General features: G+C 66.3%; 53 protein-coding genes and 4 tRNA genes (1 of these 57 running past the window's edge). 25 read left to right on the forward strand and 32 right to left on the reverse strand.

From position 1 onward, the window contains the following. Window positions 1–16: 16 nt before the first annotated feature. The 4 genes from QM618_RS02535 to QM618_RS02550 all read right to left on the reverse strand — a co-directional run bounded on the left by QM618_RS02535 (window position 17) and on the right by QM618_RS02550 (window position 4,930). On the reverse strand, window positions 17–1,117 hold the full coding sequence (locus QM618_RS02535) for an IS30 family transposase (RefSeq protein WP_428094826.1): 1,101 nt from the start codon (window positions 1,115–1,117) through the stop codon (window positions 17–19). A gap of 175 nt (window positions 1,118–1,292) precedes the next feature. After that, window positions 1,293–4,067 carry an aminotransferase gene (locus tag QM618_RS02540; RefSeq protein WP_428094584.1) on the reverse strand — a complete coding sequence of 925 codons (2,775 nt, stop codon included), beginning with the start codon at window positions 4,065–4,067 and terminating at the stop codon, window positions 1,293–1,295. A gap of 1 nt (window position 4,068) precedes the next feature. After that, entirely contained in the window at window positions 4,069–4,485 is a 417-nt protein-coding gene (locus QM618_RS02545; protein ID WP_428094587.1) for a DUF1761 domain-containing protein, read from the reverse strand. Between the two features lie 28 nt (window positions 4,486–4,513). Then, complete coding sequence (locus tag QM618_RS02550) at window positions 4,514–4,930, reverse strand: DUF1761 domain-containing protein (protein ID WP_428094589.1); 417 nt, start codon at window positions 4,928–4,930, stop codon at window positions 4,514–4,516. Window positions 4,931–5,283: 353 nt separating this feature from the next. Between QM618_RS02550 and cysK the strand changes: the two genes are divergently transcribed. Together cysK and cysE are read left to right on the forward strand one after the other, a co-directional pair. After that, the gene (gene cysK, locus QM618_RS02555; RefSeq protein ID WP_428094593.1) at window positions 5,284–6,219 is read left to right on the forward strand and encodes a cysteine synthase A; all 936 of its coding nucleotides are present in this window, start codon (window positions 5,284–5,286) and stop codon (window positions 6,217–6,219) included. A 9-nt stretch (window positions 6,220–6,228) separates the two neighbouring features. Beyond that, window positions 6,229–6,888 (forward strand): serine O-acetyltransferase, encoded by a 660-nt coding sequence (gene cysE / locus QM618_RS02560; protein ID WP_428094596.1) that lies wholly within the window; start codon window positions 6,229–6,231, stop codon window positions 6,886–6,888. Window positions 6,889–7,048: 160 nt separating this feature from the next. Here cysE and QM618_RS02565 read toward each other — a convergent pair whose 3' ends face one another. Continuing rightward, window positions 7,049–7,540, reverse strand: coding sequence for a Dps family protein (locus QM618_RS02565; RefSeq protein ID WP_428094599.1), 492 nt, complete (start codon window positions 7,538–7,540; stop codon window positions 7,049–7,051). A 123-nt stretch (window positions 7,541–7,663) separates the two neighbouring features. Here QM618_RS02565 and QM618_RS02570 point away from each other — a divergent pair, with 123 nt between their 5' ends. Together QM618_RS02570 and QM618_RS02575 are read left to right on the forward strand one after the other, a co-directional pair. Next, a complete protein-coding gene (locus tag QM618_RS02570; protein WP_428094602.1) occupies window positions 7,664–8,158 on the forward strand; it encodes a CoA-binding protein in 495 nt (164 codons plus the stop codon). Window positions 8,159–8,243: 85 nt separating this feature from the next. Beyond that, entirely contained in the window at window positions 8,244–9,500 is a 1,257-nt protein-coding gene (locus QM618_RS02575) for a GNAT family N-acetyltransferase (RefSeq protein WP_428094606.1), read from the forward strand. Window positions 9,501–9,503: 3 nt separating this feature from the next. Here QM618_RS02575 and QM618_RS02580 read toward each other — a convergent pair whose 3' ends face one another. Further along, window positions 9,504–9,953, reverse strand: coding sequence for a ribose-5-phosphate isomerase (locus tag QM618_RS02580; RefSeq protein WP_428094609.1), 450 nt, complete (start codon window positions 9,951–9,953; stop codon window positions 9,504–9,506). A gap of 91 nt (window positions 9,954–10,044) precedes the next feature. Between QM618_RS02580 and QM618_RS02585 the strand changes: the two genes are divergently transcribed. After that, window positions 10,045–11,982 carry a M13 family metallopeptidase gene (locus tag QM618_RS02585; RefSeq protein WP_428094611.1) on the forward strand — a complete coding sequence of 646 codons (1,938 nt, stop codon included), beginning with the start codon at window positions 10,045–10,047 and terminating at the stop codon, window positions 11,980–11,982. On the opposite strand, the gene QM618_RS02590 is transcribed toward QM618_RS02585, so the two are convergent. Beyond that, window positions 11,969–13,822 carry an ABC transporter ATP-binding protein gene (locus QM618_RS02590; RefSeq protein ID WP_428094829.1) on the reverse strand — a complete coding sequence of 618 codons (1,854 nt, stop codon included), beginning with the start codon at window positions 13,820–13,822 and terminating at the stop codon, window positions 11,969–11,971. The genes QM618_RS02585 and QM618_RS02590 overlap by 14 nt on opposite strands. Window positions 13,823–13,964: 142 nt before the next feature. On the opposite strand from QM618_RS02590, the gene QM618_RS02595 reads away from it, so the two are divergent. Genes QM618_RS02595 through QM618_RS02605 form a run of 3 tightly spaced genes read left to right on the forward strand, consistent with a single transcriptional unit; the run spans window position 13,965 to window position 17,167 of the window. Next, a complete protein-coding gene (locus tag QM618_RS02595) occupies window positions 13,965–15,311 on the forward strand; it encodes a hypothetical protein (RefSeq protein WP_428094614.1) in 1,347 nt (448 codons plus the stop codon). Window positions 15,312–15,341: 30 nt separating this feature from the next. Then, entirely contained in the window at window positions 15,342–16,682 is a 1,341-nt protein-coding gene (locus QM618_RS02600) for an MFS transporter (RefSeq protein WP_428094616.1), read from the forward strand. Continuing rightward, a complete protein-coding gene (locus QM618_RS02605) occupies window positions 16,679–17,167 on the forward strand; it encodes a tRNA (cytidine(34)-2'-O)-methyltransferase (protein WP_428094618.1) in 489 nt (162 codons plus the stop codon). Before QM618_RS02600 ends, QM618_RS02605 begins: the two co-directional genes overlap by 4 nt. Before the next feature lie 4 nt (window positions 17,168–17,171). On the opposite strand, the gene QM618_RS02610 is transcribed toward QM618_RS02605, so the two are convergent. Next, window positions 17,172–18,527, reverse strand: a complete 1,356-nt coding sequence (locus QM618_RS02610) for an MFS transporter (protein ID WP_428094620.1) — start codon at window positions 18,525–18,527, stop codon at window positions 17,172–17,174. 36 nt (window positions 18,528–18,563) lie between these two features. Here QM618_RS02610 and QM618_RS02615 point away from each other — a divergent pair, with 36 nt between their 5' ends. Then, window positions 18,564–19,487 (forward strand): NADP-dependent oxidoreductase, encoded by a 924-nt coding sequence (locus QM618_RS02615; RefSeq protein ID WP_428094623.1) that lies wholly within the window; start codon window positions 18,564–18,566, stop codon window positions 19,485–19,487. 99 nt (window positions 19,488–19,586) lie between these two features. Here QM618_RS02615 and QM618_RS02620 read toward each other — a convergent pair whose 3' ends face one another. Beyond that, complete coding sequence (locus tag QM618_RS02620) at window positions 19,587–20,831, reverse strand: MFS transporter (protein WP_428094625.1); 1,245 nt, start codon at window positions 20,829–20,831, stop codon at window positions 19,587–19,589. 210 nt (window positions 20,832–21,041) lie between these two features. Between QM618_RS02620 and QM618_RS02625 the strand changes: the two genes are divergently transcribed. The 4 genes from QM618_RS02625 to QM618_RS02640 are packed head-to-tail and all read left to right on the forward strand — an operon-like array spanning window position 21,042 to window position 28,152. Next, the gene (locus QM618_RS02625; RefSeq protein ID WP_428094627.1) at window positions 21,042–21,635 is read left to right on the forward strand and encodes a MarR family winged helix-turn-helix transcriptional regulator; all 594 of its coding nucleotides are present in this window, start codon (window positions 21,042–21,044) and stop codon (window positions 21,633–21,635) included. Between the two features lie 12 nt (window positions 21,636–21,647). Continuing rightward, window positions 21,648–24,230: an aminopeptidase N gene (gene pepN, locus QM618_RS02630; protein WP_428094629.1), complete on the forward strand. Its 2,583-nt coding sequence runs from the start codon at window positions 21,648–21,650 to the stop codon at window positions 24,228–24,230. Between the two features lie 9 nt (window positions 24,231–24,239). Then, window positions 24,240–26,789 (forward strand): aminopeptidase N, encoded by a 2,550-nt coding sequence (pepN, locus tag QM618_RS02635; RefSeq protein WP_428094632.1) that lies wholly within the window; start codon window positions 24,240–24,242, stop codon window positions 26,787–26,789. 52 nt (window positions 26,790–26,841) lie between these two features. Next, a complete protein-coding gene (locus QM618_RS02640) occupies window positions 26,842–28,152 on the forward strand; it encodes a hypothetical protein (RefSeq protein WP_428094634.1) in 1,311 nt (436 codons plus the stop codon). A 4-nt stretch (window positions 28,153–28,156) separates the two neighbouring features. Here QM618_RS02640 and malQ read toward each other — a convergent pair whose 3' ends face one another. Then, complete coding sequence (gene malQ, locus QM618_RS02645; RefSeq protein WP_428094636.1) at window positions 28,157–30,289, reverse strand: 4-alpha-glucanotransferase; 2,133 nt, start codon at window positions 30,287–30,289, stop codon at window positions 28,157–28,159. A 63-nt stretch (window positions 30,290–30,352) separates the two neighbouring features. On the opposite strand from malQ, the gene QM618_RS02650 reads away from it, so the two are divergent. From QM618_RS02650 to QM618_RS02660, 3 genes are read left to right on the forward strand one after another with little or no spacing between them, the layout of a single operon-like run. After that, complete coding sequence (locus tag QM618_RS02650) at window positions 30,353–31,405, forward strand: mechanosensitive ion channel family protein (RefSeq protein WP_428094638.1); 1,053 nt, start codon at window positions 30,353–30,355, stop codon at window positions 31,403–31,405. An 11-nt stretch (window positions 31,406–31,416) separates the two neighbouring features. After that, window positions 31,417–31,836: a globin gene (locus QM618_RS02655; protein WP_428094832.1), complete on the forward strand. Its 420-nt coding sequence runs from the start codon at window positions 31,417–31,419 to the stop codon at window positions 31,834–31,836. Window positions 31,837–31,839: 3 nt separating this feature from the next. After that, window positions 31,840–32,715 (forward strand): acyl-CoA thioesterase, encoded by an 876-nt coding sequence (locus QM618_RS02660; RefSeq protein ID WP_428094640.1) that lies wholly within the window; start codon window positions 31,840–31,842, stop codon window positions 32,713–32,715. Window positions 32,716–32,724: 9 nt separating this feature from the next. On the opposite strand, the gene QM618_RS02665 is transcribed toward QM618_RS02660, so the two are convergent. The 5 genes from QM618_RS02665 to QM618_RS02685 form a co-directional block, all read right to left on the reverse strand. Continuing rightward, window positions 32,725–33,006, reverse strand: a complete 282-nt coding sequence (locus QM618_RS02665) for a hypothetical protein (RefSeq protein ID WP_428094642.1) — start codon at window positions 33,004–33,006, stop codon at window positions 32,725–32,727. 2 nt (window positions 33,007–33,008) lie between these two features. Next, window positions 33,009–34,691, reverse strand: a complete 1,683-nt coding sequence (gene ettA, locus QM618_RS02670) for an energy-dependent translational throttle protein EttA (RefSeq protein ID WP_428094644.1) — start codon at window positions 34,689–34,691, stop codon at window positions 33,009–33,011. A gap of 106 nt (window positions 34,692–34,797) precedes the next feature. Next, window positions 34,798–35,268 carry a single-stranded DNA-binding protein gene (locus QM618_RS02675; RefSeq protein ID WP_428094646.1) on the reverse strand — a complete coding sequence of 157 codons (471 nt, stop codon included), beginning with the start codon at window positions 35,266–35,268 and terminating at the stop codon, window positions 34,798–34,800. Window positions 35,269–35,403: 135 nt separating this feature from the next. After that, the gene (locus QM618_RS02680; protein WP_428094648.1) at window positions 35,404–36,720 is read right to left on the reverse strand and encodes a GTP-binding protein; all 1,317 of its coding nucleotides are present in this window, start codon (window positions 36,718–36,720) and stop codon (window positions 35,404–35,406) included. Further along, entirely contained in the window at window positions 36,717–38,306 is a 1,590-nt protein-coding gene (locus QM618_RS02685; RefSeq protein ID WP_428094650.1) for a dynamin family protein, read from the reverse strand. Before QM618_RS02685 ends, QM618_RS02680 begins: the two co-directional genes overlap by 4 nt. Before the next feature lie 87 nt (window positions 38,307–38,393). Between QM618_RS02685 and QM618_RS02690 the strand changes: the two genes are divergently transcribed. Then, window positions 38,394–38,466, forward strand: a tRNA-Arg gene (locus QM618_RS02690). 1 nt (window position 38,467) lies between these two features. Here the strand turns inward: QM618_RS02690 and QM618_RS02695 are convergent. From QM618_RS02695 to QM618_RS02720, 6 genes are all read right to left on the reverse strand, one after another. Beyond that, window positions 38,468–39,478, reverse strand: coding sequence for a LacI family DNA-binding transcriptional regulator (locus QM618_RS02695; RefSeq protein WP_428094652.1), 1,011 nt, complete (start codon window positions 39,476–39,478; stop codon window positions 38,468–38,470). After that, window positions 39,475–41,001: a sugar ABC transporter ATP-binding protein gene (locus QM618_RS02700; protein ID WP_428094654.1), complete on the reverse strand. Its 1,527-nt coding sequence runs from the start codon at window positions 40,999–41,001 to the stop codon at window positions 39,475–39,477. The genes QM618_RS02695 and QM618_RS02700 overlap by 4 nt, the downstream gene beginning before the upstream one ends. Window positions 41,002–41,049: 48 nt before the next feature. After that, the gene (locus QM618_RS02705) at window positions 41,050–42,069 is read right to left on the reverse strand and encodes an ABC transporter permease subunit (RefSeq protein WP_428094657.1); all 1,020 of its coding nucleotides are present in this window, start codon (window positions 42,067–42,069) and stop codon (window positions 41,050–41,052) included. Then, a complete protein-coding gene (locus QM618_RS02710) occupies window positions 42,066–43,106 on the reverse strand; it encodes an ABC transporter permease (protein WP_428094659.1) in 1,041 nt (346 codons plus the stop codon). The genes QM618_RS02705 and QM618_RS02710 overlap by 4 nt, the downstream gene beginning before the upstream one ends. Next, window positions 43,103–44,602, reverse strand: coding sequence for a sugar ABC transporter ATP-binding protein (locus tag QM618_RS02715; protein WP_428094834.1), 1,500 nt, complete (start codon window positions 44,600–44,602; stop codon window positions 43,103–43,105). The genes QM618_RS02710 and QM618_RS02715 overlap by 4 nt, the downstream gene beginning before the upstream one ends. 144 nt (window positions 44,603–44,746) lie before the next feature. After that, entirely contained in the window at window positions 44,747–45,745 is a 999-nt protein-coding gene (locus tag QM618_RS02720) for an ABC transporter substrate-binding protein (protein ID WP_428094661.1), read from the reverse strand. 315 nt (window positions 45,746–46,060) lie between these two features. Between QM618_RS02720 and QM618_RS02725 the strand changes: the two genes are divergently transcribed. Then, a complete protein-coding gene (locus QM618_RS02725; protein WP_428094663.1) occupies window positions 46,061–47,158 on the forward strand; it encodes an NADH:flavin oxidoreductase/NADH oxidase in 1,098 nt (365 codons plus the stop codon). Here QM618_RS02725 and QM618_RS02730 read toward each other — a convergent pair. From QM618_RS02730 to QM618_RS02740, 3 genes are read right to left on the reverse strand one after another with little or no spacing between them, the layout of a single operon-like run. Continuing rightward, window positions 47,155–47,925, reverse strand: a complete 771-nt coding sequence (locus QM618_RS02730) for an ABC transporter permease (RefSeq protein ID WP_428094665.1) — start codon at window positions 47,923–47,925, stop codon at window positions 47,155–47,157. The two genes, QM618_RS02725 and QM618_RS02730, sit on opposite strands and share 4 nt — an antisense overlap. Continuing rightward, window positions 47,922–48,812, reverse strand: a complete 891-nt coding sequence (locus QM618_RS02735; protein WP_428094667.1) for an ABC transporter ATP-binding protein — start codon at window positions 48,810–48,812, stop codon at window positions 47,922–47,924. The genes QM618_RS02730 and QM618_RS02735 overlap by 4 nt, the downstream gene beginning before the upstream one ends. After that, complete coding sequence (locus QM618_RS02740) at window positions 48,809–49,165, reverse strand: GntR family transcriptional regulator (RefSeq protein ID WP_428094669.1); 357 nt, start codon at window positions 49,163–49,165, stop codon at window positions 48,809–48,811. Before QM618_RS02740 ends, QM618_RS02735 begins: the two co-directional genes overlap by 4 nt. A gap of 112 nt (window positions 49,166–49,277) precedes the next feature. Between QM618_RS02740 and orn the strand changes: the two genes are divergently transcribed. Both orn and QM618_RS02750 read left to right on the forward strand, forming a co-directional pair. Beyond that, window positions 49,278–49,877 (forward strand): oligoribonuclease, encoded by a 600-nt coding sequence (gene orn, locus QM618_RS02745; protein ID WP_428094671.1) that lies wholly within the window; start codon window positions 49,278–49,280, stop codon window positions 49,875–49,877. Window positions 49,878–49,931: 54 nt separating this feature from the next. After that, a tRNA-His gene (locus tag QM618_RS02750) sits at window positions 49,932–50,007 on the forward strand. 130 nt (window positions 50,008–50,137) lie between these two features. On the opposite strand, the gene QM618_RS02755 is transcribed toward QM618_RS02750, so the two are convergent. Continuing rightward, on the reverse strand, window positions 50,138–50,398 hold the full coding sequence (locus QM618_RS02755) for a GlsB/YeaQ/YmgE family stress response membrane protein (protein ID WP_428094673.1): 261 nt from the start codon (window positions 50,396–50,398) through the stop codon (window positions 50,138–50,140). A 97-nt stretch (window positions 50,399–50,495) separates the two neighbouring features. On the opposite strand from QM618_RS02755, the gene QM618_RS02760 reads away from it, so the two are divergent. Beyond that, window positions 50,496–51,173: a DUF4126 domain-containing protein gene (locus QM618_RS02760; RefSeq protein ID WP_428094675.1), complete on the forward strand. Its 678-nt coding sequence runs from the start codon at window positions 50,496–50,498 to the stop codon at window positions 51,171–51,173. A 74-nt stretch (window positions 51,174–51,247) separates the two neighbouring features. Here the strand turns inward: QM618_RS02760 and QM618_RS02765 are convergent. Then, window positions 51,248–51,323, reverse strand: a tRNA-Lys gene (locus QM618_RS02765). A gap of 97 nt (window positions 51,324–51,420) precedes the next feature. Here QM618_RS02765 and bcp point away from each other — a divergent pair. The 3 genes from bcp (at window position 51,421) to QM618_RS02780 (ending at window position 52,650) form a co-directional block, all read left to right on the forward strand. Then, window positions 51,421–51,891: a thioredoxin-dependent thiol peroxidase gene (gene bcp / locus QM618_RS02770; protein WP_428094677.1), complete on the forward strand. Its 471-nt coding sequence runs from the start codon at window positions 51,421–51,423 to the stop codon at window positions 51,889–51,891. 23 nt (window positions 51,892–51,914) lie between these two features. Beyond that, a tRNA-Leu gene (locus QM618_RS02775) sits at window positions 51,915–51,996 on the forward strand. An 18-nt stretch (window positions 51,997–52,014) separates the two neighbouring features. After that, a complete protein-coding gene (locus QM618_RS02780) occupies window positions 52,015–52,650 on the forward strand; it encodes a LysE family transporter (protein ID WP_428094679.1) in 636 nt (211 codons plus the stop codon). Between the two features lie 76 nt (window positions 52,651–52,726). Here the strand turns inward: QM618_RS02780 and trxA are convergent, their stop codons facing one another. After that, the gene (trxA, locus tag QM618_RS02785; protein ID WP_428094681.1) at window positions 52,727–53,089 is read right to left on the reverse strand and encodes a thioredoxin; all 363 of its coding nucleotides are present in this window, start codon (window positions 53,087–53,089) and stop codon (window positions 52,727–52,729) included. 100 nt (window positions 53,090–53,189) lie between these two features. Between trxA and QM618_RS02790 the strand changes: the two genes are divergently transcribed. Then, window positions 53,190–53,732, forward strand: coding sequence for an NUDIX hydrolase family protein (locus QM618_RS02790; protein WP_428094684.1), 543 nt, complete (start codon window positions 53,190–53,192; stop codon window positions 53,730–53,732). Between the two features lie 80 nt (window positions 53,733–53,812). Here the strand turns inward: QM618_RS02790 and rdgB are convergent, their stop codons facing one another. The 5 genes in view from rdgB to QM618_RS02815 are tightly spaced (at most 18 nt apart) and all read right to left on the reverse strand, a layout consistent with a single transcriptional unit that may run on beyond the window. Then, a complete protein-coding gene (gene rdgB / locus QM618_RS02795) occupies window positions 53,813–54,439 on the reverse strand; it encodes an RdgB/HAM1 family non-canonical purine NTP pyrophosphatase (protein ID WP_428094687.1) in 627 nt (208 codons plus the stop codon). Beyond that, window positions 54,439–55,170, reverse strand: coding sequence for a ribonuclease PH (gene rph / locus QM618_RS02800; RefSeq protein WP_428094689.1), 732 nt, complete (start codon window positions 55,168–55,170; stop codon window positions 54,439–54,441). The genes rdgB and rph overlap by 1 nt, the downstream gene beginning before the upstream one ends. Window positions 55,171–55,188: 18 nt before the next feature. Next, window positions 55,189–55,977, reverse strand: coding sequence for an MBL fold metallo-hydrolase (locus QM618_RS02805; protein WP_428094691.1), 789 nt, complete (start codon window positions 55,975–55,977; stop codon window positions 55,189–55,191). Beyond that, the gene (murI, locus tag QM618_RS02810; protein ID WP_428094694.1) at window positions 55,974–56,774 is read right to left on the reverse strand and encodes a glutamate racemase; all 801 of its coding nucleotides are present in this window, start codon (window positions 56,772–56,774) and stop codon (window positions 55,974–55,976) included. Before murI ends, QM618_RS02805 begins: the two co-directional genes overlap by 4 nt. Then, on the reverse strand, window positions 56,767–56,981 hold the 3' end of the coding sequence (locus QM618_RS02815; RefSeq protein ID WP_428094697.1) for a DUF2017 family protein. The gene runs 445 nt beyond the window's last position; 215 of the gene's 660 nt are visible here — the last part of the coding sequence; the start codon falls outside the window, past its right edge; the stop codon is at window positions 56,767–56,769. The genes murI and QM618_RS02815 overlap by 8 nt, the downstream gene beginning before the upstream one ends.

Genomic DNA, 56,981 nt, shown 5'->3' on the forward strand with positions numbered 1-56,981 from the left:
CGGCGGATTCAATGGGTCATTGCAACAGGGTCTCTTGCATTGTCTCGTAGGGGGTGGCGAAGTCGAGGCGTTTGCGGGGTCTGCGGTTCATTTGGTCTGCGACGTAGTCGAGGTCGTCTTGGGAGTGGATCGATAGGTCGGTGCCTTTGGGGAAGTATTGGCGAAGCAGTCCGTTGGTGTTCTCGTTTGTGGCTCGCTGCCATGGTGAGTGGGGGTCGGCGAAGTAGATGTCGATGCCGGCCATCGTCGCGATCTCGAGGTGGTTCGCCATCTCTTTGCCTTGGTCCCAGGTCAGTGACCCTTTGAGGACGTTGGGAAGCCCGGCGAGCGTGTCGATGAGGCCGTCGCGGGTGGCTTCGACGCGGTTCTTGTCCGGATCCAGTCGGACCAGGATGAGGTAATTCGAATGCCGCTCCACGATCGTCGCGATCGCGGAGGCGCCGTTCTTGCCGACGATGAGGTCACCTTCCCAGTGGCCGGGAACAGCACGGTCTAGGGCCTCGGCGGGGCGGTCCCAAATCGAGACCATGCCTTTGATGCGGCCGCGACGCTCGGTGGTCGAGCGTTGCGGGTGACGGATCGTGCGGCCGGTCCGGGTCAGGGCTTGCAGGTCACGTTTGAGTCCTCCGCGTGCTTGCAGGTAGATCGTTTTGTAGATCGTCTCGTGACTCACATGCAGCTCGCGATCGTCCGGATGCTCACGCCGCAAGCGTCCCACGATCTGCTCCGGGGAGAGCTTCTCCTCAAGCCAGGCCTGCACGAGTGTGCGCAAGTGCGGATTCGCGACGATCTTGAGTTCTTTGGGGCGCCGGCGACGCTCCCAGGAGATCCGATGGCCCTGGCTGGGTCGATAGTGGGACCTCGTCGCACTATCGGAGCCACGCTTGACCTCCCGCGAGATCGTCGACGCACTGCGTCCCAACACGCGTCCAATGTGACGCAGCGAGTGCCCCTCGACCAGCAGCTCTTTGATCCGGAACCGCTCCTCCAAGGTCAGCAACCGATCGGGGTCCTTCCACTGCGGCGGCGCAATACCCCCCGTTTGCCGCAGATACCGCTGCACCGTCCCATAGTTCGAATCGATCGCCGACGCGACCCCACGACTAGCCATACCCATGCGTCGAGCATCCCAAAACGCTCGCACCCACGGCTCGGACATAAACATCTTGAACTGCTTGCCAGGCATCACAACACCTCACATCCATCAGGTGTTGCCACGACCCCTCGAACCCGCGGCCGAATAGCGAGCCTCAGAACCCATTCGGGGCACGGCTTGGCAAGGCTGCCCGACGCTAGAGCCGGCTCCGCGCGTCGGCCATCGTGAGCACGTGGTCCAGTGCGTGCAGGAACCGCGACACACCTTCCGAATCCAGCGTCAGCGGCGGCTTGATCTTGAGTACGTTCTTGTGGTCGCCCGTGGGTTGCACGATCACTCCCTCGTCGAGCAGCGCCTCGCAAATCTCGCGAGCGCCCTCGGGGTCGGGCGCGTCCGGACCCCGGTCCACCACCTCCACACCCAGGTACAGGCCCATTCCGTGCACTGCCCCCAAGCGGGGGTGACGTGCAGACAAGGCGAGCAGGCCGTCGGCCAGTTCCTTGCCCACCACACGCGCGCGCTCCTGCAAGCCGTCCTCCTCAAGCACGCGCAGCACCGTCGAACCCACCACGCACGAGACGGGCGAGCCACCCGCTGAGGAGAAGAAGGAGCCCTCAACGGCAAAGCGCGAGGCGATCTCCCGCGTTGTCACCACGGCACCTAGCGGGTGCCCATTCCCCATCGCCTTCGCCACCGCGATCACGTCGGGCACGACACCCTGTTGCTCGAAGCCCCAGAAGTACTCGCCGAGCCGCCCGTAGCCAACCTGCACCTCGTCGGAGACGCACAGGCCGCCGCGAGCGCGCACCGCGGCATAGACGTCATGCAAGTACCCGTCCGGAAGCAGGATGCCGCCCCCGTTGCCAAAGATCGGCTCGCACACGAGCCCTGCGAGCGGTACGTCGAGCGCGTCGATGCGAGCCACGGCGTCCGCCGCATATCGCCCCACGTCGTCGCCCCGGTACCGCCCGCGATACGTGTTGGGCGCGTCGAGAAGGTGCACCCAGTCGGGCCGCGTCTCGAGCGCGTGGGGATTGTCGCCGAGCGACGTCGAGATGGCATCGGCGCCAACCGTCCACCCGTGATACGCCTCGGTGAGAGCAAGCAAATCGCTGCGTCCCGTCGCCGCGCGGATCACCCGAATCGCGAGGTCCACCGCCTCGGAACCCGAATTGACGAGCAGCACCTGGTCCAGCCCTGGCGGGCACCGCCGCACCAGCGCCTCGCTGAACTCCACGATCGCCTCGTAGTTGAAGCGCGAGTTCGTGTTCAGCAGCCTCATCTGCCGCTCCACGGCGTCAGCGAGACGCGGCTCACCGTGGCCAAGAATCGCCACGTTGTTCACCATGTCGAGGTAGCCGCGGCCGTTCACGTCAATGAGATGGTGGCGCCAGCCGCGTTCGATGCGCGGCGGGTTCGCGTAGTAGTGCTCCTGCACGGGCGCCACGACGGCGTCGCGCGCGGCCACCAGTTGCCCGGCCGTAGGGCCCGACGGCGGGGCCGGCTTGCGTCCGAACAGCACCGAGGGGTCGGGACAGATCCTCGCCCAGTGCGCCTCGAGCCCAGGCTGCACATAGCGCGGCGGGGTGATCGGGGCTTCGCACAGCTGCACCCATACGGGGCCGACGGTGGCGCCGATCACCGTGCCCGCGGCGACCGTCTGCCCCGCCTCGACGCTCGCGGAGACCCCATCAACGTGCACCCATCCACCCTCGACGAGCGCGAGCACCATGTGCGTGCCCTCCGCCGAGCGCACGAGCGCCTGGGCCGGGGCGTACACCTCCCTGCCCGGTTCAACGTAGGCCGTGATGCCGAGCGGAACGGATCTGGGTATAGCGGCCGTCGCGGCCTCAGGCAGAAGGGTCGGAACGGCGTTGGGCGTGACGCACTCGCGGTGGCGGTGCTCGGAGGCGGGCTCGCGCCAGGCCCCGCCGTCGTGAACCTCCGAGGTGACCGACTGATCGCACGTTGGCGCATCACTGAGCCCTGAGATCATGCGAACCAGCGGCGCCTCCCTGCGCGGCAGCATGCCCACCGCGTCGAGGATGAGCAGCTCCGCCTCGTCGTAGGGCAGCGACAGCGCTCGCGAGAGCACGAGCCGCTCGAACGGTCTCCTCGCGAGGGCGTACTCGTTGGTGGGGTCTCCGGCGAGAACGCGCGCGGCGCCCGCCTCAAGGACAAGAGCCCTGCGCACCACGAGCGGCCACACCGCACGGGCCTCATCCCGCGCAAGGGGGCGCCGCGCGTGGAACGCGGCCACAGCGTCGAGGACCTCTTCCATGACGGGGCCGTCATGCGCGAGCAGTGACGTGAGGGTCACCGCGAGCTCCGCAACCGCCCAACTGGGAGCAAGGTCCCCGAAGTCGATCACTCCGGCGAAATCAGCGTCCGCGCCCAACACCACGTTGTCTTCCGTGAGGTCGCCATGAATCACCTGAATGGGAAGCGACAGCCGCGCCGTGCGCTCGATGCTCGCGGTAAGCAGGGCGCCAAGCGGGCCGTCTTCCCCCACCACTCGCGGCGCCTCGCGCAGGTCCCAGTCTCCGCCCTCCACCAGCCCCGGGTGCGAAAAGGACGCGAGTTTCGCGACCATCTCCCCTGACACGGACCCAAGTGCCGCACCCACTCCCGGCTGAACTCGCCGCGAGCCAACGCTCATCTCGCCAGGCACAAAGGACAGCACCCGCACATTCGGGTGGGCGCCTTCCACGGTCACCACCGATTCGCCGTCGTCAGTGAGCCGCGGGGAGGGGACGTCGAACGTGGCGACGGCCTCGGTGAGGAATCCCAGCACGGCGGTCTGCGCCTCGAGCGCGGAGCGCGAGGTCGCGGACGCCTTGATCACGTACTTCGCGCCCTCGTGCGTTACGGCAAGAAAGTTGACGTCTTCGTTGCCGCCCAGTTCCGTGAACTTCGCGATGGTGAGACCAAACTCCTGCTCCGCAATCTCGCGGGCGCGGGTCTCATCCACGTCAGAACAGACCCAGAATCACACCCGCAAGAGCGAGTGCCACGAGATCGTGGAGGCCATCGAGGAGCGTCACTTGGGGCGATCGCATGGCGAATCCGTTATGCAGGGCGTGTGCTCCCGCCCTATACACAAAGCCAAGGATCGCGCCCAGCACAAGGCCATCGAGCCACGCGTCCGCGTCGAGCGCGGCCATGAGCATCGCCAGCACGATGACGCCGAGCAGATTCGCGGCGATGGTGCCGCCAAATGCCACGCCCATGTTGCCAGCGCCCACGTCGTCGTCCGTGACTCCAGCCGCGCGCTTCCATACCTTCCACACGCCTGCGGGCGAGTAGTACCACCACCCGAACGCGAAGCTCACGATGAACGCGATCGCCACCGCCAGCCAGTTCACCCCCTCAAAGGTGAGCCAGTCCACGAATCCTCCTCATACCCCACCGCCGACGCTACAGGAATGCCCCAAGCACCGCCCCAGCAACCGCAAGCGCCGCCACGTCGTGTCCGCCATTGATGACAGTCAGCCCTGCGGGCCGGTTCTCGAAACTGTCGTGGAAGAGGTGGTTGAGCAGCCGCATCACGAGCCCCACGGCGGCACCGAAGACCAGGCCGCCCACCACTGTCGTCACAAGCAGCTGCGCCATCAGCACGTTCAAGAGCAGCACCGTAACCAGCGTCACGACGAACCCGATGACAAGCCGGCGCACCATGCCGTCCCGTTGTCCCGCGAGGTCTACCCCGGCAAGCCGCGCCCACGCCCTGCCCAACGCTCGCTCGTGGAACCACAAAAACCCAACGAGGAATGCCGCAAGCGACGCGACAATCACGCCAACCCAGCGCACGTCGCTCAAGTCGAACCACTCCATGGCCCCTCCTTTGCCGTCGCTGTGGTGACGTTCGAGGCCATCGTGCCGCAGCGTCGGGCATGCCCGACGCTGGCGCGCCGACGCTTGCCCCTCACCACCGCGCCGCACTAGATTGGAGCGCACCCGCACACGAAAGGCTTCAGGCACATGAGCACTGAGCGCACCGCCGCCTCGTCGCGTGGTCGCGTGCCGTCGATGTGCATGCCAAGCAGCATGTGCTGCTGCTGTCTGTAGAGCGCTGTCGCGGCCTCGCTGAGGCGAGCCACTGACGCCAGCGCTCGCCTCCGGAATCTCACAACACAGCCGGGCGTTACAGCGCCCGGGACACTCACACACCGCAAAGGAAACGCACCATGGCTCGCATCTACGAGGACGCTACGGCGCTCGTTGGCAACACGCCTCTTGTCAAGATCAACAAGCTCACCGAGGGCGCTGGTGCCACGGTGCTTGGAAAGCTCGAGTTCTACAACCCCGCCAACTCTGTGAAGGACCGCATCGGCGTGGCCATCATCGACGCTGCCGAAGCCGATGGCTCCCTCACCGAAGGTGGCACGATCGTCGAGGCCACGTCCGGCAACACGGGCATCGCGCTCGCGTTCGTTGGCGCGGCTCGCGGCTACAAAGTGGTGCTGACGATGCCCGAGACGATGTCGAAGGAGCGCCGCGCGCTGCTTCGCGCGTTCGGAGCCGAGCTCATCCTCACTCCGGGACCCGAGGGCATGAAGGGCGCCGTCGAGGCCGCCAACAAGATCGCCGAAGAGCGTGAGGGCGCGATTCTCGCCCGCCAGTTCGCGAACGCCGCGAACCCCGAGATCCACCGCAAGACCACCGCGGAGGAAATCTGGAACGACACGGACGGCGCCGTTGACATCGTCGTGGCCGGCATCGGCACCGGCGGCACCATCACGGGTGTTGGAGAAGTGCTCAAGTCCCGCAAGCCCGAGGTGCAGATCATCGCCGTGGAGCCCGCGGAAAGCCCCATCCTCAACGGCGGAGCCCCTGGCCCCCACAAGATCCAGGGCATCGGCGCCAACTTTGTGCCGGACATCCTGAACACGGACATCTACGACGAGGTCATCGACATCGACTCCGAGACCGCCGTGGCGACGGCCCGTGCGGCCGCTCGCAAGGAGGGGCTGCTCGTGGGCATCTCGTCCGGTGCCGCGCTCGCGGCCGCGACGCAGGTGGCGAACCGTCCCGAGAACGCAGGCAAGACGATCGTCGTGATCATCCCCTCGTTCGGAGAGCGCTACCTGTCCTCCGTGCTCTACGCGGACCTGATGGACTGAGACTGATTCATGACTGATCGCTTGAACCCCCTGGCCTTGGCGCTGGAGGACATTCGCACGGCGCGCCGCAGGGACCCCGCGGCGCACTCGTGGCTTGTCATCGCGGTGTCATACCAGGGGGTTCATGCGATCTGGCACTACCGAATCGCGCATTGGCTGTGGACCCACGGGTTCAAGACCTACGGCCGCTTGTGGTCCCAGTACGCGCGCAGGCGCACGGGCATCGAGGTTCACCCAGGCGCGCTGATCGGCAGGCGCACCTTCATCGACCACGGCATGGGCGTGGTAATCGGCGAGACCGCCATCGTCGGCAATGATGTGCTGTTGTTCCACGGGGTGACGCTGGGCGGCACCACGATGAGTCACGGCAAGCGCCACCCCACCGTTGGCGACCGTGTGGTCATTGGCGCCGGCGCCAAAGTGCTTGGCCCCGTCCACATCGGCTCCGACGCACGCATCGGCGCCAACGCCGTTGTGGTCAAGGACGTGCCGGACGGTGCCACCGCCATCGGCATCCCCGCCGTTGTTCGCGAACACCCCAAGCCCAAAGAGGCCCACACCGCGGCCTCCGCGGTGGACATGGGCGATTCGCATCGCCACCCGGAACCCGACTACCCGCGCATCTTTGAGACCGCGGAGCCTCACGAGCCCGCGATGTACTACATCTAGTGCCCACGCGCTGAGCGTGGTTCACTAGAGACAGGGCCCGGGGAATCGCCCGGGCCAATCAGGCCTGGCGTGCCCCCTCAGCCGCGCCACGGAGAACGGCCCCCCACCTTTCGGTGGGGGGCCGATTCTGTTGCCAGCGTCGGGCAGGCGTTTTCTTGCCTTAGGCGAGCATCGAACGCAGCATCCACGCCGCCTTCTCGTGGGCCGCGAGGCGCGCGTTGAGCAGATCCGCGGTTGCCGTGTCCTTGGCGTCCTCCGCGACGTCAACGAGCGGGCGGATGATCTTGATGACGGTCTCGTTGTCCTTCACGAGGTTCTTCACCATCGTGTCCGCGTTGTCGGTCGGCTGGTGGTCCTTGACCGTCGCGAGTTCGGTGAACTCGGCAAACGATCCGGGCGCGGTGGCGCCAAGCGCGCGCATCCGCTCCGCCAGCAGGTCAGCGGCGTCGTGGAGCTCGATGTACTGCTCCTCGAGCATGAGGTGCAGCGAGCGGAAGTGTGGGCCAACAACGTTCCAGTGGTAGCCCTGGGTCTTCACAAACAGGGTGAAGGTGTCAGAAAGAACGGTGGCGAGGGCCTGGTTCACCGACTTGAGATCGGTGTCGGTGATGCCAAGGTCAGGGGTCTGGGTCTGCGCTTTTGACGTAGCCATGATCGTGTCTCCGTTTCCGGACCGCTCCGTAGCGGTCTCAATCGCGTAACGACAAGGGCCGCGGACGCATTCCGGCAACCCTCCCCGTGGAATGATCCTCTCAAAGGGGGTGTTCACCTGCACATGGAAGCCATCAACGACTTCGAAACCGCCGCGTGCCCGATGCCGACCACGAACCAGGCTCCGGAGGACGCGGTGCTCGCCGACCTCCTCGCGAGCGCCACCTCAATCGCGGTGGTTGGGGCCAGCCCTAACGAGTCCCGCACGAGCCACCAGATCGCAACGTGGCTCATGGACCACACGCCGTACGAGGTGTACCTGGTGAACCCGGCAGCCCCCGAGGGCGAGATTCGCGGCCACGGCTTCTACGCATCGCTTGCCGAACTCCCCGTTGTCCCAGACATTGTTGACGTCTTTCGCCGCGAGGAGTTCACCCCAGCGATCGCAACCGAGTCCGTGGTGACGGGAGCGGGCACGCTCTGGTTGCAGCTTGGCGTGGTGAACGAGGAGGCCATGGGCATCGCCCGCGGCGCCGGCCTCACCGGAATCGAGAACCGCTGCATCAAGGTCGAATACGCGCGCCTGCGCGACCGCATCGAGGCTGCTCGCGCCGCGTAAGGCCGCCGCACGGCCCGGCAACGGTTGGGTCACGACTTCTCCGTTCGCCTGGCGAGTGCCGCGACGGTGCTGAGACAGTAGGCCCATGACACAGGAGTCACCGTTCCGGCCCGTCGACATCCCTTTCGAGCGCTCCACGGAATTGCTTGAGGTAGACGGATGGGCGTTTTCCAACACCCCTCAGGTCGCTACCGAAGACGACCTGAAGTCAGTGATCGACTGGGACCGTGCGCGCGGGATGGAGTTGGCCGACTCCTCGTTGGGCGAGCCGGGCACGCTCGTCGCCGTACGGTCCTCACACCCCTACGACATGCGAGTGCCTGGCGGTGGCACCGTCGCAACCTCCGGTCTCACGTGGGTGGGCGTCCACCCAGGGTTTCGCAGGCGCGGCCTCCTCACCCAGATGATCGACGACCACTTCTCTCGCGCTCTTGCGCGAGGCGAAGTCGTCAGCACTCTCTACGCCGCTGAGACGGCCATCTACCAGCGATTCGGCTACGGAGCCGGGTGCACGTCGTTCTTCTACAGCGGTGGCAAGGGACCAGAACTTCGCGAGGTGGCTGGCGCCGACGATCTGCGCATCGACCTTGAGAATGCGGACGTTGCACAGCACGCCGAGGCTGTGAGGCACGTCCTCGCTCGCATCACGCGTCCCGGAGCGCACGCGACGATCGGCGACCCGCTCATGCGAGATCTCTTCCTCGACCCGGAGTTGTGGCGAGAGGGTGCGGAGAAGCTCCGCATCGCCGTGGTTCACGACGCTGACGGGCCTGCGGCGTTCGCCATCTTCACGCGCAAGCTGGGCTGGAGCAATGGTTCGCCCGACGGCGAATTCTCGATGTGGACGTGGGCCGCGGCAACGGGGGCGGCGGAGCGCAGGCTACTGTCCGTTGTCCTTGACCTAGACCTGCTTGCGAAGGTGAAGATGCGCAACATCGCCGCAGACGACCCCTTTGTACTGCAACTCAAGGACATCCGCACGGCGCAGTTCACCGTGCGCGACAACCTGTGGGTGCGCCTGCTCGACGTGCCCAAGGCGCTTGCGGCGCGCGGGTACCGCGCGGACGCGGACGTCACCGTGGAGATCACCGACAAGCAGTTGCCGGACAACGCTGGCGTGTGGCGCATCGCGATCTCCGGTGGCGAGGCACACGTCACCCGAACGGACGCGCCCGCGGACGTTCAGATTCCCATTCAGGAGTTGGGCGCCGCGTACCTGGGTGGTGTAACAATCGCCGCGTTGGAACGGGCAGGCTTGGTCACCGGACGGCCCGACGCTGTGGCCGCCTTGTCTTCGGCGCTCGCCGGCGATCAACTTCCGATGAGCAACGTGTCGTTCTAGTTCCTATCGCTGCGCCTCGTATGCGGCGAGCTGGTCGATGCGGCGCTGGTGGCGCTCGCCCTCGCTGAAAGGCTCGGCGATGAATGCCTCAACGAAGGAGATCGCCTCGCCGACTGGGTGCATCCGCCCACCGACGGCAATGACGTTCGCGTTGTTGTGTTGGCGGCCAAGCTTGGCGGTCTCGAGGCTCCAGGCAAGGGCAGCGCGCACGCCGTTGACCTTGTTCGCGGCAATCTGCTCTCCATTGCCAGAGCCGCCGATGACGATGCCAAGAGTGCCTGGCTCTGCGACCACGGCCTCGGCCGCGGAAAAGCAGAACGAGGGGTAGTCGTCCTCGGGGTCATACTCGTGCGCGCCATGGTCAACGACGTCGTGGCCGGCGGCCGTGAGGTGCTCAACGAGAGCCTGCTTGAGCTCGAAGCCCGCGTGATCAGATCCGATGTGAAGGCGCATGCCGCCCATTGTGCCAGCGGGGCCCTCACCACCGCTTCACCGAGCGCGAACGCGAACCGGCCACAGCGTCGGGCCCTATTAGGGTTGGCGCATGACGAGCGCCTCCGGCATTGACGCCTCTTCCCTGTCCAGCACGATCCGCCCCCAGGACGACTTCTTCCGTTACGTCAACGGAAAGTGGCTCGACTCCCACGTGATCCCCGCGGACCGCGCGGCGGACGGGACCTTCCACAAGCTCCGTGACGACTCGGAGATCGCCGTACGCAAGATCATCGAGGAGGCGCCCACGGATTCGCTCGTGGGGGCGCTGTATGCGAGCTTCATGGACACCGAGACTCTCGATGCGCTCGGCACCTCTCCCCTCGACGGCGCGATCGCGCAGATCGAGGCGGCAGATTCCCCCGATGCGCTCGCGACCGCGCTTGGCCGCCTGCAGCGCGAGGGAACACACGGCGCCGTGGGGTACTACGTGTTCGCGTCCAAGGCGGACCCGGACAAGAACGTGGTGTACCTGCTGCAATCCGGCCTTGGGCTTCCTGATGAGGCGTTCTATCGCGAGGACGCTCACGCGGACGTACGTACCAAGTACGTCGCGCACCTTGGACGCATGGCTTCCCTCACCGACGTGGCGTACGCCGCGGACGACGTCATGGCGCTCGAGACCGAGCTCGCGAAGCACCACTGGGATGTGGTGAAGTCCCGCGAGGCGGAGCTCACGTACAACCCCACGACCCTCTCTCGACTCGAGGCCGAGGCGCCTGGTTTCGCGTGGCGCGCGTGGGCGGACGCGATCGAGCTACCCGAGGCGGCGCACGACCTGCTCATCGCGAGCGAGCCCAGTTACCTCACCGAGTTCGCTCGCCTGTGGAGCGAGCTCCCGTTGGAGCAGTGGAAGCAGTGGCTGCGGTGGAAGCTTGTCGCGTCCCACGCGCCGTATCTCACGCCAGATCTCTCGCGAGCCAACTTTGACTTCTACGGCACCGTGCTGAGCGGCGCCACGGAGCAGCGCGACCGCTGGAAGCGCGGCGTGCAGTTTGTGGAGGGAGTGGCCGGTGAGGCGGTTGGCGCCGAGTACGTGGCGCGTCACTTCCCGCCCACCCACAAGGAACACATGGACCGCCTCGTGGCGACTCTCGTCGAGGCGTATGGGCAGGCGATCAACGAACTCGAATGGATGAGCGACGCCACCAAGGCGAAGGCCCTCGCGAAGCTCGCCCAGTTCACGCCAAAGATTGGCTACCCGGACAAGTGGCGCGACTACTCGGGGCTCCGCGCCAGCGCCACGGACCTCGTGGGCAACATGCATGCCGCCTCCGCGTTCGAGGAAGATTGGGAGTGGTCCAAGATCGGCAAGCCCGTCGATCGCACCGAGTGGCTCATGACCCCGCAGACCGTCAACGCGTACTACCTCCCTGTTGCGAACGAGATAGTCTTCCCCGCAGCCATCCTGCAGGCGCCGTTCTTCCACCCAGAGGCCGACGACGCGGTCAACTTTGGCGGCATCGTCGCCGTGATCGGCCACGAGGTGGGGCACGGTTTCGACGACCAAGGCTCCAAGTACGACGGCACCGGAAAGCTCGACGATTGGTGGACCGAGGCCGACCGCGAGGCGTTCATGAAGCGCGCGGGAGCGCTCATCGAGCAGTTCGACGGCTACTCGCCTAAGCAGCTCGGACCAGAGCACACGGTCAACGGCGCGCTCACCGTCGGCGAGAACATTGGCGACCTCGCGGGAGTCCAGGTGGCCCTACGCGCGTACGAGATCGCCGTGGGCGGCTCGCTCGCGGACGCGCCGGTCATCGACGGACTCACGGGCGTGCAGCGGTTCTTCATCGGCTACGCGCTGTCAGAGCGCACCAAGCGCCGCGACGAGGCCCTCATCACCCAGATCAACACGGACCCGCACTCGCCGGAGGAGTTCCGCATCAACGGTGTGGTGCGCAACGTGGACGCCTGGTACGAGGCCTTCGACGTCCACGAGGGCGACGAGCTCTACCTTGCTCCCGAGGAGCGCGTCAGGATCTGGTAGCGGAGCTGTCCTGCTCCGCGGCGAGGCGGGCGTACAGCCCGCCGAGCGCGGCCAGCTGCGCGTGAGTCCCTGACTCGACGATGTGACCGGCCTCCACCACGTGGATGACGTCCGCGTCTCTGATCGTGGACAGTCGGTGCGCCACCACAAGCGTGGTGCGGCCCTGCGCGGCACGGTCAAGAGCGGACTGCACCACCCTCTCGCTCACGGTGTCGAGAGCGCTCGTCGCCTCATCGAGCAGCAGCACCGCGGGGTCCTTGAGCAGCACGCGCGCGATAGCGATGCGCTGCTTCTCGCCGCCGCTCAAGCGGTATCCGCGCTCGCCTACGACGGTTTCGTAGCCCTCGTCAAAGCTCATGATCGCGTCATGAATGTTGGCCGCCCTGCACGCCTCCTCGAGTTGCTCCTGAGTGGCATCGGGCCTGGCATACCTGAGGTTCTGCGCAATCGTTGCGTGGAATAGGTACGTCTCTTGGCTCACCACTCCCACGTGGTCAACGATGGATTCGTGGGTAAGGCGCCGCACGTCCTCCCCTGCGAACAGCACGCTCCCGCCCGACGCTTCATACAGTCGCGCGGCTAGGTACACGATGGTGGTCTTGCCGGCCCCGGAGGGGCCAACAAAGGCGTGCGTCTCGCCAGGGCGAGCCGAAAACGACACTCCATCCAGCGTCGGGCGGGAATCCTCCCTGGCATCCGGATAGCGGAACGTGACCGCGCGAAACTCGATGGCGCCAAGGGGGCCCGGCGCGTGCGAAACCGGCACCGCGTCAGGGGCATCCGCGATGGCGGGCGCGAGGTCGAGGTACTCGAAGATGCGGGCGAACAGCGCACCAGAGGTCTGCACATCGAGCGCCACGCGCATGAGCGACATGAGCGGGAACAGGAGCCGCGCCTGCACGGCCGTGAAGGCCACGATGGTTCCGGCGGTGATCGTCTGCTCTTGGCCGTTTGTCATGAGCAGGCCAGCAACGAGGTAGATGACCGCGGGAACCGAGCTCATGATGACCGTGACGAGCGCGAAGAAGCGCTGGCCAGCCATCGCCTGCTGCACCTGCAAGCGGATGAGGGTACGGTTCTCCGCGCCGTAGCGCTCGGACTCGAGGCGCTGGCGGTTGTAGGTCTTGGACAGCAGGATGCCGCTCACCGAGAGCGTCTCTTGGGTGATCGCGGTGAGTTCGCTGAGCGACTCTTGGGTCTTGGTGGCAATCCTGGCGCGCACCTGTCCCACGCGACGCTGCACCACCACGAGCCCCGGCATGAGCACCACCGCGAGCAGCGTGAGCCGCCAGTCGAGCGCGACCATGGCAACGAGGCTCGCGATGATGGTCACGGCGTTGCCAAGGATCGTCGAGAAGAATGTCGTGAGGACCCCGGAGACGCCGCCAACATCGTTCTGCAGCCGCGACTGAATGACGCCGGTCTTGGTGCGCGTGAAGAATGCGAGGTCCATCGACTGCAGGCGGTCAAAGAGCGTCACGCGCAGGTCACCCGTGACGCGATTTCCCACCGTCGACGTCACGTAGGTCTGCCAGACCCCAAGCGCGGCAATCACCACGTACAGGGCCACGGTGAGCAGCACCAGCTCGGTCAGCAGCGGCATGTCCACTCCACCGCCGGGCGGGAACAGGGCCTCATCGAAGATGCGTTGCAGCACGAGCGGCGGAATGACGGCGGCGATCGAGCCGAGCAACACCAGCACAGCGGTGAGCACCAGCCCCCGTCGGTACGGCCGGAACAGCACGAGCACGCGGCGCCACAAGTGCGGAATCTGTGGCGCCTCTGCGTTACGAGCGCGCAGCACCTCTTCGTCGGCGCGGGCATTGCCCCCGCCTCCCATGCGAGGTCCGCCGCCAAAGGTCACACGGCAACCCTACGTCCGCGGTGACGGTCACGATCCGGTGACAACAGCGTCGGGCCTGGCACAAAGCCGGTAAATCGCCCGTTAGGGTAGGCGTGAACTGTGCTGAAGGGGGTCCCGCGTGACTGGTGCCGTTGAGCGCCCTCGCGCGCGTCGCCGGGCTGGCTGGTTTGTCGCGAGCGTCCTCGCCGTGGCGGCCCTCGCGGCATGCGATCCGCAAGGTCCTGAGCCAACGCCTACGCCTACCCCCACCTTCACCTACGACGCCCCCTCCCCCGGCCCCACCAACACGGTGGACGCGGACGGCAGGGCACTTCCCGGCTTCGTGACGGTCAACGCCGAACTTCCGCAGGCGCTCCCAGCTGGCGATGGACTGCTGGCCACCACCGGAGCTGGCTGGAGCCTGCAGACCTACCGGCCGCAAGTGGAGCCCGTGACGCAAGTCAGCGGCATCGTGCCTGGTTATGAGGCAGCGGTGCAGGTGCTGTACCTCGTGAGCCCGGAGGGCAAGCGCTACCAGCTCCTCGAGCTGGATCCCACGCTGCCGATCATCGTGGACTCGTGGACCGCGGGGGAATCGGTCGCGTATGTGCGTCAGTGCGAGCCACGTGAGTGCGATGACGCCACCCCCACCCAAACGCTCGACCTGGTGACGGGCGCTCTCACTCCCATCGAAGGAGCGGCAGACTCGATGCACATCGGCGCGACGCTTCCCGGCTCCGTGCGTTGGTGGCAGAACGGCGACGACGAGGCCGCGTACGACACCGCCGGCAGCGTCCGTCCCATGAGCCAAGACTGGATCGCCGCGTCCGCGTCCCCAGACGGCGAGTACCTCGCCGTGGTGCGCGCGGGCAACTACAGCCCGTACGTGTCCGGCGGCACCGCGATCGTCAACGCGCAGACGGGGCGAGTCACGGACGTCAGCTCGCTGTGGGAAGAGCCGCTCAAGTGCACTCCGTTCCGGTGGCGCGCCGACGACGCGCTCGACATCACGTGCTGGGACGCCGAGCGGCAAGTGTGGCGGCTCTTCGCCGTGGGACCCGGCGCGCAAGAGATGAAAGAAAACAAGTCCGCCACCGCCACCGCTCCTGAGGAAGGGCCATGGGTTGAGCCCGACTTCTTCGTGTCCGACGGCACGTGGGCGGGCCCGTACACGGCGGACGCGACGGCGCGGCGCACCATTGGCGACGCGGCCATCGGGCTCGCGCGCAACGCGGGCTTTGAAGAACTCACGGTGCCCGACGCTTCGGTAGGGGCCGCGCGCATCGTCGCCGAGGTCGGTGGCCGGCTTTACGTTGTCGCCACGGAGGCGAACAACCCCACGCTCGAGACGGCATGGACCTACGACGTGGCCGCCGGGGAATGGTTGCAGATTGGGCCGCTTCCCCCAGCCGGCCCCACGCGGGGCCTGCTGGCAAGCCAAGGTTCGCCAGCGTCGGGCATGACGTCGTGGGCGATTGCGCCGTAGCGAGTCAGTGGGTCGTGACAGACTGACGGGGTGACGGAGCCTCTCGACCCCACGCCGCACTCGGCGGAGCCTGAGGACTTTGTTACCGAGGTGCCCCACGGCGGCACCTCGCTGTGGCGCAACCGCCCCTACATGGCGCTGCTCACGGGAGAGACCGTCGCGGCAGTCGGCGTGGAGATCGCCCAAGTAGCACTGCCGATCATCGCGGTGACGTACCTGGTAGCCACCGAGTTTGAGATCGGCGTCCTCGGCATGGCGGAGGGCATCGCCTTCCTGCTGCTGTCGCTTCCCGTTGGCGCCTGGGTGGACAGGGTCTCTCGCAGGCGCGTGATGATCGCGGCGAACGTGGTGCGTGGGCTCGCGATGGCGGCCATTCCCATCCTGTGGTTCAGCGGCGTGCTCGACGTCCCACAGCTCATGGCGGTAGCGCTCATCATCTCGGCGGCGGCGGTGTTCTTCGACACCGCCTACATGTCGATCGTGCCCGCGCTGGTGCCGCGCGACCAGTTGAATGATGCCAACTCTCGCCTGCAGATCACGTCCGAGACCGCGCGTGCGGCGGGTCCGGGCCTTGGCGGCGTGCTCGCCAAGGTCTTCAGCGCCGCGTGGTTGCCCCTCGCGGCGACCCTTGGCTACCTCATCTCTGCGTTCGCCATCTGGCGCATTCCCACGGACGAGCCTCCGCCGCGCACACACGACTCGAAGTTCCGCACGGAGATTCGCGAGGGCATCGACTTCGTCTTCAAGAACCAGTACATCCGGCCCGTGGTGCTGTCCACCACTGCGTCCAACCTGTTCGGGACCATCGCGTACACGATGATCCCCGTGCTGCTCTTGCGTGAGTTGGGACTTGGGCCCGCGGCGTATGGGCTCATGCTCACCATCTCGTCCGTTGGCGGCATCTTTGGCGCGTTCACCGCCCCGTGGTGGGCGCGGAAGTTTGGCGAGGGCCACTCGATTCCCGTCACGTACATCTTCGCGGCGCTGCCGATGTTCCTCATGGCGTCCGTATTCCTACTGCCCCACACCGCGGCCATCATCGCCGCCGCCGTCTCCGGGTTCTGGGGCGTGGCGGGCATCGTGGCGTTCAACGTGGTGCAGGTGTCGATGCGGCAGAAGCAGTGCCCGCCGCGCATGCTCGCGCGCATGACAGCGTCGATTCGCACGCTCATTTGGGGCGTGGGTCCGCTCGGCGCGTTCCTCAGCGGTGTCATCGCCACACACTGGGGGCTCGCGTCCGCGTTCTGGATCGGCGCCACAGGTCAGGCGATCGGCCTGGTGTTCTTGCTGTTCTCGCCGCTGTGGCGGCTGCGGAAGGTGCCGGATCCAGCGTGGATGGCGGACGAAGACGCCGCGGTTGGCGAGTCGTGACGAGCGATGCCACGAGCGCGGTCCCCGTGCTCGCCTTCTTTGAGCCCCGCATCCCGCAGAACACCGGCAACGCAATCCGGCTGTCTGCCGCCACCGGGGCGCACCTGCACCTCGTGGAACCGCTGGGATTCGTCATGGACGAGCCACGCCTGCGCCGCGCGGGACTCGACTATCACGACCTTGCAACCGTCACGGTGCACCCAGACTTCGAGGCGATGCTCGCGGCGATGCCCTCCGCACGTGTCTTTGCGTTCGCCACACGCGCGGCCGTCACGTACACGGACGTTGCCTATGAGCCAGGTGACGTGCTGCTGTTCGGACCAGAGCCCACGGGACTTCCCGGCGAGGTGCTCGCGCATCCGCGCATCACCGAGCAGGTGCGGATCCCCATGCTTCCTGGCCGACGCTCGCTGAACATCACGTCGAGCGCCTCGATCGCGATCTATGAGGCGTGGCGCCAGTTGGGGTTCGTCAACGGAGTGTGACGCGCTATGGCGTGGGGTTGCGCGCGTCGTACTCGCGCCAGCCGCGTTGGGCCCGCGTGAGCACCGCGATGAGCCCAATGATGAGCAGGCCGCCGAACAACGGCGGGCACCACAGCGCCACCGCGGACGCGAAGATGCCTGCGTAGAGATCACCGATGCGTGGGCCGCCCGTGACGACCACGATGAAGACCCCCTGAAGGCGGCCGCGCATCTCGTCTGGCGCCGCCTGAATGATCATCGAGCCACGGAAGATCGCGCTGACCTCGTCCGACGCCCCCATGCCGGCCATCGCGAGTCCCAACACGATGAGGGCCGGCCAATAGATGCCACCCCAGCCCTCGCCCGCGGTGTGGTCGATGCGCGTCATCGCCCACGCGCCAACGCCAAAGAGCAGCACAAACACTCCGTATGCGGTGATGGCGCGCGAGATCGCCACTCCGTGGCGATGGATGCGCGCCACGGGACCCGAAAACAGGCTCGCGAGCGCGGTTCCCACCGCCCCGGCTGCAGTCAGCGCGCCCACGGTCAGGGACGCGCCGCCGATGATCGTGGCCCCCAGCGCGGGGAACAGCACGTACGGCCGCCCAAAGGTCATGGCCACGATGTCCACGATGAAGCTCAGGCGAATGTTGGGCGAGCGGCGCAAGAAGTGCATGCCCTCGACCAGGACGTGCCAGCCCGCCTCCACGGGCTCTCCGAGTCGAGGGAGCGCGGGCAGGGTCCAGATGCCAAGGAAGCCGGCGGTGAACAGCAACGCGTCAACCGCGAAGGTCCACGGCAGGCCCACCGTGGCCGCGAGCACGCCCGCGAGCGCGGGCCCCACGGTGAGCATCGTGCCGAACGAGATGCCGTTGAGGGCGTTGGCTCGGGACACCATCTCTGGCGGCAGGATGCGCCCCACCACGGAGCCACGCGTCGCCATCATGATGGTGCCCGCGACCGAGTTGATAGTCGTCACCACGTAGAACGGCCACACGGGCGCGTGGGACCCGTCGCCCGCCTCGATCGCCTCCCACACGGACAGCGCCACGAGTCCCAGCACGGACGCCCACGCCACAAGCGCGCTGATGATGAGAACGCGGCGCCGGTCAAAGACATCCGCGAGCACACCACCCCACAGCCCCGCGACGATCATGGGCACCAGGGCCACGCCGCCCACGAGTCCCACCATGAAGGTGGACTCCGTCATGTCATAGATCTGCAGGCCCACCGCAACGGATGACACGAACGTGCCAATACCGCTGATCAGCCCGCCGATCCACAGGCGCGCAAACGCGGGGCTCGCCTTCAGGGGCGCAAAGTCGACGAGATGCCGATTGCGAGGGGCCGACGCTGTGGGTGGCTCTGGCGCGTCGGTCACCGGAAGATTCTACGGAGTTCGACCGTTACGTGGTGCATGCGCGCAATCACCTACGCCGAGTTCGGCGACGCCTCTGTTCTGAGTCTCAGCGACATCGACGAGCCCAACCCCGGTCCTGACGAGGTCATCGTCGAGGTCCGTGCGGTCGGCCTCAACCCCGTCGACTGGAAGGCCCGAGCGGGATACCTCGAGGGACTCATACACACAGTGTTCCCGGCCACCCCAGCGTGGGACGTGGCCGGCGTGGTCGTGAAACTGGGCGCCGACACCCCAGAGTTTTCCGTGGGTGACGAGGTCTTTGCGTACGCACGCAAAGACGTGCTGAGCTCCGGCACCCTTGCAGAACGGGTAGCCGTGCCCGTGCGAGCGCTCGCGCGCAAGCCCACCTCGGCGTCGTTCGAAGAGGCCGCGGCCGTGCCGCTCACGGGGCTCACCGCACTGCGCTCGGTGCGGCGTGCCAACGTGCGCGCGGGCGATCGGGTTCTGATTCACGGCGGCGCCGGTGGCGTGGGTTCGTTCGCGATCCAGCTCGCGGTGCTGGCGGGAGCAACGGTCACCGCCACGGCGTCGGAACGCAATCACGAGTACGTGAGGGAGCTCGGCGCTACACCCATCACCTATGGCGAGGGCCTTGCCGAGCGCGCGCTTGAGGCGCAGCCCGGTGGGTACACCGTTGTGCTCGACTTCGCGGGAGGCGGCGTGCTTGCCGCGACCACAGCGGTGCTCGCGGAGGGCGCGCGCGTCGTCTCGATCGCGGACGGCAAGGGAGCCGCCGCACTCGGCGGCTCTGTGGTGTGGGTACGGCCCGACGCCACTGGCCTTGCTGAACTCGCGGACCTCATCGACGCAGGGCAACTTACGGTTGCGATCGCGCGCGTCTATCCCCTCGCGGAGACGGCCGCGGCGTACCGCGAACTCGAAACGGGACATGTGCGCGGGAAGCTCGTCGTCGTTCCCTAACGAGCGCGGCTCAATGCAGCTTTCTCACTGCCAACCCCCTGGCGCGGGCTGCTGAGCTCGCTGTGAAAGCGCGCGAACTGCGCGTGCGCGCGGCAAGACTTACACCGCGCCCAAAGGTTCCGGTTCTGCGTGCTTGACCACAGCGTCGGACTGGCGACGGGTGACTGCCCAGCCGGCGAGCGCGAACAGCACGCCGGGGACGCACAACGCGAGCCCAAGCCACGTGGGTGCGAGGTAGCCCCACCCCGCGGCGATGGCCGCGCCGCCCACAAAGGCACCAAGGCTGTTGCCGAGGTTGAGCGCGGAGTGGTTGACCGCAGCGGCCATGGTTTGGGCGTCGCCGGCGACGTCCATGAGTCTGGTCTGAATGGCCGGCGAGAGCGCGGCGGCGGCGGTGCCGACGAGGATCACTCCGATGAGCATTCCCCAGAACGAGTGGGCGAGAACGCCTAGCGTGACGAGCGCCATGGCGAACGCTCCGAACAGCATGAAGACGGCGCGCATCGCGCCGTGGTCGGCGAGGCGGCCGCCGATGACGTTGCCGATGGTCATGCCCACGCCAAGGCTCACGAGGGCGAAGGGCACCCAGCCTTCTGGTGCGCCAGCGATCTCGGTGGTGAGCGGCGCGACGTAGGAGTAGACGGCGAAGAAGCCACCAAAGCCGAGCGCTCCCGTGAGGAGCGCGAACCAGACGGCGGGCTTGCCGAACGCGCTGAGTTCGCGGCGCATCGTGGCGTGAGGGTCGCCGGCTTGGCGCGGAACGGTGAGCGCGATAGCGACGGTGGCGGCCGCGAAAATGGCGGCCACCAGGATGTATGCGACACGCCAGCTGGCGTTCTGTCCCACCCACGTGATGACAGGAACACCCACGACGTTCGCGACAGTGAGGCCCGAGAGCACGAAAGCAACGGCGCGGCCGCGCTTATCAGGGCCCATCAGGCTCGCGGCGACGAGCGCCGCGATGCCGAAGTACGCCCCGTGCGGCAGGCCCGCGATGAACCTCGCGGCGACGACGGTGCCGAATGTGGGCGCGACGGCGGACGCGATGGTCGCGAGTGTGAATGCAATGCCTAGGCCCACAAGCACGGCCTTACGTTCGAAGCGGGCGGCGAAGGCCGCAATGGTTGGCGCACCAACAACTACGCCGAGCGCGTACGCGGAGATCACGATGCCCGCGCGCGAAATGGCGCCGTCCTGATTGCTCGCCCAGAGCTCTGGCTCAAGGCCTTGCGCGATCTGAGGCAAGACGCCCATCGCAACGAACTCGGTGGAGCCGATGCCAAAGCCTCCGAGGGCAAGCGCGAGCAGCGCAAGCCGCGTGCGTGCGGGCGAAAGCGAAGTCAAAGGGCCACCAATCGGGGTTTCGGTGCGCCCAGCGTCGGGCTGAATTACGGGGCGGCCAACGCTCCGCGGCCGCTCCAACCTTACCGCTCGGTAGGTGCAACGCGCTACCCGCCTGTAAGCCGCGTCCCCAGATACTGGTGTTGCCCCACTTGTCCACAGAAAAGGCGCGCTCCAGACGGAGACGCCCCAGTTAGTCATAACGTGTTTTGAGTGGACGACGAGTATGCCCCTGCCCCGCCGATGACGCGCGAGGAGGTCATGCGCGAGTTCGAAGCCCAGGGGCGTGCATGGCTCGAGCGGGCCGAGGAGATCGGCGCCAACTACCAAGATGAGCCGGACGACACCGTGAGCTTCGCCTTCGAATTGGTGAGGGCCGCGCGGGCGTTTGAGCACCATCTCACCCTTGCCGCAGACGACCTCACCATGACCGCCCTGCAAGCGCGGTTCGCATGGTTGCTGGCGACCACACCGTTCGGCATACCCATGACGACCCTGTGGGTCGAACTGGGAATGAGCCAACCTGGAGCGCGTCAGATGGTGAAGAGGATGGCTGACCGCGGCCTCGTCGAGGTGGAACAGAGCAGTTGGGACTACCGCAACTCGGTAGTGAGCCTCACCCCGCTCGGCCGCCAGCAATGGGACGCTGCCAAGCAAAGAGTCGCGGCGGTGTGCGAGGAACTCACCGAGGCCGTGGGCCCCAAGAAGAGCACCCAGTTCCGCGCTCACGTGATCAGCATCGAGGAACTCGACGAACGCTTCCCGCTGTTCCGGGCACTACGGAACCCGCTGGGGATGCTGACGTGAAAGAATCCACCCATGCCAGGAACCAACCTCACGCGCGCCGAGGCAGAAGCCCGCGCCGCCATCGTCTCCACAGAGGCGTACCGCATCGAGCTAGACCTCACCACCACCGAGGACACCTTCCGCTCGAGCTCCACCGTCACCTTCACCGCAACCCCCGGTGCAGAGACGTTCATTGACCTCATCGCACCCGAGGTCCTCAGCATCACGCTCAACGGCGAGCAACTGGACCCCGCGACCCACTTCCAGGACTCTCGTATCGCGCTGCCTAACCTCAAGGAGCACAACGAGCTCACTGTCGTGGCGAACTGCCAGTACATGAACACCGGCGAGGGCCTGCACCGGTTCATCGACCCTGAAGACGGCGAGACGTACCTCTACAGCCAGTTCGAAGTGGCCGACACCCGCCGCGTCTACGCCGTCTTTGAGCAGCCGGACCTCAAGGCGACGTTCCAGTTCACGGTGACCGCTCCGCGCCACTGGCACGTGATCTCCAACTCCCCCACGCCTGCGGCCATCCAGACCCTCCAGTACCCGCCGCCGCCGAACATCACGTGGAACTTCGAGCCGACGGTGCGTATCCCCTGCTACGTGACCGCCATCGTGGCCGGTCCGTACCACCGCGTCGAGGGCTCGATCCTGTCTCGCAAGGGCCGCATCGGGGCCGACGTCTACTGCCGCAAGGCCCTCGCCGACTACCTCGACGCTGACGTCATCCTCGACGACACCCAGCGCGGGTTCGAGTTCTACGAGTCCAAGTTCGAGATGGACTACCCCTTCGAGAAGTACGACCAGCTCTTCGTCCCCGAGTTCAACGCGGGCGCCATGGAGAACGCCGGCTGCGTCACGTTCCTTGAGGACTACGTGTTCCGCTCGAAGACCGCAAAGGCGCGCATCGAGCGCCGCACGGTCACCGTGCTGCACGAACTCGCCCACATGTGGTTTGGCGACCTCGTCACCATGAAGTGGTGGAACGACCTGTGGCTCAATGAGTCTTTCGCGGAGTTTGCGTCCACGCTGGCAACCGCCGAGGTCACGCAATACAAGTCCGCATGGGTGACGTTCAACTCGCTCGAGAAGTCGTGGGCATACCGTCAGGACCAGCTGCCAAGCACGCATCCGATCATGGCGAACATCCGCGATCTCGAAGACGTCGAGGTCAACTTTGACGGCATCACCTACGCGAAGGGCGCCTCCGTGCTGCGCCAACTCGTCGCGTGGGTGGGCCAGGACGCGTTCTTCCAAGGCGTCGGCGAGTACTTCCGCAAGCACCACCACGCCAACGCCACCCTCGGTGACCTGCTCGCAGAACTGGAGAAAGCGTCGGGCCGCGACCTCAGCGGCTGGTCGGACGTGTGGCTGCAAAAGGCTGGCGTGACGACTCTGCGCCCCGTCATTGAGACGGACGACGCTGGGGTCATCACGGCCTTCGCCGTCACCCAGGAGGCTCCCGCCGAGTGGCCGACGCTGCGACCTCACCGTCTGCGCATTGGCGGCTACGACGTGATCGAGGGGCGCCTCCAGCAGGTGTGGATCGAGGAGACGGACGTCGACGGCGCCCACACCGACATCCCCGAGCTCGTGGGTAAGCAGCGCCCCTCGCTGATCCTTGTAAACGATGACGACCTCGCGTACGCGAAGGTGCGCCTCGATGACGAGTCGCTCGCCACCGCGGTGAGCTCGCTCGACACTCTCCCGGCTCTGCCGCGCTCGCTCGTGCTCGCGGGCGCGTGGGACATGACGCGTGACGCCGAGATGCCGGCACGCCAGTTCATCTCTCTGGTGTTGGGCAACATCGCTGCAGAGACCGAGTCGACCGTAGTGCTGGTGCTGCTGCGGCAGCTCGCGATGTCTCTCAACCTTTACGTGGACCCCTCGGTGGCACGCGAAGAGACAGAGCGAGCCGCGGACGCACTGTGGCAGCTGACCCTGCAGGCAGAGGCGGGAAGCGACAACCAGCTGCAGTTCCTGCGCGCGTTCGCAGGACTCGCGTGCACCGAGCCTCAACTCGACAACCTGCAGGCGCTCATCGATGACAAGCTTCACCTCGAAGACCTTCCCATCGATGCCGACCTCGCGTGGGATCTGCTCGGAGGCCTCGTCGCGGGCGGCCGGGCGGAAGACATCGCGATCGAGCTGCAGCTCAGCAAGGACGCCACCGCCTCTGGCCAGCGCCGTGCAGCCCACTCCAGGGCCGCGTTGCCCACGACCGAAGGCAAGCGCGCCGCATGGGACGCGTTGATCAGCCCCAAAGCCGGCGAGGAACTGCCCAACCAGATCATGTTCGAGGCGATCACGGGCTTCAACCGTGCGCACGACTCCGCGCTCCTCGAACCGTACGTTGACGAGTACTTTGCGATGCTTCGCAGCACCTACACCGACCGCACCAACGAGACCGCACAAAACCTCATCGAGGGCCTGTACCCGGCGACGTTGGCCGGCCGTGTGCCCAACCTTCAGGCGAAGGCGGAGGCGTGGCTCGCCGCGAACGACGATGCCCACGACGCGTTGAAGCGCATGGTCATTGAGGGCTACGACGGTGTGCGTCGCGCTCTCGAGGCTCAGGCCAAGGACGCGGCAGACCCCGCACAGGATTAGGAGATCACCGTGGCTAACCTCACCCGTGAGGAGGCCGCGGATCGCGCGGCCCTCATCGCATCGGCGGACTACGACGTTGCGCTTGACTTCACCGGTGGAAGCGACAGCTTCCGCTCGGTGAGCGTCATCCGCTTCGCCTCTGTGCCCGGTGCGGCAACGTTCGTGGACGTGGTGGGAGACGTGGCGCACGCCATGCTCAACGACGTGGAGCTGTTCGCGCCCACGGGCGGGCGCCTGGCCCTGCCCGGTCTCGCTGCCGAGAACGTCCTCGTGGTCGAGGCGACCCACGCGTACTCCACCGCTGGAGTTGGCATTCACCGCTTCGTGGACCCCGAGAATGGCGAGACCTTTCTCTACAGCCAGTTCGCCACGATGTACGCGTGTCACGCTTTCGCGTGCTTTGACCAGCCTGATATCAAAGGAACGTTCGCGTTCACCGTCACCGCCCCCTCGCATTGGGTAGTGGTGTCCAACTCGGTGGCGCCGGTTGCCGATGGTGGCTCAACGTCCGACGGCCCGCTCACCTGGGCATTTGAGCGCACCGTCCCGCTACCCACCTACGCAACGGCGGTGTGCGCGGGACCGTACGCATTCGTCGAAGGCTCGATCACCTCGGTCAAGGGCGAGATCCCTGCGCGCGTGTACGGCCGCCCGCAGCTGCTCGAGCACTTCGCTGCCGAGCGGATCTTCGCGGACACCCAAGCGGGCTTCGAGCTCTACGAGCGGATCTTCGACACCGAGTTCCCCTACGACTCGTACGACCACGTGTACGCGCCGCAGTACAACTTTGGCGCGATGGAAAACGCGGGCTGCGTGACCGTCTCCGAGGATCGCCTGCTGTTCCGCACGCGCGCGTCTGATGCTCAAGTGGAGTTCCGAACGGTCGTGATCATGCACGAACTCGCCCACATGTGGTTTGGCGACCTCGTCACCATGAGGTGGTGGGACGACTTGTGGCTCAACGAGTCGTTCGCCGAATACGTGGGCACCTACGCGGCCGCGGTAGCCACCGAATGGTCCGACGCATGGGTCACGTTCGCGGCCGAACGCAAGTCGATCGCCTACGCCACCGATCAGCTGCCCACGACGCACCCCGTGCTCTCGGACCTCCCGGACGTCGACTCCGTGGCCGGTGCCTTCGACATGATCACCTATGCGAAGGGCGCCTCGGCGCTCAAGCAGCTCGCCGCAACTCTTGGCGAGGACGTGTTCTTCGCCGGCGTGGCCGCCTATCTCAAGGCGCACGCCTTCGCGAATGCCACCCTTGGCGACCTGTTCACCGAACTGGAGGCAGCGTCGGGCCGCTCGCTGACCGCATGGCGCACTGCGTGGCTAGAAACGCCAGGCGTGACGACCCTCGCCGCCGACGTCACCACCGACTCCACGGGACGCATCACCTCACTCGCCGTAACGGAGGAGGCGCCAGAGCGCTGGCCACTCCCCCGCCCCCACACGCTCGCCGTGGCGGGGCTCAGCATGGCCGACGGGGTGCTCGCCTCGTCCTTCGAGGTCGCCGTGGAGACGGACGGGCCCTCGACGGATGTGGACCGACTCGTGGCGGAGCCGCGCCCAGAGGTGATCCTTCCCAACGGGGGCGATCTGACGTACGCGAAGCTGCACTTGGACGCAGTGTCGCTCGCCGCCGCTCGCGAGCACGCGGCGGACATCGCGGACCCGATGTCCCAGGCGCTGGTCTTGGACGCGCTGTGGCACATGTGCCGCGACGGCGTGCTGCCTGCGCGCGATTACGTGGAGCCCGTGCTGGCCGCCCTACCAGGCATTACGGTGTCGGCGGTGCGCGAGTCTCATATCCGCACCATCGTGACCACGGTGGCGAGGTACGCCGCGCCGGATGACGCGCAGGCGCGCGGTGCGGATGCTGCGGAGGCGCTGTGGGCGGCCCTTGAGGGCGCGGCCCCGGGATCGGATGCCCAGCTGCAGTTCCTCAAGGGGTATGCGATGTTGGCACGCACCGAACCGCAAGCGGACCGCATCGAGGCCCTGCTCGGAGACGTGTTGCACCTCGACGGGCTGCCGATCGACACAGAACTCGCGTGGGACCTCGTGACCGGGCTCGCGGCGTGTGGAAGGGCCGATGACGCGGCGATCTCCGAGGTGCTGACCAAGGATGCCACCGCGGCGGGAGAGCGTCGCGCGGCTGGTGCTCGCGCCGCTATCGCGGCGCTCGACGCCAAGCAACGCGCCTGGAACCTCTTGGCGCACCCGCAGACAAAGCCGCTCGCGAACGCACTCGCGTACGAGGCCGCGCTTGGCTTTGCGCGAGCGACGGATGCCACGTTCATGGCGCCCCTTGGCGAGACCTTCTTCAAGGAGGTGCGCGGGCTCTTCGACGGGGTCGATGTGTATGTTGGCCTTCGCGTCGTGCAGTACGCGTACCCGTCGTTCCTGGTGGGGCGTGGCGTGGACATCGTGGGGTTGGGCGAGCGTTGGCTTGCCGACAACGGCGACGCGCATCCGGTGTTGACGAAGCTCATGGTCGAGGGCCTCGACCACGCGCGGCGCGCGGCCAGGGCGCAGGATTCCGCAACGCGCCTGTGATTCTCGTCACGAGGACTGCGTGTTTGCGGCCTCGTGACGCAATGATTGTCCCGTGAAGACTGAGGGAATTGTGAAGCGCGCCTGCGCGGCCGCGGCGTTGACGGCGGGACTGATGTGGCTCGCGCCCGCTGCGCTAGCCGATTCGAATGACAACGGTGGCTTCGAGGGCTTCGCCCTCGGGAACCCGGTTGGCCAGTTCGGGTGGACCGCGAACGACATTGGCGGCTACAACGCCGCCGCGTTCGACCTCGCGATTGTGGACCCCTCCGGCGTGTGGGGATCCACCTTTGGCGACCGCGCGCTGCGCATGTCAAACGGCGTAACCTCGGGCGGGTTCGGCAATCAGTTGCAGACGGTGTCTCTCACCGATGAGGCAGGCGAGACCGAGGCGGTCTCCGGTCCCCTCTCCGGAGGCAACCGGCAGACCCGCTTCTCCGGTTCCATGACCTTCGCGTCCGCCACCCAGTCGTACCAGCCAGGCATGGCGATGAGCTTCTCTCCTGACCGCGGCGACGGCGCCAGGATGTCGTATTTCCGTCTCAGCGACCAAGCAGACGGCCTCATGATTGAGGTGGGCTACTTCGACGTCACGATCGACGACTTTGTCTACGAGACCCTCGCGAGCGGCCTCAGCCGCACTGAACCCCACACCCTCGACTTCACCCTCGACTTCGTCGACGGCGTCGACAACGACATCCTGTGGGCGCAGGTTGGCACCGACGGCTGCGGCACGTGGGTCAGCTCAGGCTCGTGGGAGGACTATCACCGCTACTTCGACGGCACCAAGCCCGTCGACTCGATCCTCTTCCGCCTCGCGGGCACTGCTGTGCCTGCCAACACCGGCGGCGGCTTCCTGTTTGACGACATCAGTCTCACGAGTTCCACGGTGCCCGCGGCGCTTCCCCCTGGGGTGCCAACGGTGACGGGCACGCCCACTGCCGCGAGCGTCGGGCAGCATGTTGATGTCACCTACGATGCGGCGACGTCGAACGCGTGCCAGCCGGTCACGAGCTACACAGCGACGCTCACGCCGCTCGGTGGCGGTTCGCCGATCTCGGTGACGTCGGCCTCCCCGGACTTCGACTTCGACGGTGTCCCCCCTGGCAACTACACGGTCGTGGTGACGGCCACGAACTCCGCCGGAACGTCTGTGGACTCGGCCTCAACCAACGTGTCGGTCGCGGCGGTGGTCTCGGAGGAGGAGGACGAGGACGACGATCCAACTCAGACTCCCGTGGATGAGGACGGCGACGGAAACCCTGACGGTGAACTTGCCGCCACGGGCCCGACGCTTACTCCCCTTGCGCTCGCGGCGCTCGGTTTGGTTGGGCTTGGGTTTGTGATGCGCAGGCGGGCGGCGTAGCCCGCTACTGACGAGCGTCCCTCAAGACGTCGACGAGATGGCGCATGCGCGGGTGGTCGAAGAGTTCGTCAAGCAGCACGGTGTTGCCCTCGCCGTCACACAGCGGGATCTGCCAATTGGGGTACTCGGTGAATGTGCCTGGCTGATTCTGGGTGCGACGCTCCCCCACGCCATCCGTGATCGCCACGCCTACGAGGGACGATGGCGTGTTCATGACGAGAGTGTTGAGCCCGCCGATGATCTCCTCGTCCGTGGGATGAGGGCTCACCCAGCCGCGCTCTTGGAGTAGCTCCACCATGTCGCCGCGCTCGGCGCGGGCCTCCGCAAGGAGGACGTCGGGGTCGGCGGTGAGCAAGCCCAGTTCCTCGCGCAGCGTGACATGCTCGCCGGCAAGGTAGGCGGCGGTTGGCGGCAGGTCGTGGGTGCTCACGCACGCAAGCGCGTCGGCACGATAGTGCTCAGGTCGCTTCGCGCGGCCGTCGCCCTCCTTCTCGAACCACACCACGGAGGTGCCGAGGATTCCGCGAGAGGCGAGATAATCACTTACCCAAGGCTCCACGGTGCCGAGGTCCTCGCCGATCACGATCGCGCCCGCCCTGTGGGCCTCAAGCACGGCGATGCCGATGAGCGCCTCGTGGTTGAACTGCACGTAGACACCGTCGGACGCCTCGGCCTCCATGGGGATCCACCACTGGCGGAACATGCCGATGACGTGGTCGATGCGCAGCGCGCCGCAGTGGCGCACAGCGGCGCGCACCACGTCGCGGAACGGCAGGTATCCCGCGGCCTCGAGCGCGCGTGGCTGCCACGGAGGCTGCGACCAGTTCTGACCCTGCTGGTTGTACATGTCCGGAGGGGCGCCAACGGACATGCCCCGTGCCAGCACCCGTTGCAGGGCCCATGCATCCGCGCCTTCCGGGTGCACGCCGACGGCTAGGTCGGTCATGACGCCAATGGACATCTGCGCCGCACGGGCGCTTGCCTGGGCGCGCTCCAGCTGTTCGTCTGCGACCCACTGGAGCCACGCGAAGTACACGACGCGGTCGGTGTTCTCGTCGCGCCACGCGGTCACTGCCGGCGCCAGCGGGCTGTCAAGCTCGTGGGGCCACGGCAGACCCTTGTGCGCTTCGGCGATCGCGCACCACGTAGCGAAGTCCTCAAGGGCTTTGCCCTCGCGCAAGCAGAACGCCTCAAACTGCGCCTGGCGGCCCGGGCTGCGCTCCACCTGGTAAATCTGCTCAAGCGCCTGAGACTTGGCGCGCCACACGGAGTCGCGATCGATGAGATCTGCTGTGGTGTTGGCGCGGCGCGGCTTTTCCGCCTCCCACTCGATGACCGCGCGCTGCTGCGACGGCACGTACGCGACCTCCGCGATGTCCTCAACGCGGATGTACAGGGGTGACAGGAAGCGGCGGGACGTCGGCAGATACGGGGACGGCTCGATCGGCGCCACAGGCTCGCACGCGTGGAGCGGGTTGACGAGCACGAAGTCGGCGCCAGCGCGCAGCTTTGCGAGAGCGCATAGCTCCCCAAGGTCTGAGTAGTCTCCAAGACCCCACGAGCGCGCCGAACGGATCGAGTACAACTGCGTCGTGAAGCCCCACGGCCTCGACGAGCGCACGGCGTTACTCAACTCGAGGCGCTCCGGAGTGACCACCACCCAGCCACGGCCACGGCGCCCGCTCGTTGTCGCCTCGAGGCGGTGCCAACCGAGCGGCATGGTGCCGGGCAGTTGGAACGTCGCGCGGCCAATCGCTTGCGTGCCAATCGTGCGCGGCGGCACGTACCGATCCAGCTGTTCGAGCGACCAGTTCTCGCCGCTTTCGAGGCGAAGCGTCACCTCGACTTTGTCCCCATCGACCACATGGACGGGGACCTCAATGGTGTGCCCTTGCCGCACCACGGTCACAGGCGGCACGATGCGCCGCCAGACATGGTCCTCGAGTTCATCCAGGGATCTGGCACATGCCGCGTCGTCGCTCGCGTCCAGCTCAAGCGCGGCGATGGCCGCCCGCATCGCGGTTGGCGAGCACTGGTGCATGTTGCCGTCGTGCCCCCGGTACTCCGTGGAGATGCCGCACGCTCGCGCCAACGCAACCAGGGCGTCGGACGGTGCGTCAATGGGAGTGGAACTCACGCACCCAATCCTGCCAGAGCCAGGCATGCCTGTATCGCGCGAATGCGTCGCTAGCATGGCAGGGTGATTCCCTTCAGTGCCTCCACCGCAGACCCCAAGGACGATCCCACCTTCTGGGAGACGGTGGGCGGCATCGGCATCGCGCTCATCGCGATCCTCGTGACCTGGGTGCTCTTGCGTTTTGTGATCGTGTGGGTGACGCGGGGCATTGAGCGTGGCACCGATCTCACCAAGCGGCAAGCGGCGAAGCTGGCTCAGTACGGCAAGACGCCGCCCACGCTCCAGGAGGAGCAAGACGCGAGGCTTGAGCGTGAACGGCGCCACAAGCGAGCGCGCACCATCCGCTCGGTGCTCATCTCGCTCATCACGGTGCTCGCGATCGCCACGTTCCTGTTTGTGCTGCTCTCCGCGTTTGGCGTGCCTGTCGCCGCGCTGCTCGCGAGCGCCGGCGTGCTGTCTGTCGCTATCGGCTTTGGCGCGCAGTCACTCGTGAAAGACCTCATCAGCGGCGCGTTCATGCTCATGGAAGATCAGTACGGCGTTGGCGACATCATCGACGTTGGCGAGGCCACGGGCACGGTCGAGGAGGTGGGCCTTCGCTGTGTGCGGCTGCGAGCGCTCGACGGCACGGTTTGGTACGTGCCGAACGGCCAGATTGTGCGCGTGGGCAACATGACGCGAACGTGGTCGCGCGTGCTCGTGGAGCAGCGCTTCGCATACGACACGGACCTTGATGTGGCTCGAGAGGCGTTGCTTGACGCGGTGGCGGAGGCCCGCAAAGACCCCGCTATCGACGCGGCCATCCTCGGCGAGCCCGAGGTGCCAGGAATCGAGGCCATCGCCTACAACTCCGTGACGGTGCGGGTGCTGATCCAGGTCAATCCCGCCACCCAGTGGACTGTGCAGCGCGAGATTCGCAGGCACCTGCGCCGCATCCTTGCTGAACGCGACATCGAGGTTGGTGCGCCGGAGACGGTGCCCGTGATTGGCGTTCACGTACCTGGTACTGCCGTCGACAAGAAGAAGCCGGGGCCCAAGAAAAAGTCCGACAAGGTGGAGGTTCCCCAGACGCCATCGGATGCCCTCCCGCCCGCGGATAGCGGTGACGGCGAGTGACCACCCCGGGCATGAACATCGGCCAGGGACCCACCCACGCCGAGAACGAGAGTTTCTTTGATGCCATTGGCGGCCATGCCACATTTGAGGCGATCGTTCGCGAGTTCTATCGCGGAGTGGAATCGGATACGGTGCTGCGGCCGATGTATCCCAAGGACGACCTCGAGGGCGCGATCCACCGACTCACGATGTTCCTCGAGCAGTACTGGGGCGGCCCTACCACCTATTCGGAGCAGCGCGGTCACCCACGGCTGCGAATGCGCCACGCGGCGTATCGCATCAATCCTGACGCCCGCGACCGCTGGATTGAGCACATGCGGCACGCCGTGGCCGTGCAGAACCTCGCGCCCCTGCACGCGGTGACGCTCATGGACTACCTGGAGCGCTCGGCGTACTCGATGCTGAACTCCTTCGAGCCCACGGAGGAGTGACAAATGGACCACGTTTCCGATGAGTGGGCGGCCGCGGCCGTTGCCTCCGGCATGGCAACCCTTGACCTACGCCAAACGGGCCCCACGAGCTTCGAGGGTGACTCGCTGCCGATGCCTGGTGGCCGCGTCTTCGGCGGTCAGGTGCTTGGGCAAGCGCTCGTCGCTGCGGGACGCACCGTGAAAGGCGAGCGCCACGCGCACTCGCTCCACGGCTACTTCTTGCGCGCTGGGGACGCGTCGCGCCCCATCCGCTTTGAGGTGGAGATTCTTCGCGACGGCGGATCGTTTTCCGCTCGCCGCACCCACGCGTTCCAGGACGAGAAGCCACTGCTATCGATGATCGCTTCCTTCCAGGATGTTCAAGACGGCCCCGAGCATCAAGTCACGATGCCTGAGGTTCCCCCGCCCGACGCTGTGGCAAGCGGTCTCGACGTCTTGTCTCCCTACGCGGGGCACGCAACTGCGGACTTCTGGATACAGCAGGCGCCCTTTGACGTGCGGCACGTCGAGGGATCGTTGTTCCTTGGCCCCGACTCCACGCCGCGCGCCTACCAGAGCGCGTGGATGCGCGTCCGCACCCCCATAGAGGCCGACGAGCTGACGCAGCGCGCCCTGCTCGCGTTCGGCTGCGATCAGGTGATGCTTGAGCCGTTGCTCCGCCGTCACGGCGCCTCGTGGGCGACACGGGACATGGCGTTCGCGAGCCTCGATCACGCGATGTGGTGGCACCGGCCCGCGCGCGCGGACGAATGGCTGCTCTTCGTACAGGACGCGCCAACCGCGCAAGGAGGCCGCGGACTCACGGGAACATGGATCTTCTCCGATGACGGAGCGCTCGTAGCGTCCGCCTCACAAGAGGGGATGTTCCGGCTGAAGTAGTTCCTGCCGCTACTTCTCGTCGTCCTCGGCCCAGCGGCCCTTCTTGTCGAGTTTCGACAGGTCAACCCACTCCGTGGGGCCCTTGGCTTCCTTGGCCTGGCGTTCGGCGATCACGGACTTGCGCCACATCACAATGAGCACGATGACGACGGCAACCACAACGCCCGTGGCAATCATCACCGCGGGGAAGAGCCAGTCGGGCGCCTCTGGCCAGATCGTGACATCCGGGTTGAAGGGGTCGTTGGAGTACGTCGGTGACGGCGATGGCGAGACGGAGCCCCCCAGATTCATGGCTAACTCCTCGTCAGCTTGCGGTAGGTGACGCGGTGGGGCCGCGCCGCCTCCGGTCCGAGCCTGGCAACCTTGTTCTCCTCGTAGGAGGCAAAGTTACCCTCGAACCAGAACCACTTGGCGGGGTTCTCCTCGTCGCCCTCGTAGGCGAGGATGTGAGTCGCCACGCGGTCGAGGAACCAGCGGTCGTGGCTCACCACAACGGCACAGCCTGGGAATTCCAGCAGCGCGTTCTCGAGTGAACCGAGCGTCTCGACGTCAAGGTCGTTGGTGGGCTCGTCGAGGAGCAGGACGTTGCCGCCCTCCTTGAGCGTGAGCGCAAGGTTGAGGCGGTTGCGCTCTCCACCGGACAGCACACCTGCGGGCTTCTGCTGGTCCGGTCCCTTGAAGCCAAACGCGCTCACGTAGGCGCGCGACGGCATCTCCACGGCGCCCACCTTGATGAAGTCGAGGCCGTCGCTCACCACTTCCCACAGCGTCTTGTTGGGGTCGATGCCGCCGCGGCTCTGGTCCACGTAGGACACCTTGACGGTCTCGCCGATCTTGAGATCGCCGCCATCGAGTGGCTCAAGGCCAACGATGGTCTTGAACAACGTGGTCTTGCCCACGCCGTTGGGGCCGATCACACCGACGATGCCGTTGCGCGGCAACGTGAAGGACAGGCCGTCGATGAGAACGCGGTCGCCAAACCCCTTCTTGATGCCCTTGGCCTCAAGCACCACGTTGCCAAGGCGCGGACCCGGCGGAATCTGGATCTCCTCGAAGTCCAGCTTCCTGGTCTTCTCGGCCTCGGCCGCCATTTCTTCGTAGCGATTAAGGCGCGCCTGGGACTTGGTCTGGCGGCCCTTGGGGTTCTGGCGCACCCACTCGAGCTCCTCCTTGAGGCGCTTCGCGAGCTTCGCGTCTTTCTTGCCCTGCACTTGCAGGCGCTCTTGCTTCTTCTCCAGGTACGTGGAGTAGTTGCCCTCGTACGGGTAGAGGCGGCCGCGGTCCACTTCACAGATCCACTCGGCGACGTGGTCAAGGAAGTAGCGGTCGTGGGTCACCGCAAGCACGGCGCCGGGGTACTTGGCGAGGTGCTGCTCGAGCCACAACACCGACTCAGCGTCGAGGTGGTTCGTGGGCTCGTCGAGCAGCAGCAGGTCTGGCTTCTCGAGCAGCAGCTTGCACAGTGCCACGCGGCGACGCTCACCACCGGAGAGCACCTTGACGTCCGCGTCCGGCGGCGGGCAGCGGAGTGCGTCCATCGCCTGCTCCAGCTGCGAGTCGAGGTCCCACGCATCCGCGTGGTCCAGCTCGTCCTGCAGCTTGCCCATCTCGGCGAGCAGGGTGTCGTAGTCCGCGTCGGGATCCGCCATCTCCTCGGAGATGGCGTTGAAGCGCTCGAGCTTGGCGTAGATCTCGCCTACGCCCTCGCGCACGTTGCCGATGACGTCCTTGTCCTCGTTGAGCGGCGGCTCTTGCAGCAGGATGCCAACGGAGTAGCCGGGGCTCAGCCGGGCCTCACCGTTCGACGGCTGCTCAAGGCCCGCCATGATCTTCAGGATGGTGGACTTACCAGCGCCGTTGGGGCCAACGACGCCGATCTTCGCGCCTGGGTAGAACGACATGGTGACGTCGTCAAGGATGACCTTGTCGCCGTGCGCCTTGCGCGCCTTGTGCATGGTGTAGATGAACTCGGCCACTGGTACTCCCGTCGCGTGAAAACTGCCTGCCCAAGCCTACGCGACGTGGGGAGCACGCACGCCAGCGAGGCCCGACGCTGTGGCCGGGCCCCGCTCGCACGGTGACTTAAGCGTCGGCCAGCTCGAGTGCTTCGTCGTCCACCTCAACCGAGGCGTCGTCCACCTCGCCCTCGGTGAGCGGCTCGTCCTCCGCGGCCTCGTCCTTGGCTGCCTCGTCGACCACGGCTCGCGTGAAGTCGGCCACCCCGCGAGTGAGGTCGTGACCCACCGCCTGCGCGTCGATCTGCAGGTCAATCCGTGGGCCGCCTTGGCCTTCCCATTCGTGGCACTGCAGGCGCCCGGCCACCACCACCGGCTGGCCCTTCTTCACCGAGCGCGCCACGAGCAGCGCCGCCGCCCGGAACACGCGCACGGTGAACCACTGGGTCTCGCGGTCCACCCACGAGTTGCTGGTGCGGTCGTAGTACCGCGACGTGCTCGCAAGCCGGAAGCTCACGAGGTCGGTGCCGCCAGGCACGACATGGAGTTTGGGGTCAGTGGCCACCCAGCCAGTGACCGTGACAGTCAGTTCATTCATGGCGCCCTCCTCGACGCGTGCCGCACGGTGCGGCTTGCGATCAAGGCTGACAGCGAGGCCCCACGCTGCGGCTGGCTCGAGCCCCAAACTGTGGATAGCTGGTGGTGAGGTCGGATCTGGGGACGCGACTGAACGTCAGTCCCGCGCGAGCTCCGTGAGCTCGTCGAGGTTGCGATACGCCTGGTGAATGAGCTCCGTCGGCTCCACCACCAGTGGCTGCAGCACCGAACGCACAGCAGCGCGGCCCTTGGAGCGCACCGACTTCGCCGCGGCAGACGCCCGCGTGTGCTTAGTCAGGGCGCCCTTCACCCCGGAACCGCGCGGAATCGTGGGCCACTCCACCGCCTCGAGCGCCGCGTTGATCTCTTCCGCGAGCAGCGCCGCGGGCGCCACCGCCTCGTTCACCACCCGGTGCCAGGCGACGGGGAGCTCGTGAGTCGCCTCATCCACCCAGTCGAGCCGTTCGCGCTCCACGGCCTCCGTGCGGATGCCAAGCAACGCGGGCACCGCTTTGGTGCGGCCGAGCGCCACGGCCGCCGAAGCGTCGGCCAATGCCTCGATGCCCGCCGCGGTGGCGAGGGCGGATACCAACTCTTCAATATCTGGGAGCTGGGGGTCGGCGTCTCGCGCAAGTGCTCGCGAGAGCGACCTCCCCGCGGCCACGAGGTCCGCGCGCACCGCCTCTGCAGCAACAGAACGCGCCTCCGCGGCACCCTCCAACTCGGCAAGCAGGGTGTCCACCCCCTGGCCCGTACGCGCACTGAGCGGCATCACGGGCACGTCGTCAAGGCCGTCCTCGGCGAGTAGGCGCTGGAGGTCGCGAACGATCTCCCACGCCGCGTCCGTCTCGAGCCGGTCAACGTGGTTAAGCACCACGAGCGACGGCTGCCCATGATCCGACGCAACCGACAGATACGCGCTGTGCACCGCGTTGTCCGCGTACTTTTGCGGATCCATGACCCACACCAGCAGGTCAGCCATCGGCACCACGCGGTCAACGATCGCGCGATTGGACGCATTCACCGAATCATGGTCGGGAAGGTCAAGCAGCACCACTCCGCGCAGCTTGGGATTGCCGATGAGGCCAAGCCTGCGCGGCGCCTCCACGCCAATCCAGTCAAGTAGGGCCGACGCTGAGTCTCCCCACGTTGCCGCGGAGACTTCGGAGGTGGTAGGCCTGGCGACGCCGGGCACAGCGAATTGCGTTCCCGTGAGCGCGTTGAACAGGCTCGACTTGCCCGAGCCGGTGCCTCCCGCGAGCGCCACCACAGTGTGGTCGACGCCGAGCGCGAGCCGGTGCTCGCAGCGACCAATGGTGGCCATCACGTCCTCGCGGACGCTCGGCTCGATCGCCTCCGAGGCCCACTCAAGCGACGACTTGAGGCGCGCCACCCGCGTGTGCAGCGCGGTGGTCTCGTCGGTGGGCCCCAGATCCTGGAAGGACAGGCTCACAGGAGGCCCCTGAGCTCGGCCCTGCGCAAGCGCACCTTGGCGGAGGCGTCAGGCATGAGAGAGGCGATGTCCGTGGGCGCGAGCACCTCGAGCGCCTCCCTGTTGATCGCATAGCGGCGAGCTGAGGAGAGCTCCTCGCGGGCCGCCTCGAGAGCCGAGTCGTGATTGCCGCCCACAAGTACCGTCAGCGCCTCTTGAGCGGCACCAACTCCAAGCGCGGCTGAGGCGAGCGCGGCGCGCAGGCCCGTCTCGCCCACCACCTCCACCGCGCTCTTGGCCCCGCTGAGGCCCATCGCAATCTCGTCGCAACGGCCAAGCCACGCGCGTGTGGCGTCGGCTGCGGTGCGCTCGCGGTGCTCGCGCGCGTCGCGGGGGTCGCGCTGGGCCGCGAGCCACGTGCCAGGGCCTTCGCCGCCAACCGCGAGGTCGGCGACGATGCCGTCCGCGGCAACGGACGCGGAGTACGTGAGCGTGGCCTCCACGGCGCCAATGACGTCCGCCTCGATCGCGTTGAGCGCCGCGTCGCGGGCCTCTCGCGCCACGCGCCGCTTGGTCCACAACGAGTTGTGAAGCCGGAACAGCGGCCCACCCTCGCTCGTGGCCTGGCGCCACCGGGTCTCGAGCGCGCCCGTGGCGACGCCCTCATACCAACCCTCACCGCCGTCGGCCTCCGCTTGGGCGGCGCGGCGCCGCACGACGGCGCGCACCTCCTTGGCCACCGATGCTTGGTCGTCCATGTGCTCCGCGAGCCGCTCGAGCCACTCCTTGAGCGCCTCAGCAGAGCCGTGCAGGGTACGCTCCACGATCGTCGATGCCGAGGCCGCGGCCACCGACTCGAGCCACCGGCCCAAGCCGCCAACAACGTCGGCCGGAACGTCGCCGCGAGACGCGGTGTCTTCCGGAATCACAAACAGCGGCAGCATGTCGAGGCCCTCGTCGTGGAGGCGAGAGACGAGATCGCTGCGCACTTGCGCCGCCACGTCCATGGTGACGCGATTGAGGACGATGGCAATGGACGCGCCGCGCTCCGCGCCGGAGCGGAGCGCTTGCCACGGCACCGCGTCTCCATACCGCGCGGCAGTGGTCACGAAGATCCACAAGTCCGCGGCATCGAGGAGTTCGAGCGCCACCTCGCGGTTCTCTCCGCGCACCGAATCGAGGTCCGGGGAGTCCACGATCGCGAGGCCGCGCGGCACCGCTTCCGTGGAGGCCGCGGTTGCCCGACGCTCCACGGGGGTGAGCACGGACGTGTCCAGTGGGTGGTGGAAAAGATAGGGCGCCTTGGTGGTGGGGCGCAGCACGCCGGCGGGCGTCAGTTCCTCGCCGAGTAGCGCGTTGACCACGGTGGACTTGCCGGAACCCGTGGAGCCGGCGACCACCACGATCGCGGGGCTCGCCTCGTCGCGCACGCGCGGGATGAGGTGGTGGTCCAGTTGATCGAGGGTCTGGGAGGCGAGCGCCCGCGCCGCGTCCACGCCTTCCACGGGGATGGGGAGGTCGATGTCGGCAACCGCCTTACGGGTGTCGACGAGCGCGTCGAGAAGAGCACCTGGGTAGGACCAGGTCTTGATGGCGCGCGTGCTCATGGCGGGTGGGCTTTCTCCTCGTTGACCAGCGGCTTTAGGTTACCGTTCCAGCACGCACGCCGTCCGCACTACCCTTGAACGTGCGCGGCCCCTGTAGCTCAATGGATAGAGCAACGGCCTTCTAATCCGTAGGTTGCTGGTTCGAGTCCAGCCGGGGGCACTCAGCGTTGCGTGGTGGACGCGCGCACGATGAGCTCCGTAGGGAGCGGAGTGTCCATCGTCTCCATGTCACCCTCCTCCAGAGCGAGCAAAACCTTCTGCATGAGCTGGCGCCCAAGTGCCGCGAAGTCCTGGCGTACAGTCGTGAGCGGAGGGTAGAAGAAGGCCGCTTCCGGAACGTCATCAAACCCAACGACGGATACGTCTTCTGGCACCCGGAGCCCGCGCTCGCGCAGCGCGGAGAGCAGGCCAAGCGCAGACAGATCATTCGAGGCGAAGACCGCCGCACCCGGCTCAAGGTCAAGCGTGAGCCCCACGCGATAGCCGCTCTCCGCGGTCCAGTTGCCTGCAATCGGGTCAGGCGCCTCGAGGCGGTGCGCGGAGAGCTCATCGCGCCACCCACGAATGCGCTCCGCAGAGTCCGTGGCGGCGTTGGGGCCCGTTAGGTGGTGGATCCTCGTGTGGCCCAGCTCCGCGAGGTGCCGTACCGCGGCCCGTGCCCCGCGATACTGATCGATCGAGACCACCCTTGGCGAGCGTCGGGCCGTTGACGCGGACGCAACAAGGGGAATGGTGATGTCGAGGCCGCGAACCAACTCCAGCACGCCAAAATCGGTGACCACAGCCACGATGGCATCGACGCGCTGACGCAAGAGGCCCTCTACGGCGGTGCGTACGGTCTCGGGATCCGAATCCACCTGGCTCACGGTGTCCACCGAATAGCGCGCGAGGCGGGCGGCGAGGTTGAAATGCATCGCGATCGACACAGGCCCGTGGTCGGAAATACCAGGAGTGATAAGGCCAATCGTGCGCGTGCGGCGCGTGACGAGCGCGCGAGCCGCTGGGGACGGGCTGTAGCGCAGTTGGGCGATCGCCTGCTCCACGCGCTCCTTAGTAGCAGGACGCACGTTGGGCAGGCCGTTGAGTACGCGAGAGACGGTCTGGTGGGACACGCCGGCGAGCCTCGCGACATCAAAGATGTTCGCGGCCTTTGGCGTCTTGTCGTCGCTCACTCGTCGTCCTCGTCTTGGCTCGAGCGCGCCACCATCGCGAGCACCGAATCGACCGTGGCCTCGCCCGCGGGCACCGTGTCGACGATGCGGCCGTCGCGAAGCACCGCCACGCGGTCGCTCACGCGCAACACCTCTTCGAGTTCCGCGGAGATGAAGATCACGGACAGGCCGTTGTCCGCAAGCTCGCTCACGAGGTTCTGGATCTCCACCTTGGCGCCGATGTCGATTCCCCTCGTGGGTTCGTCGAGCACGAGCAGCCGCGGCGCGAGCGCTAGCAGCCGAGCCAGCAGCACCTTCTGTTGGTTGCCTCCAGAGAGCGTGCCCGCGGGCCGGTCAAGGTCCGCGGGCCTGATCCCGAGCGCCTCGACCCAGCTATTGGCGAGCTCGCGCTGGCGAGCGGGACGCATCCGATGCCAGATGCCGCGGTCGGCTTGCACCGCGAGCACGATGTTCTCGAGCACGCTCAACTCGGCGACGATGCCCTCCGTGCGGCGATTCTCCGACGAGTACGCGATGCCTTGCGTGAGCGCCTTGCGCGGGCTCGTGTACGCCTGGTTCTCTCCCGCCACCACGATCACGCCAGTGTGGAGGTGATCCACCCCGGTGATCGCGCGTGCGAGTTCCGTGCGTCCGGAACCGAGCAGCCCGGCCACGCCAAGCACGCGGCCCTCGAACACGTCGACGTCCGCCGCGTGAATTCCACGTCCCGTGCTCACCCCTCGAGCGGTAAGGAAGGGTTCGTCGCCTTCCACGTCCGACGCTGGGGCCCGGGTTCTGGACTTCAGTTCCGTTTCCTTGTGGCCAAGCATTTTGTGGACGAGGTCGATGCGCAAAAGCTCGCGCGTGAGGTACTCGCCCACGAACTTGCCGTCCCTGAGCACGGTGACGCGGTCACAGATCTCGTAGACCTGGTCGAGGAAGTGGCTGACGAAGAGGATCGCGACGCCGCGCTGTTTGAGCTCGCGGATCACCCTGAAGAGCTCCGCGACCTCGTCAACATCGAGGCTTGAGGTTGGCTCGTCGAGAACGAGCACGCGCAGATCGGTGGAGATGGCGCGCGCGATCGCCACGAGTTGCTGCACGGCGACCGAATGGGACCCGAGCAGCGATCCGGGGTCAATCTCGAGCCCGAGGTCGGCGAGCACCTCGTGTGCGTGCGCTCGCATGCGCTTCGCGTCGATAAGGCCCAAGCGGCGCGGCTCGCGTCCAAGGAAGATGTTCTCCGCCACCGAGACGTTGGGGAGCAACTCAATCTCTTGATAGACCGTGCTGATGCCCGCGTGCAGAGCGTCAACGGGCGAGTGCAGGTGCACTTCTTCGCCGTCGAGTCGCAACACGCCGGTGTCGAGCCGGTTGACGCCCGTGATCGCCTTGATGAGCGTGGACTTTCCCGCACCGTTCTCTCCCATGAGCGAGTGCACCTCGCCTGGAAACATGCGGAAACTGACGTGATCGATGGCCGCGTCCGCGCCAAAGTACACCGTTGCGTCGGTGAGCTCTAGAAGCGGCTGCGGCTGGTCCACGTGAGCATTATCTAGGTGTCACGTGGACCAGTGCAGCAAGCAGGGCGGTCAGCGTCGCTCCGCTCGCGCCACGATCGCGCGCTGAACCACGATAAACACGAGCAGCAGGAGGCCGACGATGATGCGCGTCCACGATTGCTCGGCACCCATGAACGAGATCACGGTGTTGATCGTGCCGTACACAAAGACGCCCACCATCGAGCCGAGGACGTACCCCCTGCCGCCCGTGAGGACTGTGCCGCCGATGACGACGGCGGCGATGGCATCCAGCTCCGTGCCGATGCCGAACCGCGGATACCCGGCTCCCGAGTAGGCGGTGAGCACGAGGCCAGCTAGCCCGGCGCACACGCCAGAGATCACGTACACCGCAACCTTGGTGCGCGCGATGTTGAGGCCCATGAGCCGCGCCGACTGCTCGTTGCCGCCGATCGCGTAGATGGTCCTGCCAAAGCGGGTGAACTGCATGACGAACGCGCCGATCGCCACGATGAGCAAGGCAAGCACGCCCGTGGGAGTGATGTACCAGTCGCCAAGGCGCCACCGCGTGGATTGCAGCCACAGCACCGCCTCGTTGTCCACGCGAATTGAGGACAGGCTCACGATGTAAGCGAGTCCGCGCGCAAGGAAGAGCCCGGCTAGTGAGGCGATGAATGGTTGGACGTCGAAGTACTGGACCAGCACACCGATGAGCAGACCGATGAGCGCGCCTCCCACCAGGATGGCGGGAATCGCGATCGCCGCGGATACGCCGTCTGCGAGGAGCTTGGCGAGCCAGATTCCCGTGAACGCCATGACGGAACCGACGCTGAGGTCGATGCCGCTCGTGACAATCACGAACGTCATTCCCACGGCAAGGATCAGCAGGTAGGCATTGTCGAGCAGCAGCGCCGAGATATTGCGCGGCGTGATGAAGTTGCCAAAGTAGATCTGGGCGCCAACGAAGATCACGATGAGGATCGCGATGGCGGCAAACGTGGGCATGAGCGACGCGTGGCGGCTCATGAAGGTGCGGTACCGCTCGCCGAGGGTGGTTCCCACGGTCTGGGGGGTCGCTTCTAGCGTTGTCATGCCGCGACCTCCACGTCACGAGGGGCGCCCGCCTTGGGCGTTGAGCGTTTGAGGGACCGCGCCCACTTATGGAGCTGCGGGGACTGGATGAGCACCACCACGATCACCACGAGCGCGAAGAAGACTGGGCTTTGGTCGGAGGAGATGCCGAGGAAGAGCACCGTTGACTTCAGTGTCTGGATAAACAGCACTCCGATGACCGTTCCCGCGATCGAGAACTTGCCTCCCATGAGGGACGTGCCGCCAAGCACCACCGCGAGGATCGCGTAAAGCTCGATGAGGTTACCTGCCGCGTTCGCGTCGGCGGCCTTGATGTTGGACGCGTAGATGATGCCCGCGATGCCAGCAAGGATGCCGCTCACGATGTAAGCGCCCCAAATGATGCCGCGAGAGCGAACGCCAGCGAGGCGGCTCGCCTCTGGGTTGATGCCCACCGCCTCCGTGAGCACGCCGAGCGCGCTGCGCCGTTCCACAACCGCAACGATCGCGACGATCGTCATGGCGAGCAAGAAGGCGAACGGGAGCATGAACAGGTAGCCGGAGGCGATGAACTCGTAGGGCTCGGAATTCACCGTGGTGATGAAGCCATCTGTGATGAGCAGCGCGACTCCGCGGCCGGCGAGCATGAGCACAAGGGTGGCGATGATGGGTTGAATCCCCACCACCGACACCAGCAGTCCGTTCCACGCCCCAAGCAACAGGGACACCACGAGGGCCGCCACAACGGCAACGGCGACCACACCGAGGTTGTCCGGGTCTTCGGAGCCAGCGATGATCTGTAGCGCTACGGCACCGGAGACCGCCATGATCGCGCCAACGGAGAGGTCGATGCCCCTGGTGGCGATGACGATGGTCATGCCGAGCGCCACGAGCATGAGGGGCGCGGAGTTGCGCAGGATGTCGATGAGTGCGCCGTAGAGCTCGCCATCGCGCACAGTGATTTTGATGAAGGCCGGGCGGGCAATGGCGTTGATGGCAACGAGCACCACGAGCGCCGTGGTCGGCCAGAACAGCCGATGCTTCAGGAGGTTCTTCACGCTGCGCTTCCCTTACCTTCGTTCGCGATGTAGTCCACGAGCCCGTCGAGGTCCACCGCGCTGGAGTCCAACTCTCCGATGCGCTTGCGGTCTCTCAAGACCACCACGCGCTGCGCAATGCGAAGCACCTCTTCGAGCTCTGACGAGATGAAGATGACAGACAGCCCGGCTTCAGACAACTCGGCGACCTTGCGCTGGATGTCTGCCTTGGCTCCCACATCGATGCCGCGCGTGGGTTCGTCGAGGATAAGTAGCGACGGCGCAGTAGCGAGCCAACGCGCCAAGAGCAGCTTCTGCTGGTTGCCACCGGAGAGGTTCCTGGCGAGCGCGTTGGGGTTGGCCGGACGCACGTCGAGGGCAGTGATGTAGTCCGAGACGATCGCGTCTTGCTCCGCCTTGCGAATCTTGTGTACCCAGCCCTTTCGAGCCTGGATGCCAAGCACGATGTTCTCGGCCACGGTCAGATCGCCAACGATACCTTCGCCGCGCCTGTCCTCAGACGAGAACGCGATGTGGTTATCGATCGCGTGCCGAGGCGAGGTGATCTTGGCAGGCTTGCCAGCAACCTCAAGTGAGCCAGCGTCGGCCCTATCCGCGCCGTAGAGGAGGCGAACAAGCTCGGTGCGCCCAGAGCCAAGCAATCCCGCGAAGCCGAGAACCTCGCCTGGGTAAACGTCCAGGTCCGCCGGCTCGATAAAGCCGCGCTTGCCGATTCCCTCCGCCTTGAGCACCGGGGTGCCGGAGCGGTCGATAGCGCGTTCAGAGGCGCTCGAGAGCGATTCGAGTTCGTCGATCGCACGGCCAATCATCTTGGTGACCAGCTGGTCGCGCGGCAGTTCCGCGACCGGGTACTCGCCCACGAGCTTGCCGTTCCGCAGCACGGTGATGCGATCCGCGATCTCGTAGACCTGGTCAAGGAAGTGACTGACGAAGAGAATGGCGACGCCGCGGTCGCGCAGACCGCGAACGACGGCGAAGAGGGCTTCTACCTCTCCGCGGTCAAGGCTTGAGGTGGGCTCGTCGAGGATGAGCACGCGGGCATCGAGCACCATGGCGCGGCTGATGGCGACCAGTTGCTGAATGGCGATGGAGTGGCTCGAGAGCATCGAGCGAGGGTCGATGTCGAGGCCCAGGTCCGCGAGGTGCGCGGCCGCCTCCCTGTGCGTGCCCGCCCAGTCGATGCCGCGGAGCTTGCGCGGCTCGTGGCCCAACATGACGTTCTCGCCAACGGTGAGGTTTGTGCAGAGGTTGACCTCTTGATACACGGTGGAGATGCCCGCGGCCTGCGCGTCAGCGGTGGACTTGAACTCCCGATGCTCGCCGCTCACCGTGATGGCGCCTGCGTCGATTGCGTAGACCCCAGTGAGCGCCTTGATGAGTGTGGACTTTCCCGCGCCGTTCTCCCCCATGAGCGAGTGCACCTCGCCCGCGCGCAAAGTGAAGTCCACGTTGTCCAGGGCGAGCACGCCTGGGAACTGGATGGTGATCCCGCGCATCTCGACGACGGGCTGGACAGCGTTGTCCGTGGTGTCAGTCACGACTCTTACCTTCTTGTGTGCTGTGGCGCGAGCGCCGGGGGGGCTGCCAGGTGGCAACCCCCCGCGACGCTCGCGTGAGGACCGTTCTGAACCGCGAAGGGCTTAGTACGGACGGGAGTCGATGACTTCCGCCGCCTGCTCTTGCGTGAACGTCTGGTCGGAGACGTAGACCTTCTTCTCCACGTCCTTGCCAGCGAGCACGTCCTTGACGAGGCCCGCAGCGAGGTCACCGAGGAGCGGGTTGCACTCGACGATGAAGTTGATCTTGCCGTCGACGAGCGCCTGCATGCCGTCGTGGACCGCGTCGATCGAGATGATGTGGATGTCCTCGCCGGGCTTGCCGCCCGCCGCCTCAATGGCCTCAATGGCACCGAGCGCCATGTCGTCGTTGTGGGCGAACACCAGGTCGATGCCGTCAACGCCGTACTTCTGGAGGTAGCCCTCCATCACGGCCTTACCGCCGTCACGGGTGAAGTCACCCGTCTGCGAGTCGATCTTCTCGATCTGCGTGCCGGCAATCGCCTCGTCGAAGCCCGCAGCGCGGTCATTCGCGGGGGCGGATCCCGTGGTGCCCTCAAGAACCACCATCTTGGTGGGGGTGGAGCCGTACTGCTCGGCGGCCCACTCGCCCGCCATGACGCCTTCCTTCTTGAAGTCAAGACCAACCCAGCTGGCGTACAGGTCGTCAGATGCGGACACCGTGCGGTCCTCGAGGATCACGGGGATGCCCGCGTCCTTCGCCTCCTGCAGCACGTCATCCCAACCATCGGACACGATGGGCGCGATGACGATGGCGTCAACGCCCTGGTTGATGAAGCTGCGGACCGCCGCGATCTGAGCCGCGGTGTCGTTGTCCGCCGCGTTGAACGTGAGGTCGAAGCCGTTCTCCGCAGAGAAGGCCTCCTTCATCGAGTCCGTGTTGGCGCTGCGCCAACCGGACTCAGAACCGGTCTGAGCGAAACCGACGGAGATCACGTCTCCATCGCCGCCGCCGCCGCCGGGTGCTGCAGAGTCGCTCGGGTCCGCATCGGACGAGCACCCTGCGATCGTGAGCGCCGCAGCTCCCACAAGCGCGAGAGTCGCGAACATGCGCTTCTTCATTCCCAAAACCTCCTTGTTTTGGCTTGGGCCGTGTGGCCTCTCGGGTGTGCTTCCCACCGAGCCACCGGGATGGCTCGTAACCGAATATTAGCCTTAACATTTAACGCTCACGCAAGTCGAGAGAGGTCACAGTTCTGTAACGCTCCCCGTTCAGATTACGCCTGGATGGGCCTTCGAATCGTTTCGTTGGTCGGATTTCCGTTATCGCTCACATTCTGCGCTCACATTTGCACCTCACTACCAGCGACGGCGCCCGGGAACAGATCACCGCGGCCCGTGGTTTGAGCAAGGCGCAAGCCGCGAGAGGATGCCTACATGACAACCGCCCTGTTCACCCCCTTCACCATTCGGGACGTCACGTTCCGCAATCGTCTGTGGGTCTCCCCCATGTGCCAGTACTCATGCGAGGACCAAGACGGCGTCCCCACGGACTGGCACCTCGTGCACCTCGGCAGCTTCGCCCGCGGCGGCGCGGGCCTCATCGTGGCCGAGGCGAGCGGCGTGGTCCCTGAGGGCCGCATCACCCCGTGGTGCACGGGAATCTGGGACGAGGCGCAGCGCGACTCGTGGGCGCGCATCGTCGACTTCATCCACAGCCAGGGCGCCAAGGCTGGCATCCAGCTGGCCCACGCGGGCCGCAAGGGCTCCACGCACCGCGAGTGGAGCGGCAAGGGCTCCGTTCCCCTGCCCGACGGCGGGTGGACTGCCGTAGCCCCCTCGCCTATCGCCTTCCCCGGCTATGCAGATCCACGCGAACTCACGGCGGACGAGATCGAGCAACTTCCCGCCGCGTGGGCCGCGTCTGCTCGCCTCGCGCTCGACGCAGGCTTCGACGTCCTCGAGGTGCACGCCGCCCACGGCTACTTGCTCCACGAGTTCCTGTCGCCCCTCAGCAACACGCGCACGGATGAGTACGGCGGCTCGCTCGAGAACAGGGCCCGGCTGTTGCTCGCCGTGATCCGCGCGGTTCGCGCCGAGGCCGGAGAGGGAGTTCCCGTCTTCGTGCGGCTCTCTGCCACGGACTGGTCAGAGCCCGACGGCTGGACGATCGACGACACCGTCGCGGTGTCGGAATGGGCCAAGGAGGCCGGAGCCGACCTCGTCGACGTGTCATCCGGCGGCCTCGTCGCGGGAGTGCACATCCCTACGTCACCCGGCTACCAGGTGCGGTTCGCGAGCGCGGTGCGCACTGGTGCCCACGTCCCCACGGGAGCCGTGGGCCAGATCGTGGGAGCCCACCAGGCGGAGCAGGTCATCGCGTCAGGCGATGCGGATGCGGTATTTGTTGGCCGCGAGTTCTTGCGCGACCCACACCTGCCGCTGCGCGTGGCGCACGAGCTGGGCGAGGAGCTGGACTACTGGCCCAAGCCCTACACACGTGCGGACTTCTCGCAGCGCCCCAACGTCGCCTAACCCTTCGGTGTTGCGCGCCGCATGAGCGCCCATCCCACGAGCGCGCAGGCGAGCGTCACCGGCACGGAGTACAACGACACCGCAAGAAGCGAATTGGTGGTGAAGAAGGTGCCAATGGCGGTCCACGACTCCGTGGTCGTGAGCGCAAAGACCACGGCCACGATGAGTAGCGCAAGCACGACGAAGAACATCACGAGTCCGGTGGAGCCCCAGCGCACGAAGACCGCGGCAACGGCGGAACCCGCGAAGAACATGAACAGCAGTGCCAGCGTGTAGATCACCGCGAGTTCCCACACGGGGATCTCGCTGAGCCCCCACGGAGCAAAGAACGCGCCGTTCACTCCCCATCCGTCGGTGGCACGCTCCACCAACGCAAGCAATGCGATTCCGCCGCCATACATCGCGGACAGTGCGGCGAACGTTGCGGCGCTGCCAACGAAGTAGTCGCGCCGCGTAGCGCCCAAGCCCACTACGAAGCTGAAGGTCTGGTTCATCGCCTGCACCGCGACCACGAGCATGTAGACAAACACCCACGAGACGCCGCCGTTCTGTGTGAACGCGGCATCGGGAAGCGGCTTGCCGTCTGCCGCGATCAGGATCGCTTGCCAGATGGCGTAGTTGAGCCCAAAGACCGCCAGCAAAATTAGCCACGGCGAGTAGATGATGGTCCACGGGTTTGCCGCGTGCACGCGAGCGGTGGTGACGATGCGGTGCCACGACGTGTGCGCCGAGGCGGGACGCATGGCGGGAACGGTGACTGCGGTCATGAGCGTGCCTCCTCAGGCTGAATGGTGCCGCGCGTGCGGCTGACGATGAGTTGCTGCAGTGACACGGGTGCCACCTCCAAACCAGAGCCAACTGCCCGAGCTTTGTCAGCCTCGGACAGGCCGGTGAGTGTCACCGAAGAGATGCCGCCTACGGAATCCCAGCCCAAGACCTCGCGGCCCTGCGCGAACGCCTCCACCGCCGCGTGCCCGCCGACGAGCGTGACGGCGGTGCCGCGCAGGTCGTCGGCATCGGCGTTGATGAGCAGCTCGCCCCCGTCAACGACGAGCACGTGGCTGAGGAGTTTGGAGGCCTCGTCGATGAGGTGTGTGGACAAGATGATGGTGCGCGGGTTCTCGCTGTAGTCCGCGAGCAGGTGGTCGTAGAACAGCTGCCGCGCCACCGCGTCGAGGCCGGCGTAAGGCTCATCGAGAAGCGTGAGTTCCGCTCGCGATGCCAGCCCAACGATCACGCCAACCGCGGAGCGCTGGCCCCGCGACATCTTCTTCATGCGGCGATCGAGCGGCACCCTGAACTCCTCCGCAAGCCTCGCGGCATATGCCCCATCCCAGTTGGGAAACAGGTGTGCGGCCGCGCGCAATACGTGCTTGCCGCGGAAGCTGTCCGGGTACACCTGCGACTCCCGCACAAAGCACGTGCGGGCCAGCACGGAGGCGTTCTCCACGGGGTTCTCGCCGAACACCCTGATGGTGCCCGTCGAGGCGAACTCTTGGCCCGTGATGAGGCGCATGAGCGTTGTCTTGCCTGCGCCGTTGCGCCCAAGCAGGCCGCAGATGGCGCCCTCTTCCACGCGGAAGGTGGCGTCTTGGACGGCCTTCACCTTGCCATAGTGCCTGGTAAGTCCCTGTACTTCGATGACGGCGGTCACGATTCCGCCTCCCTTCCGATCATCTGTATGAGTTGGCCTGGGGTGATGCCAAGAGCTTTGGCCTGCGCCACGAGTGGGCGCACATACTCGTCGTGGAAGCCGCTGGTGCGCGCGTCGACGAGCCGCTGCCGCGCGCCCTCCGCCACAAACATCCCTATGCCCCTGCGCTTGTAGAGAATCCCCGCGTCGACGAGCAGGTTGATTCCCTTCAGCGCCGTAGCCGGATTGATCCGGTGGAAGGCCGCGAGGTCGTTGATGGACGGCACCTGGGCCTCCTCGCGCATCGAGCCGTCGATGATCTGCGACTCGAGTTGCTCGGCGATCTGCAGGAAGATCGGCCGTCCGTCGTCCATCTCGCGCTCCCGGTTTATTGGTTAGTTAGTTCAGTAACTAAGTAACCACGCTGCCCGACGCTGTGTCAAGCCCGGCGCGAAAGTCACCGCATCGCCCCAGTACAGTGGGCACATGTCAGAGACGGCGCTCGTGTGGATTGACTGTGAGATGACCGGGCTCGACACCGTCAATGACGCGCTCATCGAGGTCGCATGCCTCGTCACCGACGCCGAACTCAACGTGCTCGGCGACGGCGTGTCCGTAGTGATCCGGCCCTCCGCTGAGGCCGTGGAAAACATGGGCGACTTTGTACGGCAGATGCACACCACGTCTGGCCTCATCAACGACCTCGATGGTGGCGTCACCATGGAGGAGGCCCAGGCCACGGTGCTCGCCTACGTGCGTCACCATGTGCCGGTGGCGGGCAAGGCGCCGCTCGCGGGCAACACGGTGGGCATGGACAAGATGTTCCTCGAGCGCGATATGCCTGAACTCATGGCGCACTTGCACTATCGCGTCGTGGACGTCAGTTCCCTCAAGGAACTCGTGCGGCGGTGGTACCCCCGCGTGTTCTTCCAGGCGCCCGCCAAGACCGGCGGTCACCGCGCGCTCGGAGACATTCAGGACTCGATTCGCGAACTGCGGTACTACCGCGAGACAGTGTTGGTTCCGCTGCCGGGCCCGGATTCGGACTCCGCGAAGGCGGCCGCGGCGGGCGTTACCGCGGGTTAGTGGCCCGGCGCGAGGCACGGTACACTTTTCGCTGGCCCACTCGTGGGCCGCATGGTGGCTATAGCTCAGTTGGTAGAGCACCGCGTTGTGGTCGCGGGGGTCGCGGGTTCAAGCCCCGTTAGCCACCCCAAGGAGGCCGAGTGCACGCGAGCTTGCTCGCGGTGCCGAGGCCGACGCAGGGGTCGTAGGCGCGTAGCGCCGAACACCCCACACACGAAAGCCCCCCGGACGCGAGTCCAGGGGGCTTCGTCGTGTGTGCGCTACACCTTCTTGGCGAACACCGCCCGCCCCACACCAAGCAGGATCACGGCGACCGCGATCGAGATGGCCCAGCGGATCCAGTCGATCCCGTCGGTCTTGTCCACGCCGAAGAGGCCAGCGATCCAGTAGCCGAGCAGCGCACCGCCGATTCCGGCGATCCAGTTGCCCCACCACGGCATTCCGGACGAGCCCTTCTGGATCAGCGAGGCAATGACTGCCAGCACTGCGCCAAAGATAAGCGTGCCGATGAGAGTTCCCATGGGACGCTCCCTCCTCCCCCCGCGGCCCCGACTCTCGGGCGCCGTTTGCCACGCTATCGTGGGTGGTTGAATCACGCGCGTCGAGAGGGAGGCAACGATGGAAGCGTGGGCAATCGCCCTGCTGACCGGCTCCGGCTTTGCTGCGGCGTCTGGCCTCAACGCGTTCATCCCCATCGTGCTCGTGGGCGCGTTGGCCCGCTTCACCGACGTGATCGTGCTGCCTCCAGAGCTCGAGTGGCTGCAGTCGTGGCCCGTCATCGTGATCGGCCTCGTGCTACTGCTGAGCGAACTCGTGCTCGACAAGATCCCTGGTGTTGACCACATCAACGACCTCTTGCAGTTCTTGGTGCGCCCCGTTGTTGGCGGCGTGATGTTCGTGGCCACCGCGTCCGCGGACGTACAGGGGCAGTCCGACTTCTGGTTTGAGCATCCCTGGATCGCCGGAATCGCAGGCGCCCTTCTCGCGCTCGGCGTGCACACCGGCAAGGCGGTCGCGCGGCCCGCAGTCAACGCCTCGACGGGCGGCACCGGCGCGCCCATCGCCTCGTTCGCGGAAGACGCGCTGTCCGTGGCGCTATGCCTCGTAGCGCTGTTCGTGCCCATCCTCGTGCTGTTCTTCTTCATCTTCTTGGGCATAGCGCTGTACCGAATCGTCACCACGGGACGGCGCCGTCGCCGCCGCCGCGCACAACTGGAGGCGGCGGGCAGGGCAGAGCGCGAGGCCCAAGCTGAAGCCGGTGCGCAGACGTCGTGGTGGCGCGGCCGCTGGCGCTAACGAGAGCCAAACGCGAAACCCAGCCCCACCGTCGGGCATGAAAAAGGCCCCATCCGTATGGATGGGGCCTTTCTTGGTACACCCCCTGGGACTTGAACCCAGAACCCACTGATTAAGAGTCAGTTGCTCTGCCAATTGAGCTAGAGGTGCTTGATAGCGAGATACAAGTTTAGCAGGGTGACGGCGGGGTGTGAAATCGGAATGCGCGCGTTCAAACCGGGTCACCAACGCCACTACCCTGGGCGCCATGACCCGCCACCTCCTGACGCCCGGCGACACCGCCCCAGACTTCACCGCTCCAACAGATACCAGCACGTTTAGCCTCTCGGAGCACCGCGGAGCCACGGTCATCCTGTTCTTCTACCCGGCAGCGATGACTCCTGGTTGCACCACCCAGGCGTGTGACTTCCGCGACAGTCTCGATGCGCTCAAGGCGCACGGCTACCAGGTCGTTGGCATCTCCAAGGACGCCCCTGAGGTGCTCGCCCAGTTCCGCGCGCAAGAGCACTTGCAGTACACGCTCGTGTCCGACGAAGACCTCGCGATCCAGAACGCCTACGGGGCGTGGGGGCAGAAGAACCTGTACGGCAAGCTCATCGACGGCACCATTCGCACCACGATCGTCATCGGGCCCGACGGCGTGGTCACCCACGCGTTCTACAACGTCAAGGCAACGGGTCACGTTGGGCGGTTGCGCCGTGACCTCGGGATTGGCTGACGCTCCCGTATTCTTGATGCCGCGCGCGAGTGGCGAAATTGGCATACGCGCTGGATTTAGGTTCCAGTGTCCTCGGACGTGCGGGTTCAAGTCCCGCCTCGCGCACTTGAGAGAGGGGCACCAGTGACGCATGACTTGCTGGTGCTTGCCCTCGCAGGGTTTGCCGCGGGCTTCGCGATCGCGATGCCCGTTGGGGCGATCGCCGTGCTCATCCTCCGCGAGGGCATGGTGCGCGGGGTTCGCTACGGCCTCGCCGCCGGCGCCGGCGCCGCGTCGGTTGACCTGTTGTACTGCACGCTCGCGGTGGCACTTGGTGCCACACTGTCCGACGCTATCGAGGGTGCCCTTCCCACGCTCGCCTTGGTCTCTGGCCTGGTAATCATCGGGATTGGCGTGTTCCAGTTGGTGGCCGCGATCCGCGCGCACGCTGAATCAACGCAAGAGGTCGTGGCCGGCAGCAAGCTCGCTGTGTACTGGCGGTTCGTGGCCCTCACCGCTCTCAACCCGGCGACGATCGTGTACTTCTTGGCGCTCTCTGCCGTGGTGACAACCGTCACCACGTCCGTTGCCGGGCCCATCGTCTTTGTCGCATGCACCGCGCTCGCGTCCCTGATCTGGCAGTCCGCGCTTGCCGTGGTGGGCGGCCTCGTCGGCGCGAACGTGTCCGAGCGGGCGGTGCGGACCCTTGGCCTCGTCGCGGCCTGCGCGATCATCGCGCTCGGCGTGGTGGCCGTTGTCGCGGCCGCCACGCGGCTCTAGCCTGCGGTAGCGCGCACAAGAAAACCCGACGCCAGGGCCATCACTGGCCCCAGCGTCGGGCAGAAAAGTGGTGCCGTTAGGACTGTTGCGCGGCAACCTGCTTGCGCACGTCGTCCATGTCCAGGCCCTCGACGGCGCTAACGAGCTGCTGGAGAGCGGGAGCCGGAAGCGCGCCGGGCTGGCTGAAGACCATGATGCCGTCGCGGAACGCCATGAGCGTGGGGATCGCAGTGATCTGGTAGCGGTTGCTGAGCTCTTGGTTGGCCTCGGTGTCCACCTTGGCGAAGGTGATCTCCGGCTTGTCCTCGCTCAGAGCGCCGTAGATGGGCGCAAACGCCTTACAGGGGCCGCACCACTCCGCCCAGAAGTCGACGAGCACGATGCCGTCCTGGCTCACGGTCTCGTCAAAAGTGGCGGTGGTCAGGTCAACGGTTGCCATGGTTTCCTCTCTCGCGGCCTCGCCGCATGATTCACGTTCTAGGGTGTCACGCCTCGGCGCGCGTAGAGAATTCAGCGCGCGGAGGCGGTAGAAAAGACTCATGACCGACATGGCCGAACTGCCTTCAGAGCCAACAGGCTGGCTGAGTGACAACGAACTCAACCATGTGCGTTCTGAGCTTCCCTTGCTGTACGTGAACGCGATTCCGGTGCGCATTAATCCCCGCGGCGAGGTAGCCGAGATTGGGCTGCTCTTGCGCGCTGACGAGGGCGTGATTTCCCGGGCGCTTGTTGCGGGCCGCGTCATGTATCACGAGACCGTGCGCGACGCCCTGATCCGTAACCTTGAGAAGGACCTCGGCTCCGTGGCGCTGCCCCAGGTGCCCACGTCCCCAACGCCGTTCGCGATCGCCGAATACTTCCCTACGCCCGGCGTGACGCCGTTCTACGATTCGCGCCAGCACGCCGTGGCGCTCGCCTATGTGGTGCCCGTTGACGGCGATTGCTCGCCCTCCCAGAACGCGCTGGACATCGTGTGGCTCACGCCCGAGGAAGCCGCATCACCCGAGGTATCCGGCGAGATGGCGCATGGCCAAGATGTGTTGCTGCGGCAGGGCCTTGCGTATTGCGGCGTGCTGCCGTAGGCGGTGGACAAACAAGGGCCTCAGATAAAGATGTGGGGCCTGTGACTCGGTGCGCACTGTTTTGAGTCGCACCAGTCACATCAGTCACTGACACCCTTGGGAATCAACGTCGCCGCGATGTGGGGGGCCAGGGCACGGAACGCCGCAGCGCGATGCGAGATCGCGTTCTTCTGCTCTGGGCTCAGTTCCGCGCTCGTCACCGCGTAGCCGTCTGGGATGAAGATGGGGTCGTAGCCAAAGCCGTTGCTGCCCGACGCTGTGGTCGCCAAAGCCCCACGTACCGTTCCCGTTTCCACCACTTCGGTGCCGTCTGGCTTCACGAGCACGGCGGCGCAGACAAAGGCTGCGCCGCGGTGAGCGGCCGGGATGTCCGCCATCTGATCCAGGAGCAGCTGCAGGTTTTCTGCGTCTGCCCCGTGGCGGCCGCACCACAGTGCGGAGAAGATTCCCGGCGCTCCACCCATGATGTCCACGGCGATGCCGGAGTCGTCCGCGATCGCAGGCAGGCCCGAGGACGCGCACAAGGCACGCGCCTTGATCAGGGCGTTCTCGGCGAACGAGGTGCCGTCCTCCACGGGCGACGGCGCCCCCAACTCCCCCGCAGACGCGATGTCCCCATCCGCGAGCGAAGGCACCAACGGCTCAAGGATCGCGAGGATCTCCCCCACCTTGTGCGCGTTGTGGGTGGCGAGCGCGATGCGCGCCATTAGCCCTCCAAGGCCAGCGCCTGCAGGCGGGCAAGTTCGGCGTTGCCAGCGGTGGCGAGCTCCAGGAGCGCGTCCAGCTCGGCGCGAGAGAACGGCGCGCCCTCCGCGGTGCCCTGCACCTCCACAAAGCCGCCCGTGCCGGTCATGACCACGTTCATGTCGGTCTCTGCCCGCACGTCCTCCACGTACGGGAGGTCGAGCATCGGGACACCGTCGATGATGCCAACCGACACCGCAGAAACAGAACCCGACAGCGGCTTCTTACCAGCACCAATGGCGCCGTTGGCGCGGCCCCATGCCACAGCGTCGGCCAGTGCCACGTACGCGCCGGTGATGGCGGCGGTGCGCGTGCCGCCGTCCGCGTCGATCACGTCGCAGTCAAGGACGATGGTGTTCTCGCCCAGCTGCTTGACGTCGATGATCGCGCGCAAGGAACGGCCGATGAGCCGCGAGATCTCGTGCGTGCGGCCACCGATCTTGCCGCGCACGGACTCGCGATCGTTGCGCGTGTTGGTGGCGCGCGGGAGCATCGAGTACTCGGCGGTGACCCAGCCCTCACCACTTCCCTGCTTCCAGCGCGGCACGCCCTGCGTGAACGACGCGGAGCACAGCACGCGCGTGCCGCCAAACGCCACAAGGCACGAGCCCTCTGCGGCGGCCTGGAAGCCGCGCTCGAAGGAAATGGGGCGGAGTTCATCGAAAGCGCGGCCATCCGCGCGCGTGATCGTCATACCTCCGAGCCTAGGGCTTCAGAACTCGTAGACCTGCCCGGGAAGGGCGCGCGCGGCACTCGGGACGTGCTGATGAACCTGCGCCATCGTGTCGGTAGCAGGTACCCAGCTGGCGATGTGAGTCACCACGGTTGTGGCGGCGCCCGACGCTGCGGCCAGTCTCCCCAGCTCGTCACCATTCATGTGGATACCAGGCGGGTTTTCCCAGCGATGCGCCCAGCCCGCCTCGCCGAGGAGGAGGTCGCAGCCCTTCGCGAGATCGTCCACTTCGGAGCAGCGATCGGTGTCTCCGGTGAACACCATGGAGGCGCGGCCCTGATACGGCGAGGGTCCCTCGATGCGATATGCGAGCGCGGGGACGGGGTGGAAGGCTTTGGCCGCGGTGATGTCGAAGGGGCCAAGGGACACCCGCGCACCGTGCTGGAGAGCGGTGAAGTCGAACTCGCTGAGGTCGTCGTAGGTGGCATCCGGCCCGGTATCGCCGCCGATCTCGAGGATGCGGCGGTCGATTCCTGGTGGGCCAAAGAGGTTCAGGCGCGGGAGGTTCGCGTCGCGATCTGGGCCGTAGCGGCGCAGCACGGACAGGGCGCCAAGGTCCGCGCAGTGATCCGGGTGCCCGTGGCTAATGAGCACGCCATCCACGCGAGCGGGATTGCAGTAGCCCTGCAGCGGGCCAATTGCGCCCGAGCCCAGGTCGAGGACGAGTCGCCACGTCCTCCCGTCAGCGTCGGCCTCGAGGAGGTAACAGGAGGCTGGCGATTCCGGGCTCGCCGTTGACCCGGCGGAGCCAACGATCGTGAGCCTCACAGCGACTCCACGGTGGTGACGACGGGGCCGAGGAAGCGCTGCGCGAGCGCCTCGAAGCGATCACGCTCTCCCGTCGCGAAGAAGCGGTGGGCGGGGATGGTGTCCGTTGGCGCCTCAAGGCCATTCGCGGCGAGCGCGCGGTAGACGTCGATGGCCGTCTCCGTTGCGGAGTCCACAAGCGTGACGTCTTCGCCCATGACGTAGCCGATGGCTCCCGCGAGCATCGGGTAGTGGGTGCAGCCGAGGATCACGGTGTCGACCCCAGCCTCGCTGAGCGGTGCCAAATACTCGCGTGCCACGGTGACCACCTCTGGGCCGGACGTCACTCCGGCCTCGACAAGTTCCACGAAACGCGGGCACGCCTGGCTCGTCACGTGGATGTCTGGGGCGCCGGCGAGTGCGTCGTCATAGGCGCCAGACGTGATCGTTGCCACGGTCCCAATGACGCCTACATGACGGTTGCGCGACAGCGCGGCGGCACGGCGCACGGCGGGCACGATGACCTCGACCACCGGAACGCCGCGCTCCTTCGCGAAGCGCTCGCGGGCGTCCCTAAGAACCGCCGCCGATGCCGTGTTGCAGGCGATTACCAGCAGTTTCACCCCATCGTCGACGAGCTGATCCATGATCGCGAGCGCGTGCTTGCGGACGTCGGCGATGGGTAGCGGACCGTACGGCCCGTGAAGTGTGTCTCCCACGTAATGGATCGACTCGTGGGGCATCATGTCCATCATCGCGCGAGCAACGGTGAGCCCGCCAACGCCTGAGTCAAAGACGCCAATGGGCGCGCTAGACATCGGTCTCCTTAGGTCTTGCCACGTATTCAACGAGCGTCTCTTGCAGCCAGGTGAGCGCTTGATAGAGCATGCCGAGCCACACGCGCTCGTGGTCGATGGGCAGCACCTCTTCCTCGTCCGTCTCGAGCGCGTGCGTTGCCAGGTCAATCTCTTGGTGCAGGCGATCGGCGTCGTCGTCGGTAGTGAGCCCCAAACGCGACGCAAGCA

It is taken from the genome of Demequina sp. (genome assembly GCF_049841215.1).
Lineage (GTDB): Bacteria > Actinomycetota > Actinomycetes > Actinomycetales > Demequinaceae > Demequina.

Excerpts from the sequence above, each read along its gene's own strand:
- QM618_RS02565 (WP_428094599.1), bottom strand. The coding sequence starts at position 7,540 with ATGGCTACGTCAAAAGCGCAGACCCAGACCCCTGACCTTGGCATCACC.
- QM618_RS02755 (WP_428094673.1), bottom strand. The coding sequence starts at position 50,398 with ATGGGAACTCTCATCGGCACGCTTATCTTTGGCGCAGTGCTGGCAGTC.
- QM618_RS02685 (WP_428094650.1), bottom strand. The coding sequence starts at position 38,306 with ATGAGCACGCGCGCCATCAAGACCTGGTCCTACCCAGGTGCTCTTCTC.
- rdgB (WP_428094687.1), bottom strand. The coding sequence starts at position 54,439 with ATGGCGCGCATCGCGCTCGCCACCCACAACGCGCACAAGGTGGGGGAG.
- QM618_RS02790 (WP_428094684.1), top strand. The coding sequence starts at position 53,190 with ATGACCGACATGGCCGAACTGCCTTCAGAGCCAACAGGCTGGCTGAGT.
- QM618_RS02675 (WP_428094646.1), bottom strand. The coding sequence starts at position 35,268 with ATGAATGAACTGACTGTCACGGTCACTGGCTGGGTGGCCACTGACCCC.
- rph (WP_428094689.1), bottom strand. The coding sequence starts at position 55,170 with ATGACGATCACGCGCGCGGATGGCCGCGCTTTCGATGAACTCCGCCCC.
- murI (WP_428094694.1), bottom strand. The coding sequence starts at position 56,774 with ATGTCTAGCGCGCCCATTGGCGTCTTTGACTCAGGCGTTGGCGGGCTC.
- QM618_RS02660 (WP_428094640.1), top strand. The coding sequence starts at position 31,840 with ATGGACCACGTTTCCGATGAGTGGGCGGCCGCGGCCGTTGCCTCCGGC.
- pepN (WP_428094629.1), top strand. The coding sequence starts at position 21,648 with ATGCCAGGAACCAACCTCACGCGCGCCGAGGCAGAAGCCCGCGCCGCC.
- cysE (WP_428094596.1), top strand. The coding sequence starts at position 6,229 with ATGACTGATCGCTTGAACCCCCTGGCCTTGGCGCTGGAGGACATTCGC.
- orn (WP_428094671.1), top strand. The coding sequence starts at position 49,278 with ATGTCAGAGACGGCGCTCGTGTGGATTGACTGTGAGATGACCGGGCTC.
- QM618_RS02730 (WP_428094665.1), bottom strand. The coding sequence starts at position 47,925 with ATGACCGCAGTCACCGTTCCCGCCATGCGTCCCGCCTCGGCGCACACG.
- cysK (WP_428094593.1), top strand. The coding sequence starts at position 5,284 with ATGGCTCGCATCTACGAGGACGCTACGGCGCTCGTTGGCAACACGCCT.
- QM618_RS02720 (WP_428094661.1), bottom strand. The coding sequence starts at position 45,745 with ATGAAGAAGCGCATGTTCGCGACTCTCGCGCTTGTGGGAGCTGCGGCG.
- QM618_RS02740 (WP_428094669.1), bottom strand. The coding sequence starts at position 49,165 with ATGGACGACGGACGGCCGATCTTCCTGCAGATCGCCGAGCAACTCGAG.
- QM618_RS02580 (WP_428094609.1), bottom strand. The coding sequence starts at position 9,953 with ATGCGCCTTCACATCGGATCTGATCACGCGGGCTTCGAGCTCAAGCAG.
- QM618_RS02585 (WP_428094611.1), top strand. The coding sequence starts at position 10,045 with ATGACGAGCGCCTCCGGCATTGACGCCTCTTCCCTGTCCAGCACGATC.
- QM618_RS02615 (WP_428094623.1), top strand. The coding sequence starts at position 18,564 with ATGCGCGCAATCACCTACGCCGAGTTCGGCGACGCCTCTGTTCTGAGT.
- QM618_RS02570 (WP_428094602.1), top strand. The coding sequence starts at position 7,664 with ATGGAAGCCATCAACGACTTCGAAACCGCCGCGTGCCCGATGCCGACC.
- QM618_RS02705 (WP_428094657.1), bottom strand. The coding sequence starts at position 42,069 with ATGACAACGCTAGAAGCGACCCCCCAGACCGTGGGAACCACCCTCGGC.
- QM618_RS02535 (WP_428094826.1), bottom strand. The coding sequence starts at position 1,117 with ATGGGTATGGCTAGTCGTGGGGTCGCGTCGGCGATCGATTCGAACTAT.
- QM618_RS02550 (WP_428094589.1), bottom strand. The coding sequence starts at position 4,930 with ATGGAGTGGTTCGACTTGAGCGACGTGCGCTGGGTTGGCGTGATTGTC.
- QM618_RS02715 (WP_428094834.1), bottom strand. The coding sequence starts at position 44,602 with ATGCGCGGGATCACCATCCAGTTCCCAGGCGTGCTCGCCCTGGACAAC.
- QM618_RS02575 (WP_428094606.1), top strand. The coding sequence starts at position 8,244 with ATGACACAGGAGTCACCGTTCCGGCCCGTCGACATCCCTTTCGAGCGC.
- QM618_RS02590 (WP_428094829.1), bottom strand. The coding sequence starts at position 13,822 with ATGGGAGGCGGGGGCAATGCCCGCGCCGACGAAGAGGTGCTGCGCGCT.
- QM618_RS02655 (WP_428094832.1), top strand. The coding sequence starts at position 31,417 with ATGAACATCGGCCAGGGACCCACCCACGCCGAGAACGAGAGTTTCTTT.
- QM618_RS02665 (WP_428094642.1), bottom strand. The coding sequence starts at position 33,006 with ATGAATCTGGGGGGCTCCGTCTCGCCATCGCCGTCACCGACGTACTCC.
- QM618_RS02725 (WP_428094663.1), top strand. The coding sequence starts at position 46,061 with ATGACAACCGCCCTGTTCACCCCCTTCACCATTCGGGACGTCACGTTC.
- QM618_RS02760 (WP_428094675.1), top strand. The coding sequence starts at position 50,496 with ATGGAAGCGTGGGCAATCGCCCTGCTGACCGGCTCCGGCTTTGCTGCG.
- bcp (WP_428094677.1), top strand. The coding sequence starts at position 51,421 with ATGACCCGCCACCTCCTGACGCCCGGCGACACCGCCCCAGACTTCACC.
- trxA (WP_428094681.1), bottom strand. The coding sequence starts at position 53,089 with ATGGCAACCGTTGACCTGACCACCGCCACTTTTGACGAGACCGTGAGC.